Annotated in this window: 50 protein-coding genes and 1 tRNA gene (2 of these 51 only partly in view); 34 read left to right on the top strand and 17 right to left on the bottom strand. The window is 73.4% G+C overall.

Translation table 11 applies throughout. The annotated features are described in order from the left end of the window. From BLU55_RS11415 to BLU55_RS11355, 13 genes are all read left to right on the top strand, one after another. Positions 1–95 carry the 3' end of an NADH-quinone oxidoreductase subunit D gene (locus BLU55_RS11415; RefSeq protein ID WP_091729714.1) on the top strand. It extends 1,243 nt beyond the left edge of the window, so 95 of the gene's 1,338 nt are visible here — the last part of the coding sequence; the start codon falls outside the window, past its left edge; it ends in the stop codon at positions 93–95. Next, entirely contained in the window at positions 92–1,000 is a 909-nt protein-coding gene (gene nuoE, locus BLU55_RS11410; protein ID WP_091729711.1) for an NADH-quinone oxidoreductase subunit NuoE, read from the top strand. The genes BLU55_RS11415 and nuoE overlap by 4 nt, the downstream gene beginning before the upstream one ends. Beyond that, complete coding sequence (gene nuoF, locus BLU55_RS11405) at positions 997–2,316, top strand: NADH-quinone oxidoreductase subunit NuoF (protein WP_197680966.1); 1,320 nt, start codon at positions 997–999, stop codon at positions 2,314–2,316. Before nuoE ends, nuoF begins: the two co-directional genes overlap by 4 nt. Beyond that, a complete protein-coding gene (locus BLU55_RS11400) occupies positions 2,313–4,808 on the top strand; it encodes an NADH-quinone oxidoreductase subunit G (RefSeq protein WP_091729708.1) in 2,496 nt (831 codons plus the stop codon). The genes nuoF and BLU55_RS11400 overlap by 4 nt, the downstream gene beginning before the upstream one ends. 20 nt (positions 4,809–4,828) lie before the next feature. Further along, on the top strand, positions 4,829–6,145 hold the full coding sequence (gene nuoH, locus BLU55_RS11395) for an NADH-quinone oxidoreductase subunit NuoH (protein ID WP_157682964.1): 1,317 nt from the start codon (positions 4,829–4,831) through the stop codon (positions 6,143–6,145). Beyond that, positions 6,145–6,699 carry an NADH-quinone oxidoreductase subunit NuoI gene (gene nuoI, locus BLU55_RS11390; RefSeq protein ID WP_091729705.1) on the top strand — a complete coding sequence of 185 codons (555 nt, stop codon included), beginning with the start codon at positions 6,145–6,147 and terminating at the stop codon, positions 6,697–6,699. Before nuoH ends, nuoI begins: the two co-directional genes overlap by 1 nt. Next, a complete protein-coding gene (locus BLU55_RS11385; protein WP_091729702.1) occupies positions 6,696–7,490 on the top strand; it encodes an NADH-quinone oxidoreductase subunit J in 795 nt (264 codons plus the stop codon). The genes nuoI and BLU55_RS11385 overlap by 4 nt, the downstream gene beginning before the upstream one ends. Continuing rightward, a complete protein-coding gene (nuoK, locus tag BLU55_RS11380) occupies positions 7,487–7,786 on the top strand; it encodes an NADH-quinone oxidoreductase subunit NuoK (RefSeq protein ID WP_091729699.1) in 300 nt (99 codons plus the stop codon). Before BLU55_RS11385 ends, nuoK begins: the two co-directional genes overlap by 4 nt. Before the next feature lie 67 nt (positions 7,787–7,853). Continuing rightward, complete coding sequence (nuoL, locus tag BLU55_RS11375; protein WP_407938431.1) at positions 7,854–9,752, top strand: NADH-quinone oxidoreductase subunit L; 1,899 nt, start codon at positions 7,854–7,856, stop codon at positions 9,750–9,752. Next, positions 9,749–11,275 (top strand): NADH-quinone oxidoreductase subunit M, encoded by a 1,527-nt coding sequence (locus BLU55_RS11370; RefSeq protein ID WP_091729697.1) that lies wholly within the window; start codon positions 9,749–9,751, stop codon positions 11,273–11,275. The genes nuoL and BLU55_RS11370 overlap by 4 nt, the downstream gene beginning before the upstream one ends. Further along, a complete protein-coding gene (gene nuoN, locus BLU55_RS11365) occupies positions 11,272–12,864 on the top strand; it encodes an NADH-quinone oxidoreductase subunit NuoN (protein WP_091729695.1) in 1,593 nt (530 codons plus the stop codon). Before BLU55_RS11370 ends, nuoN begins: the two co-directional genes overlap by 4 nt. A 59-nt stretch (positions 12,865–12,923) precedes the next feature. Beyond that, a complete protein-coding gene (locus BLU55_RS11360) occupies positions 12,924–13,856 on the top strand; it encodes a polyprenyl synthetase family protein (protein WP_091733786.1) in 933 nt (310 codons plus the stop codon). Between the two features lie 82 nt (positions 13,857–13,938). Continuing rightward, on the top strand, positions 13,939–14,316 hold the full coding sequence (locus tag BLU55_RS11355; RefSeq protein ID WP_091729692.1) for a DUF4190 domain-containing protein: 378 nt from the start codon (positions 13,939–13,941) through the stop codon (positions 14,314–14,316). Positions 14,317–14,448: 132 nt separating this feature from the next. On the opposite strand, the gene BLU55_RS11350 is transcribed toward BLU55_RS11355, so the two are convergent. The 4 genes from BLU55_RS11350 to rarD all read right to left on the bottom strand — a co-directional run bounded on the left by BLU55_RS11350 (position 14,449) and on the right by rarD (position 19,588). Next, positions 14,449–15,414 (bottom strand): type IV toxin-antitoxin system AbiEi family antitoxin domain-containing protein, encoded by a 966-nt coding sequence (locus BLU55_RS11350; RefSeq protein WP_157682830.1) that lies wholly within the window; start codon positions 15,412–15,414, stop codon positions 14,449–14,451. Positions 15,415–15,744: 330 nt separating this feature from the next. Then, positions 15,745–17,796 (bottom strand): PhoX family protein, encoded by a 2,052-nt coding sequence (locus tag BLU55_RS11345; RefSeq protein ID WP_091729687.1) that lies wholly within the window; start codon positions 17,794–17,796, stop codon positions 15,745–15,747. A gap of 12 nt (positions 17,797–17,808) precedes the next feature. Continuing rightward, positions 17,809–18,600, bottom strand: a complete 792-nt coding sequence (locus BLU55_RS11340; RefSeq protein WP_091729684.1) for a hypothetical protein — start codon at positions 18,598–18,600, stop codon at positions 17,809–17,811. Between the two features lie 67 nt (positions 18,601–18,667). Then, on the bottom strand, positions 18,668–19,588 hold the full coding sequence (rarD, locus tag BLU55_RS11335; protein WP_231916834.1) for an EamA family transporter RarD: 921 nt from the start codon (positions 19,586–19,588) through the stop codon (positions 18,668–18,670). A 68-nt stretch (positions 19,589–19,656) separates the two neighbouring features. On the opposite strand from rarD, the gene BLU55_RS11330 reads away from it, so the two are divergent. Further along, positions 19,657–20,118, top strand: coding sequence for an SRPBCC family protein (locus BLU55_RS11330; RefSeq protein WP_091729681.1), 462 nt, complete (start codon positions 19,657–19,659; stop codon positions 20,116–20,118). 59 nt (positions 20,119–20,177) lie between these two features. After that, positions 20,178–21,557, top strand: coding sequence for an NAD-dependent succinate-semialdehyde dehydrogenase (locus BLU55_RS11325; protein ID WP_091729679.1), 1,380 nt, complete (start codon positions 20,178–20,180; stop codon positions 21,555–21,557). A gap of 99 nt (positions 21,558–21,656) precedes the next feature. Here the strand turns inward: BLU55_RS11325 and BLU55_RS11320 are convergent, their stop codons facing one another. Both BLU55_RS11320 and BLU55_RS11315 read right to left on the bottom strand, forming a co-directional pair. Beyond that, a complete protein-coding gene (locus BLU55_RS11320; RefSeq protein ID WP_091729675.1) occupies positions 21,657–22,724 on the bottom strand; it encodes a 2-oxoacid:ferredoxin oxidoreductase subunit beta in 1,068 nt (355 codons plus the stop codon). Next, a complete protein-coding gene (locus BLU55_RS11315) occupies positions 22,721–24,607 on the bottom strand; it encodes a 2-oxoacid:acceptor oxidoreductase subunit alpha (RefSeq protein ID WP_091729673.1) in 1,887 nt (628 codons plus the stop codon). Before BLU55_RS11315 ends, BLU55_RS11320 begins: the two co-directional genes overlap by 4 nt. A 258-nt stretch (positions 24,608–24,865) precedes the next feature. Here BLU55_RS11315 and BLU55_RS11310 point away from each other — a divergent pair, with 258 nt between their 5' ends. Genes BLU55_RS11310 through BLU55_RS11290 form a run of 5 tightly spaced genes read left to right on the top strand, consistent with a single transcriptional unit; the run spans position 24,866 to position 29,467 of the window. After that, entirely contained in the window at positions 24,866–25,900 is a 1,035-nt protein-coding gene (locus BLU55_RS11310) for a sulfate ABC transporter substrate-binding protein (RefSeq protein WP_091733782.1), read from the top strand. Beyond that, positions 25,897–26,748, top strand: coding sequence for a sulfate ABC transporter permease subunit CysT (gene cysT / locus BLU55_RS11305; RefSeq protein WP_091729670.1), 852 nt, complete (start codon positions 25,897–25,899; stop codon positions 26,746–26,748). The genes BLU55_RS11310 and cysT overlap by 4 nt, the downstream gene beginning before the upstream one ends. Further along, positions 26,738–27,616, top strand: a complete 879-nt coding sequence (locus tag BLU55_RS11300; protein ID WP_091729667.1) for a sulfate ABC transporter permease subunit — start codon at positions 26,738–26,740, stop codon at positions 27,614–27,616. Before cysT ends, BLU55_RS11300 begins: the two co-directional genes overlap by 11 nt. Further along, complete coding sequence (locus tag BLU55_RS11295) at positions 27,613–28,614, top strand: sulfate/molybdate ABC transporter ATP-binding protein (RefSeq protein ID WP_091729665.1); 1,002 nt, start codon at positions 27,613–27,615, stop codon at positions 28,612–28,614. The genes BLU55_RS11300 and BLU55_RS11295 overlap by 4 nt, the downstream gene beginning before the upstream one ends. Before the next feature lie 10 nt (positions 28,615–28,624). Then, positions 28,625–29,467, top strand: a complete 843-nt coding sequence (locus tag BLU55_RS11290) for an isocitrate lyase/PEP mutase family protein (RefSeq protein ID WP_091729662.1) — start codon at positions 28,625–28,627, stop codon at positions 29,465–29,467. A gap of 107 nt (positions 29,468–29,574) precedes the next feature. On the opposite strand, the gene BLU55_RS11285 is transcribed toward BLU55_RS11290, so the two are convergent. Continuing rightward, the gene (locus BLU55_RS11285; protein WP_091729659.1) at positions 29,575–32,433 is read right to left on the bottom strand and encodes a DEAD/DEAH box helicase family protein; all 2,859 of its coding nucleotides are present in this window, start codon (positions 32,431–32,433) and stop codon (positions 29,575–29,577) included. A gap of 18 nt (positions 32,434–32,451) precedes the next feature. Further along, complete coding sequence (locus BLU55_RS11280) at positions 32,452–32,943, bottom strand: YajQ family cyclic di-GMP-binding protein (protein WP_091729657.1); 492 nt, start codon at positions 32,941–32,943, stop codon at positions 32,452–32,454. A gap of 93 nt (positions 32,944–33,036) precedes the next feature. On the opposite strand from BLU55_RS11280, the gene BLU55_RS11275 reads away from it, so the two are divergent. Both BLU55_RS11275 and BLU55_RS11270 read left to right on the top strand, forming a co-directional pair. Beyond that, positions 33,037–33,122 (top strand) — tRNA-Tyr (locus tag BLU55_RS11275). A gap of 164 nt (positions 33,123–33,286) precedes the next feature. Then, positions 33,287–34,663 carry an MFS transporter gene (locus BLU55_RS11270; RefSeq protein ID WP_197680965.1) on the top strand — a complete coding sequence of 459 codons (1,377 nt, stop codon included), beginning with the start codon at positions 33,287–33,289 and terminating at the stop codon, positions 34,661–34,663. A gap of 98 nt (positions 34,664–34,761) precedes the next feature. Here the strand turns inward: BLU55_RS11270 and BLU55_RS11265 are convergent, their stop codons facing one another. Both BLU55_RS11265 and BLU55_RS11260 read right to left on the bottom strand, forming a co-directional pair. Beyond that, positions 34,762–35,469 (bottom strand): dienelactone hydrolase family protein, encoded by a 708-nt coding sequence (locus BLU55_RS11265; RefSeq protein ID WP_091729651.1) that lies wholly within the window; start codon positions 35,467–35,469, stop codon positions 34,762–34,764. 10 nt (positions 35,470–35,479) lie between these two features. Further along, positions 35,480–35,845, bottom strand: coding sequence for a hypothetical protein (locus tag BLU55_RS11260; RefSeq protein ID WP_091729648.1), 366 nt, complete (start codon positions 35,843–35,845; stop codon positions 35,480–35,482). Positions 35,846–36,000: 155 nt separating this feature from the next. On the opposite strand from BLU55_RS11260, the gene BLU55_RS11255 reads away from it, so the two are divergent. Then, on the top strand, positions 36,001–37,311 hold the full coding sequence (locus BLU55_RS11255) for a Tim44 domain-containing protein (RefSeq protein WP_231916833.1): 1,311 nt from the start codon (positions 36,001–36,003) through the stop codon (positions 37,309–37,311). Between the two features lie 9 nt (positions 37,312–37,320). On the opposite strand, the gene BLU55_RS11250 is transcribed toward BLU55_RS11255, so the two are convergent. Next, entirely contained in the window at positions 37,321–37,821 is a 501-nt protein-coding gene (locus tag BLU55_RS11250) for a DUF4188 domain-containing protein (RefSeq protein ID WP_091729646.1), read from the bottom strand. Between the two features lie 80 nt (positions 37,822–37,901). Here BLU55_RS11250 and BLU55_RS11245 point away from each other — a divergent pair, with 80 nt between their 5' ends. After that, positions 37,902–38,510: a MerR family transcriptional regulator gene (locus tag BLU55_RS11245; protein ID WP_091733778.1), complete on the top strand. Its 609-nt coding sequence runs from the start codon at positions 37,902–37,904 to the stop codon at positions 38,508–38,510. A gap of 18 nt (positions 38,511–38,528) precedes the next feature. Here BLU55_RS11245 and BLU55_RS11240 read toward each other — a convergent pair whose 3' ends face one another. Beyond that, positions 38,529–39,335: a GTPase domain-containing protein gene (locus tag BLU55_RS11240; RefSeq protein ID WP_197680964.1), complete on the bottom strand. Its 807-nt coding sequence runs from the start codon at positions 39,333–39,335 to the stop codon at positions 38,529–38,531. 203 nt (positions 39,336–39,538) lie between these two features. Between BLU55_RS11240 and BLU55_RS19920 the strand changes: the two genes are divergently transcribed. Together BLU55_RS19920 and mptB are read left to right on the top strand one after the other, a co-directional pair. Next, positions 39,539–40,582: a TfoX/Sxy family protein gene (locus BLU55_RS19920; protein ID WP_231916832.1), complete on the top strand. Its 1,044-nt coding sequence runs from the start codon at positions 39,539–39,541 to the stop codon at positions 40,580–40,582. A 145-nt stretch (positions 40,583–40,727) separates the two neighbouring features. Next, complete coding sequence (gene mptB / locus BLU55_RS11230) at positions 40,728–42,089, top strand: polyprenol phosphomannose-dependent alpha 1,6 mannosyltransferase MptB (RefSeq protein WP_157682829.1); 1,362 nt, start codon at positions 40,728–40,730, stop codon at positions 42,087–42,089. Here mptB and BLU55_RS11225 read toward each other — a convergent pair. Beyond that, entirely contained in the window at positions 42,050–43,192 is a 1,143-nt protein-coding gene (locus tag BLU55_RS11225; RefSeq protein ID WP_091733772.1) for a glycosyltransferase, read from the bottom strand. The two genes, mptB and BLU55_RS11225, sit on opposite strands and share 40 nt — an antisense overlap. 184 nt (positions 43,193–43,376) lie before the next feature. Here BLU55_RS11225 and BLU55_RS11220 point away from each other — a divergent pair, with 184 nt between their 5' ends. Next, positions 43,377–44,351 (top strand): GNAT family N-acetyltransferase, encoded by a 975-nt coding sequence (locus BLU55_RS11220; protein ID WP_157682828.1) that lies wholly within the window; start codon positions 43,377–43,379, stop codon positions 44,349–44,351. Here BLU55_RS11220 and BLU55_RS11215 read toward each other — a convergent pair. After that, positions 44,348–45,109, bottom strand: coding sequence for a sulfite exporter TauE/SafE family protein (locus BLU55_RS11215; protein ID WP_091729635.1), 762 nt, complete (start codon positions 45,107–45,109; stop codon positions 44,348–44,350). The genes BLU55_RS11220 and BLU55_RS11215 overlap by 4 nt on opposite strands. Next, positions 45,106–45,819, bottom strand: coding sequence for a FadR/GntR family transcriptional regulator (locus BLU55_RS11210; RefSeq protein WP_091729633.1), 714 nt, complete (start codon positions 45,817–45,819; stop codon positions 45,106–45,108). Before BLU55_RS11210 ends, BLU55_RS11215 begins: the two co-directional genes overlap by 4 nt. A gap of 112 nt (positions 45,820–45,931) precedes the next feature. Here BLU55_RS11210 and BLU55_RS11205 point away from each other — a divergent pair, with 112 nt between their 5' ends. The 4 genes from BLU55_RS11205 to BLU55_RS11190 all read left to right on the top strand — a co-directional run bounded on the left by BLU55_RS11205 (position 45,932) and on the right by BLU55_RS11190 (position 51,594). Continuing rightward, positions 45,932–47,257: an SLC13 family permease gene (locus BLU55_RS11205; protein ID WP_091729630.1), complete on the top strand. Its 1,326-nt coding sequence runs from the start codon at positions 45,932–45,934 to the stop codon at positions 47,255–47,257. Positions 47,258–47,262: 5 nt separating this feature from the next. After that, positions 47,263–48,456, top strand: coding sequence for a CaiB/BaiF CoA transferase family protein (locus BLU55_RS11200; protein ID WP_231916831.1), 1,194 nt, complete (start codon positions 47,263–47,265; stop codon positions 48,454–48,456). Beyond that, positions 48,453–49,883, top strand: coding sequence for a carboxyl transferase domain-containing protein (locus BLU55_RS11195; RefSeq protein ID WP_091729625.1), 1,431 nt, complete (start codon positions 48,453–48,455; stop codon positions 49,881–49,883). Before BLU55_RS11200 ends, BLU55_RS11195 begins: the two co-directional genes overlap by 4 nt. Before the next feature lie 214 nt (positions 49,884–50,097). Continuing rightward, positions 50,098–51,594: a DEAD/DEAH box helicase gene (locus BLU55_RS11190; protein WP_091729621.1), complete on the top strand. Its 1,497-nt coding sequence runs from the start codon at positions 50,098–50,100 to the stop codon at positions 51,592–51,594. 60 nt (positions 51,595–51,654) lie between these two features. On the opposite strand, the gene BLU55_RS11185 is transcribed toward BLU55_RS11190, so the two are convergent. Beyond that, positions 51,655–53,673 carry an alpha/beta hydrolase family protein gene (locus tag BLU55_RS11185; protein ID WP_091729618.1) on the bottom strand — a complete coding sequence of 673 codons (2,019 nt, stop codon included), beginning with the start codon at positions 53,671–53,673 and terminating at the stop codon, positions 51,655–51,657. Positions 53,674–53,709: 36 nt separating this feature from the next. On the opposite strand from BLU55_RS11185, the gene BLU55_RS11180 reads away from it, so the two are divergent. Genes BLU55_RS11180 through BLU55_RS11170 form a run of 3 tightly spaced genes read left to right on the top strand, consistent with a single transcriptional unit; the run spans position 53,710 to position 56,191 of the window. Then, positions 53,710–54,618 (top strand): pirin family protein, encoded by a 909-nt coding sequence (locus BLU55_RS11180; RefSeq protein ID WP_091729615.1) that lies wholly within the window; start codon positions 53,710–53,712, stop codon positions 54,616–54,618. 56 nt (positions 54,619–54,674) lie between these two features. Beyond that, the gene (locus BLU55_RS11175) at positions 54,675–55,598 is read left to right on the top strand and encodes a homocysteine S-methyltransferase family protein (RefSeq protein WP_197680963.1); all 924 of its coding nucleotides are present in this window, start codon (positions 54,675–54,677) and stop codon (positions 55,596–55,598) included. Then, positions 55,595–56,191 carry a DNA-3-methyladenine glycosylase I gene (locus BLU55_RS11170; RefSeq protein ID WP_091729612.1) on the top strand — a complete coding sequence of 199 codons (597 nt, stop codon included), beginning with the start codon at positions 55,595–55,597 and terminating at the stop codon, positions 56,189–56,191. Before BLU55_RS11175 ends, BLU55_RS11170 begins: the two co-directional genes overlap by 4 nt. Here BLU55_RS11170 and BLU55_RS11165 read toward each other — a convergent pair. Next, on the bottom strand, positions 56,188–57,171 hold the 3' portion of the coding sequence (locus tag BLU55_RS11165; RefSeq protein ID WP_091729609.1) for an MDR family MFS transporter. The gene runs 882 nt beyond the window's last position; the window shows 984 of its 1,866 coding nt (coding positions 883–1,866); its start codon lies beyond the right edge, outside the window — the gene reads right to left on this strand; its stop codon occupies positions 56,188–56,190. The genes BLU55_RS11170 and BLU55_RS11165 overlap by 4 nt on opposite strands.

The raw sequence follows: 57,171 nt of genomic DNA, 5'->3' as shown, positions 1-57,171 counted from the left end.
AGGCGACGTCGGTGATGAGCGAGGGCGGCCAGGTCGCCGACGTCATCGTCGCCATCGCCTCGATCGACCCCGTCATGGGAGGTGTCGACAGATGAGCGAGACCAGCGACCGGATCCCCGGCGCCGACGACGCGACCACCGCCTCGGCGATCTCGACCACGCAGACCCGCGCCGAGCCGCTCGACCCGGCGACGTACGCCGAGCTCGAGCAGATCGCGGCGCGCTACCCGCAGGCCCGCTCGGGCCTGCTGCCGATGCTGCACCTCGTGCAGAGCGTCGAGGGACGGGTCAGCTCGCGCGGCATCGAGGCGTGCGCGGCCATCCTCGGCATCAGCGCGGCCGAGGTGAGCGGCGTGGCGACCTTCTACACGATGTACAAGCGCCGCCCCGTGGGCGACTACCACGTCGGCGTCTGCACCAACACGCTGTGCGCGATCATGGGCGGCGACCAGATCTTCGAGCGGCTCAAGGACCACCTCGACGTCGGCAACGACGAGACCACCGAGGACGGCAGGATCACCCTCGAGCACATCGAGTGCAACGCGGCGTGCGACTACGCCCCGGTGATGACGGTCAACTGGGAGTTCATGGACAACATGACCCCGCAGTCGGCCACCGACCTCGTCGACGACCTGCGCAGCGGCACCGAGCGCACCTCGACCCGCGGACCCCGCCTGGTGACCTGGCGCGAGGCCGAGCGCGTGCTCGCCGGCTTCCCCGACGGCCTCGCCGACGAGGGCCCCTCGGCCGGACCGGCCTCGCTGCTCGGCCGCGAGATCGCCCGCGAGCGCGGCTGGACCGCCCCGAGCGTCGAGGAGGCCGCCGAGGCCCGCGACGACAAGGACCAGGGCGCCGACGTCGCCGAGGGCTCCACCACGAAGGACAAGGCCGCGGGCGCCCCCGAGGCCGAGCACACCGAGTCGGAGGCCGCGGTCGAGGACTCCGGCGCCGAGGCCAAGCACGAGGACAACCCGGCCAACCGCGGAGGGGACGAGAAGTGAGCAACCCCATCGACACCCTGACCCCGGTGCTCAGCGACAACTGGGGCACCGACGGCTCGTGGACCCTCGCGGGCTACGAGGCCCAGGGCGGCTACCGCGCCCTGCACAAGGCGCTGGCCATGGAGCCGGGCGAGGTCGTGGAGACCGTCAAGGCCTCCAACCTGCGCGGCCGCGGCGGCGCGGGCTTCCCCACCGGCATGAAGTGGGGCTTCATCCCGCAGGACAACCCCAACCCGAAGTACCTCGTGGTCAACGCCGACGAGTCGGAGCCGGGCACCTGCAAGGACACCCCGCTCATGATGGCCAGCCCCCACACGCTGGTCGAGGGCGTCATCATCAGCGCCTACGCGATCCGCGCCAGCCACGCCTTCATCTACGTGCGCGGCGAGATCCTCCACGTGATCCGCCGCCTGCAGCGCGCGGCGCAGGAGGCCTACCTCGCCGGCCACCTCGGCGAGGACATCCACGGCTCGGGCTACAGCCTCGAGCTGGTCGTCCACGCCGGCGCCGGCGCCTACATCTGCGGCGAGGAGACGGCGCTGCTCGACTCGCTCGAGGGTCGCCGGGGCCAACCGCGGCTGCGGCCGCCGTTCCCGGCCGTCGCCGGCCTCTACGCCAGCCCGACCGTGATCAACAACGTCGAGTCGATCGCCTCGGTCCCCAGCATCATCGACCGCGGCGCCGAGTGGTTCGCCTCGATGGGCACCGAGAAGTCCAAGGGCTTCGGGATCTTCTCGCTCTCGGGCCACGTCGCCAACCCCGGTCAGTTCGAGGCGCCGCTCGGCATCACGCTGCGCGAGCTGATCGACCTCGCCGGCGGCATGCGGGCCGGTCACGAGCTGAAGTTCTGGACCCCGGGCGGCTCCTCGACCCCGCTGCTCACGGCCGAGCACCTCGACGTCCCCCTCGACTTCGAGGGCGTCGCGGGGGTCGGCTCGATGCTCGGCACCCGCGCCCTGCAGCTGTTCGACGAGACCACCTGCGTGGTCCGCGCCGTGCTCCGCTGGACCGAGTTCTACAAGCACGAGTCCTGCGGCAAGTGCACCCCGTGCCGCGAGGGCACGTGGTGGCTGGTGCAGACCCTGGCCAACCTCGAGCAGGGCAAGGGCCAGCCGTCCGACCTCGACATGCTCGACGACGTGTGCGACAACATCCTGGGTCGCTCGTTCTGCGCCCTCGGCGACGGGGCGACCAGCCCGATCACGTCCTCGATCCAGCACTTCCGCGACGAGTACCTCGCGCACCTGACCCACGGCGGGTGCCCGTTCGACCGCGAGGCCTCGACCGTCTTCGCCCGCGAGGGGGCCCACGCATGACCACCACCCCGGAGAAGTCGAAGGAGACCGCCCCCGAGCGCTCCGACGAGGTCACCGTGACCATCGACGGCGTCGAGGTGTCGGTGCCGAAGAACACCCTGGTGATCCGGGCCGCCGAGCGCATCGGCGTCCAGATCCCGCGGTTCTGCGACCACCCGCTGCTCGCCCCGGTCGGCGCCTGCCGCCAGTGCCTGGTCGACGTGCCCGACGCCGGCAACGGCCGCCCGATCCCCAAGCCGCAGGCCTCCTGCACGCTCACGGTCGCCGAGGGCATGGTCGTCAACACCCAGGCCACCAGCCCGGTCGCCGACAAGGCGCAGCAGGGCGTGATGGAGCTGCTGCTGATCAACCACCCGCTCGACTGCCCCGTGTGCGACAAGGGCGGCGAGTGCCCGCTGCAGAACCAGGCGATGAGCAACGGCCGCGGCGAGACCCGCTTCGTGGAGCACAAGCGGCTCTACCCCAAGCCCATCAACATCTCGGCCCAGGTGCTGCTCGACCGCGAGCGCTGCGTGCTGTGCGCCCGCTGCACCCGCTTCTCCGAGCAGATCGCCGGCGACCCGTTCATCGCGCTGGTCGAGCGCGGGGCGCTCCAGCAGGTCGGCATCTACGAGAAGGAGCCCTTCGAGAGCTACTTCTCCGGCAACACCATCCAGATCTGCCCGGTCGGGGCGCTGACCTCCTCGGCGTACCGCTTCCGCTCGCGGCCCTTCGACCTGGTCTCCACGCCCTCGGTCTCCGAGCACGACGCCTGCGGCTCCGCGATCCGCGTCGACCACCGGCGCGGCAAGGTGATGCGCCGCCTGGCCAGTGACGACCCGCTGGTCAACGAGGAGTGGATCACCGACAAGGACCGCTTCGGGTTCCTGTGGGCCCGCCAGGACGACCGGCTGACCCACCCCCGGGTGCGCGACGCCGAGACCGGCGAGCTCCGCGCCGCCAGCTGGCCCGAGGCCTTCGCGGTCGCCGCCCGCGGTCTCGACGCCGCCCGCGCGGCCGGCGGGGTCGGCGTGCTGACCGGTGGCCGGCTCACGGCCGAGGACGCCTACGCGTACGCCAAGCTGGCCCGCGTGGCGCTCGGCACCAACGACGTCGACTTCCGCGCCCGTACGCACTCGGCCGAGGAGGCGGAGTTCCTGGCCGCCCACGTGGTCTCCACGGGTCCGCACGGCGACGCCGTCACCTACGCCGACCTCGAGACCGCCCGCGCGGTGCTGCTGGTCGGCCTCGAGCCCGAGGACGAGGCCGGCACGATCTTCCTGCGGCTGCGCAAGGCGGCCCGCTCGGCCGTCGGCGCCCGGATCTGGTCGGTGGCGCCGTTCACCTCGCGCGGCCTGCACAAGATGTCCGGCACCCTGATCCCCACCCGCCCCGGCGACGAGGCACGGGTGATCGAGGGCCTGGCCCACGACGGCACCGTCGCGCTCGACAGCGGCGCCGTCATCCTCGTCGGCGAGCGCCTGGCCGCGGTGCCGGGTGCCCTCGGCGCGGTCTCCACGCTGGCGCGCACGACCGGCGCCCGGATCGCCTGGGTCCCGCGACGAGCCGGCGACCGCGGTGCGCTCGAGGTCGGCGCGCTGCCGACGCTGCTGCCCGGTGGCCGCCCCGTGGCCGACGCCGCGGCGCGGGTCGACCTGGCCGCCGCCTGGGGCGTGGACCACCTGCCCGAGACCCCGGGTCGTGACACCGACGCCATCCTGACCGCGCTGGCCGCGGGCGAGCTGCGCGGCGCCGTCGTCGGCGGCGTCGACCCGGCCGACCTGCCCGACCCGGAGCTGGCCCTGGCCGCGCTCGACGCGGCCGAGTTCGTGGTCTCGCTCGAGGTCCGCGAGTCCGAGGTGACCCGACGCGCCGACGTCGTGCTGCCGGTCGCGCCGCCGACCGACAAGTCCGGCACCTTCGTCAACTGGGAGGGGCGCGTGCGCCGCTTCGACAAGGTGCTGCACGTGCCGTCCTCGCTCCCCGACGTGCGGGTCCTGGCCGGCATCGCCGAGGAGCTCGGGACGCCCCTGGGCTTCCGGGCCCCGGAGCAGGCCTGGGCCGAGATGGGCCAGCTCGGCGCCTGGGACGGCGAGCGTGCGACCACCGTGGGTGCGGTCGAGGACGAGGTGACCTCCGAGGAGGCCGTCACGGCCCACGCCGACTTCGACGGCTCGCTCGTGCTCGCGTCCTGGAAGCAGCTGCTCGACGACGGCCGCCTGCAGGACGGCGACGAGCCGATGCGCGCCACCGCCCGCAAGCCGGTCGTCCTGGTCGCGCCCGCCACCCTCGAGGCGCTCGGCGCCACGGCCGGCGACACGGTCGTGCTCGCCGGGCCGCTGGGGTCGGTCGAGCTCCCCGTCGGGGTCGCCGACCTCGCCGAGGGCACCGTCTGGGCGCCCGCCAGCGCACCGGGCGTCTCCGTGCGGCACCTCGTCGGCCCCGCCGGCAGCCCGGTGTCGCTGACCGTGGGCGCCGCCAGCTCCCTCACCACCACCGGAGGCCTCTCGTGAGCCTGCTGCTGCCCGTGCCGATGGCCGAGGCCGGTCTCGAGGCCTTCGGCCAGGACCCGGTCTGGCTGGTCATCCTCAAGGCCGTGCTGATCTTCGTGGTGCTGGTGCTGCTGACGCTGTTCAACATCTGGTGGGAGCGCCGGGTGGTGGCGCGGATGCAGCACCGCATCGGCCCCAACCGCCACGGACCCTTCGGGCTGCTGCAGAGCCTCGCCGACGGCGTGAAGCTGGCGCTCAAGGAGGACATCGTCCCCAAGGCCGCCGACAAGGTCGTGTTCGTCATCGCCCCGGTGATCGCGGTGATCCCGGCCTTCGTGACGTTCTCGGTGATCCCGTTCGGCCCCGAGGTGAAGGTGCCGTTCTCCGACATCACCACCCCGCTGCAGCTGACCGACATGCCGGTCGCGGTCATCTTCGTGATGGCGATCGCCTCGATCGGCATCTACGGCATCGTGCTCGGCGGCTGGTCCAGCGGGTCGACGTACTCCCTGCTGGGCGGGCTGCGCTCGAGTGCCCAGATGATCTCCTACGAGGTCGCCATGGGCCTGGCCCTGGTCGCGGTCTTCCTGCACGCCGGCTCGATGTCGACCTCGCAGATCGTGGCCGCGCAGAGCGACGTGTGGTTCGTGTTCACGCTGATCCCCTCGTTCGTGATCTACGTGATCGCGATGGTGGGGGAGACCAACCGGGCGCCCTTCGACCTCCCCGAGGCCGAGGGCGAGCTCGTCGGCGGCTTCCACACCGAGTACAGCTCGCTGAAGTTCGCCCTGTTCTTCCTCGCCGAGTACATCAACATGGCCACCGTCTCGGCGCTGGCCACGACGCTGTTCCTCGGCGGCTGGCGCGCGCCGTTCGGCATCGCCCAGGTCTGGGAGGGCGCCAACGAGGGCTACTGGCCCTTCATCTGGTTCATGGGCAAGACCCTGGCCTTCATCTTCATGTTCATCTGGCTGCGCGGCTCGCTGCCGCGGCTGCGCTACGACCAGTTCATGGCCTTCGGCTGGAAGGTGCTCATCCCGGCCTCGATCGTGTGGATCGTGGCCGTGGCCGCCATTCGCGTGGTCGACCTGGAGGGCGGCTTCGACCGCCGCTACATGATCGGCCTGGCCGCCGTGGTCGGCGTCCTGATCCTGGCGCTGCTGTTCGTGCCGGAGAAGAAGGAGCCCGAGCCGGTCGCCGACGACCAGCCCTTCGACGCCTTCGCCGGCGGCTACCCGGTGCCCCCCATGCCCGGCACCACCGCCGCCACGACCAGCGTCACGGCCGGCCGCCACGCCGCCGTCGGCGCGTCCGACGAGTCCCGCAGTCCCCGATCCGACGCAGGAGGCCACCGCTGATGGCGACGCTCAAGGAACAGCTCTGGGACCCGGTCGCCGGGTTCGGGGTCACCTTCCGGACGATGTTCCGCAAGGTGGTGACCGAGCAGTACCCCGAGCAGAAGGAGCCCACGGCCCCGCGCTTCCACGGCCGGCACCAGCTCAACCGCTGGCCCGACGGCCTGGAGAAGTGCGTCGGCTGCGAGCTGTGCGCGTGGGCGTGCCCCGCCGACGCGATCTACGTCGAGGGCGCCTCCAACACCGAGGACGACCGCTTCAGCCCCGGTGAGCGCTACGGCCGCGTCTACCAGATCAACTACCTGCGCTGCATCCTGTGCGGCCTGTGCATCGAGGCGTGCCCGACCCGTGCGCTGACGATGACCAACGAGTACGAGCTGGCCGACAACAACCGCGCCGACCTCATCTACGAGAAGCAGGACCTGCTGGCCCCGCTGCTCCCCGGGATGGAGCAGCCGCCCCACCCGATGCGCCTGGGCGCCGACGAGGGCGACTACTACCGCGGCACGCTGCGCCGCCAGGACCCCCAGGAGCCGCAGGGAGGGACCGAGTCGTGATCGCCTTCTGGATCCTGGCGCCCGTGATGGTGGTGTGCGCCCTGGGGCTGCTGTTCGCCCGCAAGGCGGTGCACTGCGCGCTGCTGCTCGCGGTCGTGATGATCAGCCTCGCGGTGCTCTACGCCGTGCTCGAGGCGCCGTTCCTGTTCGCCATCCAGATCATCGTCTACACCGGCGCGATCCTGATGCTGTTCCTGTTCGTGCTGATGCTCGTCGGCGTCGACGCCTCGGACTCCGTGGTGGAGACGATCCGCGGCCAGCGCGTGCTGGCCACGCTGGTCGGCCTGCTCTTCGGCGTCACCATGGTCGTCGGCGTGGCCCAGGTCAGCGTCGGCACCGTGGTCGGCCTCGACGACGCCAACGCGGAGGGCAACGTCCTGGGCATCGCGCGGGTGCTGTTCACGCAGTACGTCTTCGCCTTCGAGGTCACCTCGGCGCTGCTCATCACCGCGGCGCTGGGCGCGATGGTGCTCGCCCACCGCGAGCGCCTGACCCCCAAGCTCAGCCAGGCCGACGTCGCCGCGCAGCGGATGCGCGACTACGCCGACCACGGCAAGCACCTCGGCCCGCTGCCCGCTCCCGGCGTCTTCGCGCGCCACAACGGCGTGGACACCCCGGCGCTGCTGCCCGACGGCACCACCTCCGACCTGTCGGTCTCGCGCGTGCTGGCGGCCCGCGGGTCGGTCAACCGCGCCCCGGGCAGCGCCATCCAGGTGCAGCGTCTCGGCGGGGGCGACGAGACGGTCTCCGACCGTGACGACTCGAGCGACGGGGGAGGTGCGGGCCGATGAGCGTGACCCCCTTCATCGTGCTCTCCGCGATCCTGTTCACCATCGGCGCCATCGGCGTGCTGACCCGGCGCAACGCGATCGTGGTGTTCATGTGCGTGGAGCTGATGCTCAACGCCAGCAACCTCGCGCTGATCACCTTCGCCAAGGCCAACGGCAACCTCGAGGGCCAGATCGCGGCGTTCTTCGTCATGGTCGTGGCCGCAGCCGAGGTGGTGGTCGGGCTCGCGATCATCATGACCATCTTCCGCACGCGTCGCTCGGCCTCGGTCGACGACGCCAGCCTGCTGAAGTATTGAGGGGCAGACTTCCGTGATCTCATCCGCGATCCACGTCCTCGCCGCGGAGGGTGGTGGCACCCCTCCGGTGGTCGACCCCTCCGCGGCCGGCTCACTGGCGCTGCCACTGGTGCTGGTCATCGCGCTCCCCGCGCTGGGGGCGGCGGTGCTGCTTCTCGGCGGGCGCCGCACCGACGCCTGGGGCCACCTGCTCGGCACCGCCACCGTCGTGGGCTCCTTCGTGTGCTCGCTGTGGCTCTTCCTCGGCATCCTCGGTCGCGGGGCCGAGGACCGGCAGCTCGGCCTCGACCTGTGGACGTGGTTCTCCACCGGTGCGTGGGAGGTGAAGCTCGGGCTGCTCTACGACCCGCTCTCGGCGCTGTTCCTGCTCCTCATCACCGGGGTGGGCGCGCTCATCCACGTCTACTCCATCGGCTACATGGAGCACGACGTCCGCCGTCGCCGCTTCTTCGCCTACCTCAACCTGTTCGTCGCGGCGATGCTCGTGCTGGTGCTCTCCTCGGACTACGTCGGGGTGTTCCTGGGCTGGGAGGGCGTCGGCCTGGCGTCGTACCTGCTGATCGGGTTCTGGCAGCACAAGCCGTCGGCCGCCGCGGCCTCCAAGAAGGCCTTCGTCATCAACCGCGTCGGTGACATCGGGCTCTCGCTCGGTGTCGGCCTGATGCTGGTCACCTTCGGGACGACCTCCTTCGACCGCGTCTCCGAGCTGACCAGCGGCGCCTCGGGCGGCGTGATGACCGCGATCGGCCTGCTCCTGCTGCTGGCCGCCTGCGGCAAGTCGGCGCAGTTCCCGCTGCAGACCTGGCTGCTCGACGCGATGGAGGGCCCGACCCCCGTGTCGGCCCTGATCCACGCGGCCACCATGGTCACCGCGGGCGTCTACCTGATCGTCCGCTCGCAGTTCGTCTTCGAGTACACCGACGCCGCCCGCCTCGCGGTCGCGATCATCGGCACCATCACGCTGCTGATGGGTGCCTGGATCGGCTGCGCCAAGGACGACATCAAGAAGACGCTCGCCGGTTCGACGATGAGCCAGATCGGCTACATGGTGCTGGCCTCGGGCCTGGGCGTCGCGGGCTACGCCTTCGCGATCTTCCACCTGCTCACCCACGGCGCCTTCAAGGCCAACATGTTCCTCGGCGCCGGCTCGGTGATGCACGGCACCGACGACGACGTGGACATGCGCCACTACGGTGCGCTGCGCAAGGCGATGCCGGTCACCTTCATGACCTTCGCGATGGGCTACCTCGCGATCATCGGGTTCCCCGGCTTCTCCGGCTTCTGGTCCAAGGACAAGATCATCGAGACCGCGCTGGCCGAGAACCTCGTGCTCGGCATCTGCGCGCTCCTGGGTGCCGGCGTCACGGGCTTCTACATGACGCGGCTGATGCTCATGACGTTCTTCGGCCGGGACCGCTGGGAGCCCGGCGTGCACCCGCACGAGTCGCCCAAGGTGATGACGTTCCCCCTGGTCGCGCTCGCCGCGCTCTCGGTGCTCGGCGGCTTCCTGCTGCTCAACGACTGGATCGTGGGCTTCCTGGCCCCCGTCACCGGCGAGGCCGTCGAGCACGAGCCGCCGCTGCCGCCGCTGGTGATCAGCGTGCTCGCGGTCCTGGTCGTGGCGATCGGCGTCGCGGTGGCGTTCGCCCTCTTCGGTCGGCGCGAGGTGCCCCGCGAGGCGCCCACGAAGGTCTCGGTCCTCACGACCATCGGCCGCAACGAGCTCTACGGCGACGCCATCAACCAGGGCCTCGTCGTCGAGCCCGGCAAGAACCTGACCTCCGGCCTGGCGGTCTTCGACCGCACCGTGGTCGACGGCGGCGCCATGGGGACGGCAGCCTCGATGGGCGGGCTGTCCCGCGCCGTGCGCCGCGCCCAGAACGGCTTCGTGCGCTCCTACGCGCTCTCCCTGCTGGCCGGGGCTGCCCTCGTCCTGCTCGCACTCGTGGTGGTGAACCTCGCATGACGCTCCCGTGGCTGACCATCCTGCTGCTGCTGCCGATCCTCGGGTCGGTCGTGGTCGCGCTGCTGCCCGCCCGCGCGGCGGCCAACGCCCCCAAGCTCCTGGCCCTGGGCTTCTCGGTCCTGACCCTGGTGCTCGGCATCGGCATCGCCGTGGCCTACCAGCCCGGCACCGGCCTCCAGTTCGAGGAGCAGGTCTCCTGGATCAAGCTGTTCGGCGCCTACTACGCGCTGGGCCTGGACGGCATCGGGCTCACGCTCGTGCTCCTGACCGTGATCCTGACCCCGATCGTGATGCTGGCCTCCTGGGAGGACGGTGAGGGCGGCCGCTGGGGCGCCAAGGGCCTGTTCGCGTGGATGCTGGCGCTCGAGGGGCTCTCGATCGGCGTCTTCGCCGCGACCGACGTGTTCCTCTTCTACGTCTTCTTCGAGGCGACGCTGATCCCGGTCTACTTCATGGTCGCCGGCTACGGCGGCCCCGACCGGGTCCGCGCGGCGGTCAAGTTCCTGCTCTACTCGCTGACCGGCGGCCTGGTCATGCTGGCCTCGGTGATCGGCCTGTACGTCGTGTCCTCCGACGCCGGCAGCCCGTCGTACCTGGTCACCGACCTGGCGCAGCTCGACATCGGCACCACGGCCGGGCGCTGGATGTTCGCCGGCTTCTTCATCGCCTTCGCGATCAAGGCGCCGATGTTCCCGGTGCACACCTGGCTGCCCGACACGACCGAGCAGGCGACGCCGGGCACCTCGGTGCTGCTGGTGAGCGTGCTCGACAAGATCGGCACCTTCGGGATGATCCGGTTCTGCCTGGAGATCTTCCCCGAGGCCTCGCGCTGGGCCACGCCGGTCGTGATCGTGCTGGCCGTCATCAGCATCCTGTACGGCGCCCTCATGGCCATCGGCTCGAGCAACATCCCGCGCCTGATCGCCTACACCAGCGTGTCCCACTTCGGCTTCATCGTGCTGGGCATCTTCGTGATGAACAGCCAGGGCCTCTCGGGCGCCAACCTCTACATGTTCAACCACGGCCTCTCCACCGCCGCGCTGTTCCTGGTCACCGGCTACCTGGTCTCGCGGCGCGGGTCGGCCCGGATCGAGGACTTCGGCGGCGTCGAGAAGGTCGCGCCGGTGCTGGCCGGGCTGATGCTCGTCGCCGGACTGTCGTCGCTGGCGCTGCCCGGCATGTCGCCGTTCGTCTCCGAGCTGCTCGTCATGGTCGGCGCGTTCGTCTACTCGCCCTGGGTCGCGGCGTTCGCCGTGCTCGGCATCGTGCTGGCCGCGATCTACGTGCTGTGGCTCTACCAGCGCACGATGACCGGCCCGGTCCGCGAGGGCGTCGCCGGCATGCGCGACCTCAACGCCCGCGAGATCGGCGCGCTGGCGCCCTTGGTGGCGCTGATCGTCGTGCTCGGCTTCTACCCGCAGCCGCTGCTCGACGTCATCAACCCGGCGGTCGAGCACACCTTGTCCCAGGTCGGCCAGGTCGATCCGCAACCCACCGTGACCGAAGGGGAGGCCAGCGAGTGAACGGCTTCGACGCCCCCAAGATCGAGTACTTCACCGTCTCGCCGATCCTCATCGTCCTGGCCGCCGCCGTCATCGGCGTGCTGGTCGAGGCGTTCGCCTCGCGCCGCCTGCGCTACCCGCTGCAGGTCGCGGTCTCCCTGGCCGGGCTGCTCGCCGCCTTCGTCACCGCGGCGGTCGTGATGTCGCGCCTCAACCCCGTCAGCGGGGACGTCAAGCCCGGCAAGGTCGTGGCCGAGGGCGCGCTGGCCGCCGACGGCCCCGCCGTCTTCTGCTGGCTGCTGATCCTGGTGCTCGGCATGATGAGCGTGCTGCTCTTCGCCGAGCGCCGCGTCGAGAGCGGCGTGCTCACCTTCGCCGGCCAGGCCGCGGCGCTGCCCGGCACCGAGGCCGAGCGCGAGGCCTCCACCCAGGGGCTGGAGCACACCGAGGTCTTCCCACTGGCCCTGTTCGCGATCTCCGGCATGCTGCTGTTCCCGGCCGCCAACGACCTGCTCACCATGTTCGTCGCGCTCGAGGTGCTCTCGCTGCCCCTCTACCTGCTGTGCGGGCTGGCGCGTCGCCGCCGCCTGCTCAGCCAGGAGGCCGCGCTCAAGTACTTCCTGCTCGGCGCCTTCAGCTCCGGCTTCTTCATCTACGGCATCGCCCTGGTCTACGGGTACGCCGGGTCGATGGGCTTCGCGCAGATCGCCCAGGCCGTGGAGAGCGGCGGCGGCAGCCGTGGCCTGCTCCTCGGTGGCGTCGCCCTGATGGCGGTCGGCCTGCTCTTCAAGGTCGGCGCCGCGCCGTTCCACTCCTGGACCCCCGACGTCTACCAGGGTGCGCCCACCGCGGTGACGGCCTTCATGGCCGCCTCCACCAAGGTGGCGGCGTTCGGCGCGATGCTGCGGCTGTTCTACGTCGCCTTCGGCGCCAACCGCACCGACTGGACCCCGATGATCTGGGCGGTGGCCATCCTCACCATGGTGGTCGGCTCGGTGCTCGCGATCAGCCAGACCGACATCAAGCGCATGCTGGCGTACTCCTCGATCGCCCACGCGGGCTTCATCCTCACCGGCTTCCTCGGCATCCGGTCGCTGACCGACGTCGCCGTCGGCAGCCTCACCGGCGTCAGCGCGGTGCTGTTCTACCTGACCACCTACGGCTTCACGACGCTGGCGGCCTTCGCCCTGGTGACCGTGGTCCGCGACGGCGGCGGCGAGGCCACCCACCTCTCGCGCTGGCAGGGCCTGGGCAAGGAGTCGCCGCTGGTGGCCGGCACCTTCGCCTTCCTGCTGCTCGGCATGGCGGGCATCCCGCTCACCAGCGGCTTCACCGGCAAGTGGGCGGTCTTCGCGGCCGCGCTGTCGGTGGGGGCCTGGCCGGTGGTGATCGTGGCGGTGCTGATGTCGGCCGTGGCGGCGTACTTCTACGTCCGCGTGATCGTGCTGATGTTCTTCGCCGAGCCCGTCGGCGAGGGCCCGAGCGTGACCCGCCCGAGCCTGATGACCTCGGGCGTGATCGCCGTGGGCACCCTGATGACGCTGCTGCTCGGCATCGTGCCGGGCGCCCTGATCGACCTCCTGGGTCGCGTGGGAGTATTCATCAGGTGAGCGCACCCCTCGCCCTGCCCATCCTCGACCACGCGCTCGAGGCGCGGCTGCGCCGACGGATGGACGAGGTCGAGGTCGCCCTGGCCGAGCACGTGGTGAGCGAGGCCGCCTTCGTCACCACGGCGGCGCGCCACCTCATGGACGCCGGCGGCAAGCGGTTCCGGCCGCTGCTGGTGCTCCTCGCCGCCGAGGCGGGGGAGCGGCCCGACCACCCCGACGTGCTGCTCTCGGCGTGCGTCGTCGAGCTGACCCACCTCGCCTCGCTCTACCACGACGACGTCATGGACGAGGCCGACCTGCGTCGCGGCGCCGCGTCGGCCAACGCGCGGTGGGACAACCACGTCGCGATCCTCACCGGCGACTTCCTGTTCTCCAAGTCCTCCGAGCTGACCGCCGAGCTCGGCGCCGACGCCGTGCGCATCCAGGCCCAGACCTTCACCTCGCTGGTGGAGGGGCAGATCCTCGAGACCCTCGGCCCCGCCGACGGCGCCGACCCGCTGGAGCACCACCTGCGCACCGTCGCCGGCAAGACCGGCTCGCTGATCGCGACCTCCGCCCGCTACGGCGCCCGCTTCGCCGGCACCCCGACCGACGTCGAGGACGCGCTGCACGAGTACGGCGCCAAGGTCGGCGTGGCCTTCCAGCTCTCCGACGACATCCTCGACATCGCCTCCGAGAGCGAGGAGTCCGGCAAGACCCCGGGCACCGACCTCCGCGAGGGCGTGCCGACGCTGCCGGTGCTCATCGCCCAGCGCTCCACCGATCCGGCGGACGCACGTCTGGTCGAGCTGGTGTCCGCGCCGCTGACCGACGACGCCCTGCACGCCGAGGCGCTCGAGCTGCTCCGGGCCCACCCGGCGCTGGCCGAGGCCCGGGCCTACGTCATCAACCTCGCCAACGAGGCCAAGTCGCTGCTCAAGGTGCTGCCGGAGGGGCCGGTGCGCACCGCGCTCGAGGCCTTCGCCGACGTCGTCGCCACCCGGACGGCCTGAACTCCCGCCTGCGGGCCGCCCCGCTCGGTACGCTCCCCTCGCCGCGCATCCGTCCGGGGGGCGCTGACGAGAGGAACTACGGATGTCCCAGAACTTCCCACCGTCCGGTGGAGGGTACGACTCGGCGCCTCCGCCGCCGCCCGGAGGCGGTGGCTACGGTGCCCCGCCGCCCGGCTACGGCCCGCCCGCCGGCGGGAGCAACAAGAAGGCCATCTGGTCGCTCGTCCTGGGCATCCTCGGCCTCGTCTGCTGCGGCTTCTTCACCGGCATCCCGGCCGTCATCCTCGGCAAGCAGGCCCAGAAGGAGATCGACGCCACCGGCGGCGCCCAGTCCGGCCGCGGCCTGGCCACCGCGGGCTTCGTGCTCGGCATCATCGCCATCCTGCTCGGCATCCTCGGCGTGATCCTCAGCCTGACCGGCGTCATCGACTACAACTTCTCCACCTCGACCAGCCCCTGAGCCGGCCGTGACGCGACGGGCCGCCCCCGGTGGGGGGCGGCCCGTCGTGCGGTGTCCGGGGCCTGGCGGTTTCCCAGGGGCCCCTGGGAAACCGCTGCTTCCCCGGGTGCGCAGCGCCGGGGAAGTGGCGGATCACCCGGGGAAGTGGTCGCCGCGCTGCGCGGCGTACGTCGCCAGCATCCGCCTCGTCCGCGCGGCCAGCCGGTCGGGCGCGGACAGGTCGGCCCAGGTGTAGCGGATCATCCCGAACCCCGTCGCCTCCCGCAGGGCGTCCTCCCGCACCTTCTCCGCGTAGACCACCTCGGAGACGTCCTGTCCGGGCCGGAGCAGCCGCCCGTACTTGATCCGGCCGTCGAACTCGCCGAGCAGCCGGTACTGCGGCCAGGCGAAGTCGGTGGTGCCGACGAGCCGGCCGTGGTGGTCGCGGACCTCGTACTGGAGGACGGGCGCCGGGAGGTGCTGTCGGAAGAACGCGTAGCGGGTGCGGCTCTCCCCGGGGGACTGCGCGCCCTCCCGGGCGAGCCGGGCGACGATCTGGAGGGGCCGGGAGTGCGGCGTACGGGCCCGCTCGCGGTACGCCGCGGCCACCTGCTCCGGGTCGCCGAGTCCGAGGTGGAACAGCGAGTCGATGGCGACCACCCCGGCCTCGATGCCGTGCAGTGCGGCGGCGCCAAGGCACGACCGGACGGGTTCGAGACCCAGCCCGGCGCCGAGCGGCTGCGCGTGGTCCGCCAGCCCTGGTCCCTCGTGGTAGACGACGTCCTTGCTCTGACCACCCGACAAGCCGTCGAGCCGGACCACGTGGACGCGCTCGAGGTCCGGCCGCCAGAGGCTGACGCCGTGCTCCGCGGCGGCCGAGGTGTGGCTCAGCATGACGCGCTCGCCGTGCCGCAGCTGCACCGCTCGGCCACGGAGCCGGAAGCGCCACAGGTCGTCGCCGTCCTGCCAGGTGTCGGCACCGACGTAGGCGCCGTGGCGGACGCGGACCAGGACGCGCTCGCGCAGGGCGGTTCGCAGGTCGCTGTCCTCGTAGCCCGCCGCAAGCGCCTCCTGGCGCAGGAACAGGCCGTGACGGTGGAGGGTGAGCAGGTCGTCCATGTCGACACCCTGCGCGAGCTGGGCCTGACCCTCCACCCTCGATGCATCCGCCTGTGGAAAACCCTCGTGGCGGCGGCTGGAGCGGGGCGTGCTCCCCCGGTGAACCTGCCGCTCACCTGTCGTTGCTGGGCCCGGGAAGCGGCGGTTTCCCAAGGGCCCCTGGGAAACCGGTCCATCACCGGGGCGGCCACGACGCCAACAGCCGGGCCCGCTCGCGAGGAGCGGACCCGGCTGCGCGGCGTACTGCCCGGGGTGAACTGCTGCTTCCCCGGGTTCGCAGGGACGGGGAAGCAGCGGTTTCCCAAGGGCCCCTGGGAAACCGCAGCCGCCTCAGCCCAGGTAGTTGACCACCACCGCAGGGCGGGGGAAGTCGTCGGTGCCGGGCCAGGTGGAGGAGGGGTTCTCGAAGGTGGCGCCGTCGGTCTCGCCGGGGTGCTGGACGGCGATGAACACCGAGCGCTGGTCGGCGGAGATGAGCGGGCCGCAGGTCTCGGCGCCGGTCGGGACGGTGAGGAACTGCTCGACGTGGCCGCGCTTGGCGCCCGAGACGGGGACCCGGAAGAGGCCGTCGTGGGAGCCGAGCTGGTTGCCGTCGGTGGAGATCCACAGGTTGCCGACGGCGTCGAAGGCGACGTTGTCGGGGCAGCTGATGGGGCTGACCTGCTGCTTGGGGTAGCCCGCGAAGTAGGTCTCGGGGGCGTCGGGGTCGCCGCAGACCAGCATCAGGTCCCAGGTGAAGGTCGTCGCGGCGTGGTCGCCCTTGCCGGGGCTGATCTCCAGGACGTAGCCGTTGCGGTTGCCCGACCTGGTGGTCAGCGGGCCGCCGAGCTCGGCGCGGGTCTGGCTCTGGGCGAGCGGGTTCGCCTCGTCCGTGGGGTACGACGTGCCGCGGTTGCTGTTGTTGGTCAGCGCGCAGTAGACCTTGCCGTTGACGGGGTTGGGCTCGATGTCCTCGGGCCGGTCCATCTTGGTCGGGCCCACCTTGTCGGCGGCCAGGCGGGTGTCGATGAGGACGTCGGCGACGCTCATGCCGGGCACGAACGACTTCGTGTCCGAGGTCAGCGGGATCCACTGGCCGGTGCCGTCGTAGACGCCGTCGCCGGTGCCGTCGCCGGTGAACTTGGCGACGTAGAGGGTGCCCTCGGTGAGCAGCTGCAGGTTGCGGCGGCGGGCGGCGCGGCCCTTCCGGGGGTCGAAGCGCCGGGCGGAGACGAACTTGTAGATGTAGTCGCCCCGCTCGTCGTCGCCCATGTACGCCACGGCGCGGCCGCCGCGGGAGATCGCGACGTTGGCGCCCTCGTGCTTGAAGCGGCCGAGCATCGTCTGCTTGCGCGGCGAGGACGACGGGTCGGAGGGGTCGACCTCGACGATCCAGCCGAACCGGAAGGGCTCGTGCGGCTCGGTGCTGAGGTCGAAGCGCGGGTCGACCTCGCTCCAGCCGCGGCTGCCCGAGCCGGTCAGGCCGTAGCGGGCGTACGACGCGGTGTAGCGCGCGTCGAGCTCGCCGGACTTGTCGAAGTAGCCGTTGAAGTTCTCCTCGCCCGAGAGCACCGTGCCCCAGGGTGTGGTGCCGCCGGCGCAGTTGCCGAAGGTGCCGCGCACCTTGCGCCCGGTCGGGTCGGCGGCGGTCCGCAGCCGCTTCTCGCCGGCGGCGGGGCCGGCGACGGTGAAGACGGTGGTGCCGGTGATGCGGCGGTTGCCGCGGGCCGAGCGCACGGGGACCTGCTCCCAGGAGCCCAGCCGGCGGCCGCGGCGGATGTCGACCACGGACATGCCGTGGGACTGGATGGCGATCTTCTTGATGGTGGCCGAGTCGTAGCGCCCGGTCGGGAACATCAGGTTCTCGTCGGTGTACTCGTGGTTGGTCACCAGCTGCGCACGGTTGCGGCCGGTGGGCAGCACGCCGACGTAGTCGTTGTTGTAGCCGAACTGCAGCGCGGCCGACTGGGGCGTCTGGCTGTCGACGTCGAACTCGGGGGAGTTCTTGAACAGCCGGTCGCCCCACTTGACGACGACGTCGGAGCGGTAGCCCCGGGGCACCACGACGCGGTCGCTGCGGTTGGGCTTGACGGGGGTGAAGGCGGCGGTGCCGACACCGCCACCGCGGCGGGCGGCGGCGGGGGCCGCGGCCGGCGCGGACGCGGCGGCAGCGGGGGCGGCGTTGACGCCGGCGACGGCCAGGGCGCCGAGGCCGGCGGCGCCGGCCTTGAGGACGGAGCGACGGGCCAGCGCACGAGCGGCGACCTCGTGGAACTCCGGGTTGTCGGTGGTGTTCGGCATCGGCTTGAAGCAGGCGTCGGCACAGCGGTAGTGGCAGGTGGCCGCGCTGCGCGAGCCGTGGGGGCCCTCGGTGAAGAGCGGGAGGAGCGTGCGCTGGGTCATCGGGTCTCCGAGTCAGGCTGAGGTGGACAGGGCCACCCAACCGAGCGCAGCGGGACTCCCGGTGACTCCCAGGTGAACGCTCGAGGACGCCGAGGTCTCGGAGCGGGCACGGGACGGCCTCCGGGGCCGGCGCGGCGCCGCCCGTCGCGGCCGGTCAGGGAGCGCCGGACAGCCCCCGGCCCGTCGCGTCCTCGCGCTCGCGCAGCGTGTCACCGGGGTCGCCGCCCGGCCACGGGGGCGTGCGCCGCAGCACCCGGCCCAGCTCGTCAGGGAGCGGCCCGCCTGGGCGCGGGTCCACGCGCCGTCCGGACCGGGGTCGGCCACCGGGGACGGTCGCTCGTCCTCGACGGACAGGAAGCTGGTCATCGTCAGGGGGAACCACTCCCGGTCGCGCACCAGCGGCACCACGAGGTAGCCCGACAGGGGCCGCTGCCACGGGTCCTGGACCGCCACGCGGGACGGGGGTGCGGGCGAGCCGGGCCGGCGCCACACCACGTCGCGCACGCGCAGCCTCGTCTCCCAGTAGTGCCAGTCGCCACCGTCCTCGTCGGACTGCTCCACCACCTCGGCGCTCTGGTCCTCCACCTCGACGACCACGACCGCGTCGGCGATCGTCACCACCGAGCGCAGGTCGGCGTCGGAGAAGCGGTTGTCCTCGTTGGCCTGCGCCTCGAGGACCCCGGTCCCGACGTACGCCCCGGGCGGGCCGCTCGGCGTCTCGGTCGCCGGCGGCCCGCCGCACGCGAGGAGGCCCAGCAGGCACGCCACGACCCCGGTGGTCACCGTCGTCGTGCGCAGCTGCACCGTCGCCTCCTCGTGGGGTGTGCCGGTGGGACGCAACCCGCGCCCGGTCGGTTCCGCGCCGGCGACCTCAGATCGCGACGGCCTCGGCGGCGTCGCGCAGGTGGCGCCGGTGGTGCTCGAGCGCCTCGACGGTGAAGACGGCCAGGGCCGCCCAGACCATCACGAACCCGATCCACTTGACCGGGCTCATGTCCTCGCCGAAGACCACCAGGCCGAGCACGAACTGCAGCGTGGGCGCGAGGTACTGCAGCAGCCCGATCGCGGTCATGGAGACCCGGGTGGCGGCCGCGCCGAAGCAGATCAGCGGCACGGCGGTGACCAGGCCGGTCGTCACCAGCAGGACGGCGTGCGAGACGCCGTGGCTGGCGAAGCCGCCGTCGCCGGTCGCCTGCAGCCAGACCAGGTAGCCGAGCGCGAGCGGCAGCAGCACCACCGTCTCGAAGGTCAGGCTCTCGACGGCGCCCACGTCGGCCTGCTTCTTCATCAGGCCGTAGGTGCCGAACGACCCGGCCAGCAGGAAGGCCACCCACGGCGGGTGGCCGTAGTCGACGGCCAGCACCACCACGGCCAGCGTCGCCAGTGCGACCGCGCCCCACTGGGCCGGCCGCAGCCGCTCGCCCAGCACCACGACGCCGAGGATGACGGTCACCAGCGGGTTGACGAAGTAGCCCAGCGAGACCTCGACGACGCGGCCGGCGTTGACGCCGTAGATGAAGCCGCCCCAGTTGAAGGCGATCACCACCGCGGCCGCGGTCAGCAGCAGCACGACCCGTCGGTCGCGCACCAGCGTCCGCAGCTGGGGCGTGCGGCGCAGCAGCAGCGTGAGCGCCACCATCGTCAGCAGCGACCAGCAGACCCGGTGGGCCAGGATCTCCACGGCGCCGGCGGGCTGCAGCAGCGGCCAGTACAGCGGGAACAGCCCCCACATGGCGTACGCCGCGGCGCCGAGCAGCAGGCCCCGTCGCTGCTCGGTGGTGGGGTCGCTCACGTCATCACCGTACGCCGCGGACGCTCCTGACAGCGCCACGGGGGCCGCGCGAGGTCTAGCCTGCCGGCATGGGCACCTACACCGTCGAGCGCAGCACCGTCGTCGAGGCACCGGCCGACCGGCTCCACGGCCTGGTCGCGGACCTCCGCCAGTGGACGCTGTGGTCCCCGTGGGAGGGCCTCGACCCCGACCTGGAGCGCACCTACACCGGTCCCGACGCGGGCGTCGGCGCGCGCTACGCCTGGTCGGGCAACCGTAAGGCGGGCAGCGGCTCGATGGAGGTCGTCGAGGACCGCGCCGAGCAGGTCGACCTCGACGTGGAGTTCCTCAAGCCGTTCCGCTCGCAGAGCCGCAGCAGCTTCGTGCTCGCGCCGCGCGGGTCGGCGACCGAGGTCACCTGGCGGATGACCGGCGAGCAGTCCGGGCTGATGGGGGTGCTCGGCAAGGTGGTGCCGATGGACAAGCTCATCGGCAAGGACTTCGAGAAGGGCCTGGCCCGGCTCAAGGCCGTGGCGGAGCACACGGCCTGAACCACCGACCGGCCCGTCCGAGGCTGGTCGAGCCACCCCGGTGCGGGTACACATGGAGCATGTCTGCCTACGCCACCGTCAACCCCGCCACCGGGGAGACCGTCAAGGAGTTCCCCGAGCTCGACGCCGCCGGGGTCGAGGACGCCCTCGCCCGCTCCACCACCGCCTACTCCACCTGGCGCACCACGAGCCCCGCGCAGCGCGCGGAGGTGCTCACCGCCGTCGCGAAGGCCTACGGCGAGCGCGAGCAGGAGCTCGCCGAGCTGATCGCCCTCGAGATGGGCAAGCCCGTGCGCCAGGCCGTCGGCGAGGTCCAGCTCTCCGCCGCCATCTACCAGTGGTACGCCGACCACGGCCCCGGCCTGCTCGAGGACGTCGAGCTCGACGTCCCGGGTGCCGAGAAGTCGCTGGTCCGCACGCTGCCGATCGGGCCGCTGCTGGGGATCATGCCGTGGAACTTCCCCTACTACCAGGTGGCGCGGTTCGCCGCCCCCAACCTGATGCTGGGCAACACCATCGTGCTCAAGCACGCGCCCAGCTGCCCCCAGTCGGCGCTGGTGATGGAGGAGATCTTCGCCGCGTCCGGCCTGACCCGCGACGCCTACGTCAACGTCTTCGCCACCAACGACCAGATCGCCGAGATGATCGCCGACCCGCGCATCCAGGCGGTGTCCCTCACCGGCAGCGAGCGCGCCGGTGCCGCGGTCGCCGAGGTGGCGGGCCGCAACCTGAAGAAGGTCGTGCTCGAGCTCGGCGGCTCCGACGCCTTCATCGTGCTCGACTCCGAGGACCTCGACGCGACCGTGAAGTCCGCGACCCGTGGCCGGATGTCCAACACCGGCCAGGCCTGCAACGCCGCGAAGCGCTTCGTGGTCGCCGAGCCGCTCTACGACCAGTTCGTGGAGAAGCTCACCGCCTCCTTCGCCGCGATGAGCCCCGGCGACCCGCTCGACCCGAAGACCGCCATCGGCCCGCTGTCCTCGCAGCAGGCGGCCGACACCCTGGCGGCCCAGGTCGACAAGGCCGTCGAGCAGGGCGCGACCGTGCTCGTCGGCGGCAGCAAGGTCGAGGGCCCCGGCGCCTTCTTCGAGCCCACGCTGCTGGCCGGCGTGACGCCCGAGATGGACGCGTTCGGCGAGGAGCTGTTCGGCCCCGTCGGCGTCGTCTACAAGGTCGGTTCCGTCGACGAGGCGGTCGAGCTGACCAACTCCTCGTCCTTCGGGCTCAGCGGCTCGGTCTGGAGCAGCGACACCGAGCTGGCCCAGCAGACCGCCGACCGGCTCGAGGTCGGCATGGCCTTCGTCAACGAGCACGGCACCACCATGCCGGGCCTGCCCTTCGGTGGCGTCAAGCGCTCCGGCTTCGGCCGCGAGCTCGGCCCCTGGGGCATGGAGGAGTTCGCCAACAAGAAGCTGGTGCGGGTCTCCTCGCCCAGCTGACCCGGGGTCACCGCGCCGGGCAGACCCCGGCACACCACCGCGCCGGTCCCCACGAGGGGGCCGGCGCGGTGCGTCGTGCGGGGTGCGAGCGCTGGACGCTCAGACGACCGTCCAGGTGTCGCTGCCGCTGATGAGCGAGGCCAGCGCGGCCTTCTGGTCGGTCTGCGCGGACGCCGCGGTGCGGATCTGGGCGCGCGCCTGGTCGTCGTACGTCGCCCGCTCGACCTGCCGGAACACGCCGATCGGCGACTGGTGAAGCACACCGGCGTCGGTGAGCCGCGAGATCGCGAAGGCGGTCGTGGGGTCGTCGAGGTGCGCGTCGTGGACGATCAGGTCGGCCGCGTCGACGTCGGCGGTCTCCACGACCTCGACGCCGCCGGTGGCCGCCCGCACCAGGCCCTTGGACCCGCCGGTGCCGAAGCGGATCGGCTCGCCCTGGACCAGCGGGATGATCGCGTCGGCCTTGGTGTCGGGGTTCTTGATGGCGTCGAAGGCGCCGTCGTTGAAGATCGGGCAGTTCTGGTAGATCTCCACCAGCGCGGTGCCCCGGTGGGCCGCCGCCGCGCTGAGCACCGAGGTGAGGTGCTTGCGGTCGGAGTCGATGGTGCGGGCCACGAAGGTCGCCTCGGCGCCCAGGGCCAGCGAGACCGGGTTGAACGGGTGGTCCACGGAGCCGGCGGGGGTCGACTTGGTGACCTTGCCGGGCTCGGAGGTGGGGGAGTACTGCCCCTTGGTGAGGCCGTAGATCCGGTTGTTGAACAGCAGGATCTTGAGGTTCACGTTGCGGCGCATGGTGTGGATCAGGTGGTTGCCGCCGATCGAGAGCGCGTCGCCGTCACCGGTGACCACCCACACCGAGAGGTCCTCGCGCTGGGTGGCGATGCCGCTGGCGATCGCCGGCGCGCGGCCGTGGATGGAGTGCATCCCGTAGGTGTCGAGGTAGTAGGGGAACCGCGACGAGCAGCCGATGCCCGAGACGAAGACGATGTTCTCCTTGCGCAGCCCGAGGTCGGGCAGGAACGACTGCACGGCCTTGAGCACGGCGTAGTCGCCGCACCCGGGGCACCAGCGCACCTCCTGGTCGGAGGTGTAGTCCTTGCCGGTCAGCTTGTCGTCCGTGGTGGGGACGCCCTGCAGACCGGGGAAGGGGAGCTCTGCGGTGGTCATCGGGTCTCCTTGGTCGTCTCGACGAGGTCGGTGATCGCGTCGGCGAGCTCGGCGGCCTTGAGCGGCAGGCCGCGCACCTGGTTGTAGCCGACCGCGTCGACGAGGTACTTCGCGCGGACCAGCAGGGAGAGCTGCCCGAGGTTCATCTCGGGGATCAGCACCTTGTCGTAGCCCTGGACGATCTCGCCCAGGTCCTTGGGGAAGGGGTTGAGGTGGCGCAGGTGGACCTGCGCGACGTCGTGGCCGGCCTTGCGGACCCGGCGGCACGCCGCGCCGATCGGGCCGTACGTCGAGCCCCAGCCGAGCACCAGCACCTTGGCCCGCCCAGACGGGTCGTCGACCTCCAGCGGCGGGAGCGACTCGGCGATGCGGTCGACCTTGGCCTGGCGGATCCGGACCATGTAGTCGTGGTTGGCCGGGTCGTAGGCGATGTTGCCGTGGCCGTCGCCCTTCTCCAGACCGCCGATGCGGTGCTCGAGACCGGCGGTGCCGGGGACGGCCCACGGCCGGGCCAGGGTCTCCTCGTCGCGCAGGTAGGGCCAGAAGTCGGTGGTGGTCTCGCCGTCCTTGCCGGTGACCTCGTGGTTGTGCGCGGTCGCGAACGCCGGGTCGATCACGGGCAGGTCGTCGACCTCGGGGATGCGCCACGGCTCGGAGCCGTTGGCGAGCATGCCGTCGGAGAGCAGCATCACCGGCGTGCGGTAGGTGACCGCGATCCGCACCGCCTCGACGGCGGCGGTGAAGCAGTCGCCGGGGGACTGGGGCGCCACGATCGGCACGGGCGACTCGCCGTTGCGGCCGAACATCGCCTGCAGCAGGTCGGCCTGCTCGGTCTTGGTGGGCAGGCCGGTCGAGGGGCCGCCGCGCTGCACGTCGACGATCACCAGCGGCAGCTCGGTCATCACCGCGAGGCCGATGGTCTCCGACTTGAGCGCGATGCCGGGGCCCGAGGTGCTGGTGACGCCCAGCGAGCCGGCGAACGACGCCCCGAGGGCCGCGCCGATGCCGGCGATCTCGTCCTCGGCCTGGAAGGTCGTCACGCCGAACCGCTTGTGCTTGCTCAGCTCGTGGAGGATGTCGGAGGCCGGGGTGATCGGGTAGGTGCCGAGGAAGACCGGCAGCCCCGAGGCGACGCCGCCGGCGACCAGGCCGTAGGCGAGCGCCAGGTTGCCGGTGATGTTGCGGTAGGTGCCGGCGCTCATCGGGGCCGGCTTGACCTCGTACTGGACGGCGAACGACTCGGTCGTCTCGCCGAAGAAGTAGCCCGCCTTGAAGGCCGTCACGTTGGCGTCGCGGATCGCGGGCACCTTGGCGAAGCGCCGCTCCAGGAAGGAGACGGTGGTCTCGGTCGGGCGGCCGTACATCCACGAGAGCAGGCCCAGGGCGAACATGTTCTTCGCACGGCTGGCGTCCTTGCGGGACAGGCCGAACTCCTTGACCGCCTCGACGGTCATGCCCGTCAGGTCGAGCACGTTGAGGGTGTAGTCGCTCAGCGAGTCGCCCTCGATGGGGTTCTCGGCGTACCCCGCCTTGGTGAGGTTGCGGCCGGTGAAGTCGTGGCTGTCGACGATGATCGTCGTGCCGGCCTTCATGTCCGGGAGGTTGGCCTTGAGCGCCGCGGGGTTCATCGCCACCAGCACGTCGGGGGAGTCGCCCGGCGTGAGGATGTCGTGGTCGGCGAAGTGCACCTGGAACGACGACACGCCCGGCAGCGTCCCCTGGGGAGCGCGGATCTCGGCCGGGAAGTTGGGCAGCGTCTGGAGGTCGTTGCCGAAGGCCGCCGACTCCTGCGTGAAGCGGTCGCCCGTCAGCTGCATGCCGTCACCGGAGTCACCGGCGAAGCGGATGATCACGCGGTCGAGCTGCTTGACCTGCTTGGCCACAGGACTGTCCTCATCTCTGTCTCGGAGCGGGCGTCGGGGGCGGGACACCAAGGTCCAACGATAGTCGGCGGGTGCACGGAGCAGGGCGCGTCTCCGCCCCCGAGACGCCTCGCGGAGGCTCGGGAGGGGCCCGCTGCGACACGCGTGGCAACTGGACTAGCAACGGCGTCCCAATAGTCGGGCGGACCTCTAAAGTGCAGTAACTTACTGGCTTGCGCCCCGCGGAACGGGGTGTCTCCCCTGGACCGAAAGATGCCCATGAACACCAAGCACACCGCCCGCTGGATCGGCGCCGCCGCTGTCGTCAGCTCCCTGCTGTTCACCTCCGCCTGCTCCGACCCCGCCGCGTCCGGGGCCGGCGGTGGCGACTCCTCCTCGGTCAGCGTCGTCGGGTTCTCGGTCATGAAGACCGCGAACAAGCAGGTCATCGCCGACTTCCAGAAGACCGACGCCGGCAAGGGCGTCACCTTCCAGCAGTCCTACGGCGCCTCGGGCGACCAGGCCCGCGCGGTGATCGCCGGCCTCAAGGCCGACGAGGTCCACCTGTCGCTGGAGCCCGACGTCACCAAGCTGACCGACGAGGACATCGTCGCCTCGGACTGGAAGGACGGCCCCAACAAGGGGATCCTCACGCAGTCGGTCGTGACCATGGTGGTGCGCAAGGGCAACCCCAAGGGCATCGAGAGCTGGGAGGACCTGGTGAAGCCCGGCGTGAGCATCGTCACTCCCAACCCCGGCTCCTCGGGCTCCGCGAAGTGGAACATCCTGGCGGCGTACGGCCACGTCATCGCCGAGGGCGGCAGCGAGGCCGACGCCCAGGCCTACCTGGAGAAGTTCCTCGGCAACGTCGCCGCCCTGCCCGGCAGCGGCAAGGACGCCACCACCGCCTTCGAGGGCGGCACCGGTGACGTGCTGCTCTCCTACGAGAACGAGGCCATCGAGGCCCGCCAGGCCGGCGCCGACTTCGACTACGTCGTGCCGCCGCAGACGCTGCTCATCCAGAACCCCGTCGCGCTCACCAAGGACGCCAGCTCGGCGGCCAAGAAGTTCCTCGAGTACCAGCTCAGCGAGCCCGGCCAGACCGACTACGCCAAGCAGGGCTTCCGCCCGCTCGACGACGCGATCAAGGTCGACGTCGAGGGTGCCAACGACCCGAGCGACCCGTTCCCGACGCCGGAGACGCTGCTGACCATCGACCAGGACTTCGGTGGCTGGTCGGAGGCCAACACCAAGTACTTCGACGAGAACGACGGCATCGTCACCAAGCTCCTGGCCGACTCCGGGAAGTCATGACCACGATCGCTGCCTCCTCCGCCCCCGGCCCGACGCGCCAGCGTCGCGCCCGGGGGCGGCGGGCGTTGGGCGCCGGCTCCGCCCTGGGGCTCGGCATCACGATGACCTGGTTCAGCCTGCTCGTGCTGATCCCGCTGGTCGCGGTGCTCATCTCCGCGGCCGGCCTCGGGCCGAGCGGCTTCTGGGAGGTCGTGACCCAGCCCCAGACCCTGGCCGCGCTGCGGCTGACGGTGCTGGAGTCCGCCGGCGTCACGCTGCTCAACGTCGTCATGGGCACCGCGCTCGCCTGGGTGCTGGTCCGCGACCGCTTCTGGGGCAAGCGCATCGTCGACATCGTCATCGACGTGCCGTTCGCGCTGCCGACGATCGTGGCCGGCCTCGTGCTGCTCTCGCTCTACGGCCCGCAGTCCCCGCTGGGCGTCGACGTCGCCAACACCCGGATCGCGGTGTTCCTGGCGCTGGCCTTCGTGACGCTGCCCTTCGTGGTGCGCACCGTCCAGCCGGTGCTGGAGACCCTCGAGCGCGACGTCGAGGAGGCCGCAGCCTCGCTCGGCGCCAGCCGGCTGACCACCTTCCGGCGCGTGATCCTGCCGTCGCTGGTCCCGGCCATCGCGGCCGGTGCGGCGCTGTCCTTCGCCCGGGGCATCAGCGAGTACGGCTCGCTGGTGCTGCTCTCGGGCAACCTGCCCAGCCGCACCGAGGTCGCCTCGGTGCGGATCCTGACGTTCATCGAGAACGGCAACAAGGAGGCGGCCTCCGCGGTCGCCGCCATCCTGCTGCTGGTCGCCCTCGCGGTGATCGTGCTCCTCGACGTCCTCCAGAGGAGGTTGGCCCGTCGTGGCGACTGACACCGCTCCTGCTCCTGCCGCCACGAAGCGGCAGGCCACCCCGGCCAAGGGCGACTACCGCCGCGACCCCCGCGGGGTCCGGTGGGCACTGCGCCTGCTGACCGTCGGGTACGTCGTGCTGCTGGTCGCCTGGCCGACCTCGCTGGTCTTCAAGGCCGCGCTGGCGCCCGGCATCGGGCCCATGTTCGAGTCGCTCACCGAGCCGGAGATCGCCCACGCCCTGGTGCTGACCGCGATCATCACGGTCATCTCGGTGCTCATCAACCTGGTCTTCGGCCTCACCATCTCGATCCTGCTGGTGCGCTACGACTTCTGGGGCAAGCGCGTGATCTCGGCGCTGCTCGACGTACCGCTCTCGGTCTCACCCGTCGTGGTCGGCCTGGCCCTCGTGCTCGTCTACAACGGCCGCGACGGCTGGTTCGGACCGACGCTGGAGAACGCCGGCTTCCAGGTCATCTTCGCGACCCCGGGCATGGTGATGGCCACGGTCTTCGTCGCGCTGCCGCTGATGATCCGCGAGGTCGTGCCCGTCCTCGAGGAGATCGGCGAGGACCAGGAGCAGGCCGCCCGGAGCCTGGGCGCCGGGGCGTTCGCCACCCTGCGCCGCATCACGCTGCCCGGCATCAAGTGGGCCGTCGTCTACGGCGTCGTGCTCAGCCTGGCCCGCTCGCTCGGCGAGTTCGGCGCCGTCAAGATCGTCTCGGGCAACATCGCGGGGCTCTCGCAGACCGCTACCCTCGCCGTCGAGGACACCTACCAGAACTTCCAGCAGGACACCTCCTACGCCCTGGCCGCCGTGCTCGCGTTCGCCGCCATGGCGTGCCTGGTCGTGGTGTCCCTCCTCCGCCCCAAGGATGATGAACGATGAGCATCAACGTCTCCGGCGTCACCAAGAAGTTCGGTGACTTCGTCGCGCTCGATAACGTCTCGGTCGACCTGCCGACCGGCCACCTCACCGCCCTGCTGGGCCCCAGCGGCGGCGGCAAGTCGACGCTGCTGCGCATCATCGCCGGCCTGGAGTCGGCCGACAGCGGCACCGTCACCATCGAGGGCACCGAGGCGACCCACCTGCCGCCGCAGAAGCGCAACGTGGGCTTCGTGTTCCAGCACTACGCGGCGTTCAAGCACATGAGCGTGGCCAAGAACGTCGCCTTCGGCCTCGAGATCCGCAAGCGGCCCAAGGACGAGGTCACGCGTCGGGTCGCCGAGCTGCTCGAGCTGGTCCACCTCTCGCAGTTCGCCCACCGGCTCCCGGCCCAGCTCTCCGGCGGCCAGCGGCAGCGGATGGCCCTGGCCCGGGCGCTCGCCGTCGAGCCGACGGTGCTGCTGCTCGACGAGCCGTTCGGCGCGCTCGACGCCAAGGTCCGCAAGGAGCTGCGCGAGTGGCTGCGACGCCTCCACGACGAGGTCTCGGTCACCACGGTCTTCGTCACCCACGACCAGGAGGAGGCCCTCGAGGTCGCCGACGAGATCGTGGTCATCAACGAGGGCCGCATCGAGCAGGTCGGCTCGCCCGACCAGCTCTACGACGAGCCGGCCAGCGACTTCGTGATGAGCTTCCTCGGCCCCGTCACCCGGCTCCAGGGCACCTTGGTGCGGCCGCACGACATCGAGGTCTACACGACCGACGAGGACCCGCAGGCCGTCCCCGGCACCATCGCGCGCCAGCTGCGGGTCGGGTTCGAGGTGCGGCTCTCGGTCGCGCTGGACCCCGCCCACGTCACCGAGGGCGACCCCGCCGAGATCGAGGTGACCGTCACCCGGGCGACGCAGCGCCACCTGCGCCTCGAGGAGGGCCAGCGCGTCTGGATCGCCCACACCAACGGTGCCCGCACCGTGGCGGCGGTCCAGTCAGCCGCTGGATAGCGTCGGGGTCATGACCCAGACACCTGCCGCCCCCGACGAGCCGACCCAGCCGACGGACCCCACCGACCCCGCGCACGACAGCCTCGAGAGCAAGGCCGGGGAGCTGCTGCGCCTGCACCGCGACCCGACCCTGCTCACGGTCGTCAACGTGTGGGACTCGATCAGCGCCCGCGTCGTCTCCGACACCCCCGGCACCGCGGCGCTGGCCACCGCCAGCCACTCGATCGCGGCCTCGTGGGGCTACGAGGACGGCGAGAACATCCCCGTCGACCTGATGATCGAGGCCGTCGGCCGGATCGCCGCCGCGACCACGCTGCCCGTCACCGCCGACCTCGAGGGCGGGTACGGCGACGCGGCCGAGACCGTCCGCAAGGCGATCGGCGTCGGCATCGTCGGGGCCAACCTCGAGGACCAGATGAAGCCCCTCGAGGAGGCCGTGGCGGCCGTCTCGGCCGTGATGGACGCCGCCCTGTCCGAGGGCGTGCCGGACTTCGTGCTCAACGCCCGCACCGACGCCTTCGTCAAGGCCGGCGACCGCGACCCCGCCGAGGTGCTCGCCGACGCGGTGGAGCGCGGTCGCGCCTACCTCGACGCCGGCGCCCCCGCGGTCTTCGTCCCCGGCAAGCTCGACGAGGCCCAGGTGACGACCCTCGTCGAGGCCTTCGGCCCCCAGCGGCTCACCCTCATCGGGCTGCCCGGCGTACCCCCGCTGGCGCGGCTGGAGGAGCTCGGCGTCGCCCGGGTGTCGTACGGCCCGATGTCGCAGCGGGTGGCGCTCACGGCGCTCCAGGAGCTCACCGAGGCCGTTCTGGCCGGCGGTGGCGTGCCGTCCAACATGCGCCCGCTCAACTGACCGACCTGGGTCGCGACGCCCACTGGACGTCCTTCTCGGCTACTGGACGTCTGTTGCAACAGACGTCCAGCAGCTGATCACCCGGACGTCCGGGTGATCAGCGGCCCTCAGGTCCACACGCGGCGCACCACGCAGGTCACCGCGAACGGGTCCTGGCCGCGGTGCGTGGCCAGGACCCCGGCGCCGCCGGGGAGGTGGACGTACAGCGCGTCGCCGCCCCCGACCCAGTGACCCCAGGCCTGCGCGAACAGGTCGGCCGTGCGGCGGTGGCCGGCGAGGGCGGAGGGCACGGTGTGCCAGACCTCGCCGTCGGGCTGCTGACCGCCGTGCGCCCGCAGGCCCCGCAGCAGTCCGTCGAGCCCGGTGGGCGGCGAGGTGAGGGTGCGGGCGATGACGTAGCGCGGCGACGTCATGGGGGAGCAGACCTCCTCCAGGGCCTCCGCGAAGCGGGCCGAGGCCGCCTCGTCGACGCCGACGAGGCGGTAGGACTCGGTGGCGTCGGGCGCCACCTCGATGCGCAGCGCCCGGGCGCCGACGGGGGTCTGGCCAGCGGCGTGCAGGGCGTCGGCGACGGCCGCCGCGACCAGCCCCAGGCCGAAGTGGTGCTCGCTGGCGCCGCGCAGCACGGCGCGGCCCCACAGCGCCACCGAGAGCGTGGCCGCCGCACCCAGCAGCAGCACGGCCAGCACCACCAGCAGGGCGACCGGCAGGCCGAGGACGACGAGCAGGCCCACCAGGGCCAGCGCGACGACGGGCGGGACCACCGCGAGCGTCGCACCGGGCCGACGCGTCGCCGCCTCGGTCCACGGCACCAGGCCGGTCGTGCCGTCGGTCGTCGCGGCCGGCGCGCCGGGGCTGCCGGCGGCGCGCCGCAGCCGCAGCACGTGGCCGACGCGGTCGTCGTGGTCGGGACGCGCGAGCCAGGCCTCGCGGACGGCGGCGCGGTCCTGTGCCCGCTGCAGCATCCGGGCGTCGAGGGCGTCGAAGTCCTCGCGCGGGGGCGGGTGGTGCTCGCTGAACGACGAGTCGAGGCCGGCCACCCCGTCGACGACCGCGCCGTGCTCGTCGACGGTGAAGTAGCCGCGGTGCTTGCGGGTGAAGCGCTGCCAGTCGGCAGCGCCGGCGACGTGGCCGTCGTAGACGCACACGACGCTCCACACCAGCGCCACCTTGTCGGGGTCCGACGGGTCGGTGCGCAGGGCCCGGCCCCGCGTCTGCACGACGCTGGTCGGCGTGGTGACGGTGGTGAGGTCGACCAGGGTCGAGACGCAGGGGGCGTCCCAGCCCTCACCCAGCAGCCCGCGGGTGCCGATGAGGCAGCGGGTGCCGCCCTCGTCGAACCAGCGGGTCAGGTGGGCCACCCACTGGCCCGAGCTCCAGCGCCCGACGAGCCGCGGCACCTCGCCCTCGAGGTCGACCGACATGCCGCCGGCCAGCATCGGGTGGCTGCGCCGCAGCCACTCCACGAGGCGGTGCAGGGTCTCCTCGCTGCCGGCGACGGTGCGGCCGGTCACCAGCACGGGGTCGAGCGCGGCGCTGGCCGGGTCGGCGAGCAGCGTGGTCAGCACCCCGGTCGCGGAGCCGGCCGGCTCGGGGGTGCGGCTGCTGGCGAGCTCCTCCGAGGGGCCGTCGGACAGGCGCCGCCGGGTGGTCGCGGTCGCCCGCTCGTGGTCGCACAGCACCAGCACGCGGGCCCGCTCCCCCGAGGAGGCTCCCTCGGCCCCGACGATCGCGGCGGCCGCCTGCTCCTTGGCCCGGGACCGGGCGGTGACCCGGTCGACCGTGCCGCGGCCCGGTCGCACGCCGTGCCGGGTCCACGCGAGGCCGATCGAGGGCAACGTGCGACGCACGGCCTCGAGGACCGCGCGGTCGCCGTCGGCGTGCTCCCCGTCGCCCTCGGCCCGGGGCTGGATGCAGCCGCGCAGCCAGTCGTCCATCAGCAGCCGCCAGTCGTCGGGGCCCGGGCGCTCGCGGTGGCGCTCGCGCAGCACGGCTCCCTCGGGGAGCGGCAGCAGGTCGTGGTGGGCCAGGCGCAGCACGGCATCGGTGAGGGCGGGCTCGCGGGCGGCGTGCTCGGCCCAGCCGACCTGGGCGGCCTCGTCGACGGCGAAGCGCTGCTGCAGCCACACCGGCAGGGTGGTCGACCCGAAGGCGGGGTCGAACAGGTCGGCGGTCAGCTCGGCGAAGCGCGTCGCCTGGGCCGCCAGCCAGTCGGACTCGTCGGGCGTGGGCTCGACCAGCCAGGCGAGCTCGGCGTACGGCGCGAGGGCGCCGGCCTTGACCAGCGCCGGGATCCGGGCCTCGTGGAGGACCGGGCCGAACAGCTCGGCGGTCAGGGTGGCCTGGGCCGCGGTCATCGCCTCGGGAGGAGTGGCCGTCAGACCCAGGACCTGGGCGTCGGGCAGCTCGGCGAGGACCTCGCGCAGCAGCTCCCCCCAGACCTCCAGCAGGTGGTGGCACTCGTCGAGGACCAGCAGCAGCGGACCGGCCTCGCGCATGGTCTCGACCAGCTCGCGGCCGTGGGGGTGGAGCCGGTCGAGGTGGCTCGTCGGGGCGGCGCCCGGGCGCTCGGCGTCACCCGCCTCGGCGTCGGGCCGCTCGGGTCGGTCGAGGTCGCCCTCGCCGTCGCTGCCCTCGAAGACGGCCAGCGACTGGTAGGTCAGCGTGGCGAACCCCGTCCGCAGGTCGCGACGGGTGCCGGGCGGCGGGCCGTCGTACGCCTCCCAGGTGCGGGCCCACTGGCCCTGGACCGCGGTGTTGGGGGAGAGCACGACCGTGCGGCGTCCCCGGAGCCGCGCGACCTCGGTGCCGACGAGGGTCTTGCCGGCGCCGGGGGGCAGCGTCACCCACCAGCGGTCGCTGCCGGCGCGCTGGGCGGCGACCACGGCCTCGACGGCCTCGCGCTGGTGCGGTCGGAGCTCGTGAGGACAGGTCAGGTCGTCGAAGGATGGGGCGGGAGGGAGCACGACGGGGGGAGGCGTCCTTCAGCGGTAGTTGTTGAACTGCACGGCGAAGTCGTAGTCCTGGCCCTTGACCAGGGCGATGATCGCCTGGAGGTCGTCGCGCTTCTTGCTGCTGACGCGGAGCTCGTCGCCCTGGACCTGGACCTTGACGCCCTTGGGGCCCTCGTCGCGGATCAGCTTGCCGATCTTCTTGGCGTTCTCCTGGGAGATGCCCTCCTTGAGGGCGACCGTGATCTTGGACTCGCGGCCCGACGCGCGCGGCTCCTCGGCCTCGAGGATCTTCAGCGACTGGTTGCGCTTGATGAGCTTGTCCTTGAACACGTCGAGCACGGCCGTGGCGCGGTCGTCGGCGTTGGCCGAGATCTCCACGGCGGCGTCACCGGAGCGCTTGATCGTGGCGCCGGTGCCCTTGAAGTCGAAGCGCTGGGAGATCTCTCGCTCCGCCTGGTTGATGGCGTTGTCGATCTCCTGCTGGTCGAGCTTGCTGACGATGTCGAACGACGAGTCGGCCATGTCCGGGTGGTCCTCCTAGGCGATTTAAGTTCTGGGTCGAGGCTGCGCTATCGTCTCTTCCGCTGCGGGCCACCCTACGTGGTCCAGACGCATGGCAGGTTGTCCGAGCGGCCAATGGAAACGGACTGTAAATCCGTCGACTTATGTCTACGCAGGTTCGAATCCTGCACCTGCCACCAGCACCGACACGAGAGCCCGCAGGTCCCTGACCTGCGGGCTCTCGTGCGTCCCGGGTGACGCCGGTGGTGAGGCGTCTCACCCCGACACGTGCCGAGCCGGGCGCGCCGGGGACGACGGGGGGTCCGCGGGACGAGGTCCGGTCCGGGGGCCGTAACGTCCTCGGGTGACCAGTTCGACGTCGAGCGGTGTCGCCCGCGGGCGACGCGGCGGGATCCTCTCCCCGACCTACCTCGCGACGACCGTGGGCATGTTCGGGCTGATCGCGTTCGCGGCCTTCGAGGCGATGGCCGTGACCACGGTGATGCCGACCGTGGCGCGCGACCTGGACGGCTTCGACCTCTACGCGCTGTCCTTCGCCGCACCGCTGGCGAGCGGGGTCGTCGGGATGGTCGGGGCCGGCGCGTGGAGCGACCGCGTGGGTCCGCGAGGCCCGCTGCTGGTGGCGATGGCGCTGTTCTCGCTCGGGCTGCTGGTCTGCGGCACCGCCCCCACCATGGAGGTGCTGATCGCCGGCCGCGTCGTCCAGGGCCTCGGCGGCGGCGCCCTCGTCGTGGGGGTGTACGTCGTCGTCGGCCTGGTCTACCCGAGCGCCCTGCAGCCCGCCATCTTCGCCTCGTTCGCGGCCGCCTGGGTGCTGCCGTCCCTCTTCGGTCCCGGCCTCGCGGCCCTGGTCGCGGGCGCCGTCGGCTGGCGCTGGGTCTTCACCGGCACCATCGTCGTGGTGCTCCTGGCGCTCGTGCTGATCGCGCCGACGCTGCGCCGCATGGTCGCGCACCCCGAGGGCACTGCCACCTCCGTGTCCCGCCTGGGGTGGGCCTGCGTCGCAGCGGTCGCCGTGCTCGCCCTCGAGCTGCTGGGCTCCGGCGGCAGCCTCGCCAAGGTCGCGGCGGGCGGCGCCCTCGTGCTGGTGCTGGTCGCCCTGGCCCGGCTGCTGCCCGTCGGCACCCTGGTCGGTCGGCGCGGGCTGCCGGCCGTGGTGGCCACGCGTGGCCTGCTCGCCGCCTCGTTCTTCAGCGCGGAGGCCTACGTCGTCTACGTCCTGCAGGATCGCTGGGGCCTGTCGGTCGGCCACGCCGGCATCGCCCTGACGGTCGTGGGCGTCGTGTGGGCCCTCGCCAGCCAGGTGCAGTCGCGGCTGGGTGCCCGGATCAGCCACGAGCGGGCGATGCGGTGGGGCACCGCGGTGGTGCTGACCGGACTCGTCGTGCTGGTCGCCGCCGTGGCCCTGAGAGGTCGCGGGAGCGACCTGCCCGCGGTGCTGCCGGTCGCGGCGTACGTCCTGGCGGGGGCGGGCATGGGCTTCGCCTACCCCCGCACCTCGGTCGCGATGCTGGCCGAGTCGACCGACCGCGACCGCGGGCTCAACACCTCCGCGCTCTCGGTCGCCGACTCGCTGGGCGCCGCGCTCGCGCTGTCGGTGAGCGGGGTGGCCTTCGCCGCGGCCCGGAGCAGTGGCGCCGACCCGTTCCTCGTGGTCTACGCCCTCGCTGCGGCCATCGGGGTGCTGGGCGCCCTCGTCGCCGTCAGGACCCGCACCTGAGGCTCGGCGGATCCCTCGCGGCGAGCTCCGGGCTCGTCTCCTCGGGCCGGGAGGCGTCGCCGGGCAGGGGCCCAGCGGACGTCCCCGACCCCAGCGGGTCAGCTGACCTTGGCGCTGAGGAACTCCACCGTGCGCGACCAGGCCTTCGCGGCGTCGTCGGGGGAGTAGGTGCCCATCTTGTCGGCGTCGTTGTTGAAGGCGTGGGCGGCGTCGTAGTAGAAGAACTCGACCTCGGCGCCGGACTCCTCGCGGATCTGGGCCTCCTGCTTCTTGGCGTCCTCGACGGGGTAGAAGTCGTCCTTCTCGCCGTAGTGGCCCTGCACCGCGGCGGTCAGGCCGGTGTAGGTGTCGGGCACGGCGGGGCCGACGCCGTAGAAGGGCACGGCGGCGCTGACCTTGTCGCCCTGCTGCGCGGCGAGCATGAGCACGAAGCCGCCGCCCATGCAGAAGCCGACCGCCCCGACGGTCCGGGACGTCACGGCGTCGTGGCCCAGCAGGTAGTCGACCGCGCCGGCGAGGTCGCGGGCCGCGCGGTCGACGGGCAGGCTCGTCATCATCGCGCCGGCGTCGTCGGTGCCGTGGGCGACCTTGCCGCCGTACAGGTCGGGGGCCAGCGCCACGAAGCCCTCGGCGGCGAGGCGGTCGCAGACGTCGACGATGTGGTCGTCGAGGCCCCACCACTCCTGGATGACGATGACGCCCGCTCCGGAGCCGGACTCCGGGGTGGCGAGGTAGCCGTGGGCCTGGTCGCCGTTGCTGGCGAAGGTGACGTTCTGACGGGGGTTCTCGTCGCTGTGCTGGGTCATGGCGCCGATGCTAGGACCCGCCTGGTCGTACGACGAACACCACCTCGGTGGGGTCGACAGCGGTGTCGGCCAGCACCCGGACGTCGACGAAGCCCGGCTCGACCCCCATCGCGTCGTGGTCGCGGTGGAAGACGTCGCGCACCGAGACCTGGCCCTCCGACTCGATGGTGAACTCGCCCAGGACCACCAGCCGCGCCTCGTCGGCCGACGGCGCGACCGAGACGGACGTCGGCCCGTCGACCGGGCTCACGGTGGCCACCGCGACGCAGTCGGCCGTGGCGACGCAGCTCGCCCCGCCGAACGAGTCGGGCGCGGAGTGGTCCTCCCGCCCCACGAGCAGCACGATCGAGTGGGGCGTCCGGATCGAGGGGCTCACCGGGTGATCGTGCCGCACCCCCGGGCGCTCGAGGACACGGCCGGTGCAGGGGGCGGGCGTAGGTTCGAGGCAGACACGTCCTCGCCGCACGGAAAGGCACCGCCATCGACCCGACCACCGCCCGTCGTACCCGCAGCCGCGCACGTCGGTGGGGGGTGGCCGCGAGCTCGGTCCTGGCGCTCGCCGCGGCGACCGTGCTGATGACGACGACGACCGCCTCGGCCCGCGGGGGTGGGGGCGGCAGCGGCTTCGGCGGTGGTGGCACCCGGTTCGGCGGCGGTGGCGGCACCCGCTTCGGCGGGGGTGGCGGCTTCTTCTTCCTCGGTGGCAACGGGGTCGGCCTGCTGGTCCTGCTCGCGCTGGTGGTGGCCTACGTCCTGATCAGGAACTGGTCGCAGTCGCGTCACGACAAGCGGACGAGCAACACCACCACCGACCGCCGGGCGCACCGCGCCGACGGGCAGGCCGAGGAGCGTGCCGCGGCCGTCGAGGCCCAGGTCGACGTGCTGGCCGACACCGACGTCAGCTTCGACCCGGGGGCGCTGCGCAGCCGCGCGACCCAGCTCTACGTCACGGCGCAGCGCGCCTGGACCGCCGGCGACCTCGCGACGCTCGAGCGCATCCTGGCCCCGGTGGTCTACGGCAAGTGGGCCGAGCAGCTGAGCGGGTACGCCGCCCGCGGCCAGTCGACCGTGGTGGAGGTCCTCGAGGGCCCGGACGTGCAGATCGTCAACGTGGCCAACCGCCCCGGCGAGACCGAGGACACGGTCACCTTCCGGATCGTGGCGACGCTGCGCGACCACGTCGTCGACCGCCGCACGGGCGAGGTCCTGACCCGCAAGGACCGCTCGACCCGCCCGATCGAGTACTGGACGCTGCGCAAGGACGGCTCCGGTGGCTGGATCGTCGCCGGCATCGAGCAGGCCGAGGACGGCCACCACCACCTCACCGACGCCCTCGAGACCGACGCCTGGAACCAGAAGTCGGTCGGCCGCGACGCGGTCCTCGAGGTCGCCGAGCGCACCTCGCCGGTCCGGACCGCCGACGTGCTGGGACTGACCAACGTGTCCTGGGCCGACGACGCGGACCACGCGGCCGCCGACCTGAGCCTGGTCGACGCCCGCTTCGACAGGTCGGTGCTCGAGGTCGGCATCGCGCGCTTCCTCGAGGAGTGGGCGATGAACGACGGCAGCCTCGACTTCACCGCGGTCCGCACCGCCCACCGCACCGTGATGCGCACCGCGACGGTGCGCAGCATCGCGGTGCGCGACCTGGTCTCGCAGGACCCGGTGGAGTTCCGGGTGGCGGTCGAGGCCGACGGGATCTACTACGAGGTCGACCGCTGGACCGAGGCGGTCGTCGCGGGCGACCCGCGCACGCAGCGCTCGCTGGAGCTCCTCTTCACGATGCGCCTCGACGACGCCTCGCGCGGCTGGACGGTCACGGCCGTCGAGGGCGTCGGCTGAGCCTCCCCGTCAGGAGGCCATCCGCTGGCGGGCGCGCTCGCCGCGCTGGGCGACCGGCACGCTCCCGGCCAGGGAGGCCAGACCGAAGCTGGCGGGGCCGGCGTAGATCGACTCGTGGCCGCCGGCCGGGACGGCGTACGTCTCGTGCCAGATGGTGACCGCCGACGGCGCCGAGGCGGCGTACCCGTAGAACGCCTTCCAGGCGGGGCGGTGCTCGAGGTCGGGGTCGGCGGCGTAGCGGTAGAGGTCCTCGGTGCTGCGCCAGTACTGCAGCACCGTGGGGTGGCCGCCGTCGAGCAGGTAGCGGGCGCCGAGGAAGCCCTGGCCGGGCGTCCCGTCGCGCTCGGCGGCCGCGCGGTCGGCCTCCAGCTCGGCAATCATCCTCGGCATCGCGGCGAGGACGCGGCGGACCACCCCGAGCCGCCACGGCTGGTGCAGGCGGACGCCGATGAGGAACAGGACGAGGTCGCCGTCGTACGCGTGGGTGACGCGGGGTGGCCGGGTGGTCATGGTGCCTCCAGTTGGATAGTGTCGCTATCGACGACTGCACCACCATGGACAGTCGCACTATCCGATGTCAAGGGGTGGGCGTGCGGATCTCCGAGCTGGCCGCGACCACGGGGGTGGCGCTGGCGACGCTGAAGTACTACCTGCGCGAGGGGCTGCTGATGCCGGGCACGGCCACGGCGCGCACGCGGGCGGAGTACGACGAGACGCACGTCGAGCGGGTGCGCCTGGTCCGGGCGCTGGTCGAGTCGGGGGGACTGGGGATCGCGGGGGTGCGGGCCGTGCTCGAGGCGCTCGAGGCCCCGCCCGCCTCGCCGCACGACTTCCTGGGCGCCGCCCACCACGCCCTGCCGCCGCCGGTCGAGCCCGCAGTGCCGAGCGAGGAGGTGCTCGGCTGGCTCGAGGACCTGGGGTGGGGGTCGTGCGCGGACGACCCGCTGGTGGGGTCGCTCACCCGTGCCGTCGCCGACGCCCGGGCCGCGGGCGTGCCGCTGTCGGACGCGTCGGTGAAGGCGTACGCCGAGGCGGCCCGCCGGCTCGCGGCCGTCGACGTGGAGATCGCGGTGGCGGCCCCGACCCCGGAAGCGGCGGTGCACGTCGTCGTGGTCGGCACGGTGATGCTGGACCCCGTCGTGGCCACGCTGCGACGCCTGGCCCAGGAGGTCGAGAGCGCCCGGGTGCTGGGGTCCTGACGCTGCGGTCGGGCCGGCTCAGACGTGGCCGCTGAGCTGCTCCATCCGGACCGCGAGGGCGTCGACGAGGGCCGTGGCGCCCTTGGTGGACACGGCGGCCTTGCGGTCGCCACCCCGGCTCGAGACCGGGAGCACGTCGATCGAGAGCTTCGCCCCGCCGGCGAGGGCGCGCAGCTCGTCGAGCTTGTCGCCGAAGGGGGAGCCGCTGCCGGGGGAGTAGTAGCGCACGACGTCGTCGAGGTCGTCGGCGTACAGGTCGACCTTGGTGACCGCGACGACCAGCCAGATCGGCCGGTCCCGGCGCACGGCCATGGAGGCGATGCGGTGCGAGGTGATGACCCAGTCCTCGAGCTCCGCGGCCAGCTGCTGCTCGCGGGTGGCGGTGCCCGAGCCGGTGGTGCCGGCCGTGCGCCGCGGGGTGGCGTGGCCGTTGGCGACCACGTGGATGACGCCGTCGACCGGCTCGTCGTGGAAGACCTCGTCCAGCGCGCCGAGACGGGTGGCGGCGTTGTCGCCGGGCACGACGAGGAACCGGAAGCCGTGGAGCCGGCGCGAGCGGCGGGTGCGTCGCTCCATGGTGGCCGAGCCGACCTCGGCGACGCCCTCGCCCGAGGTGCGCCGGGACAGGCGGTCGGCGAGCTGGGTCTTGCCGACGCCGGTCATGCCCGTGACCGCCACCGTCGGGTAGCGCCGCCGCAGCACCCGCCCGATCCGGTCGGGCGCCGTGGCCAGGCGGGTCAGCACGGTGCCGGCGACGGTCGCGCCCAGCGCGGTGCGGCCCGACGTCGGCATGATCGTGCGGATGCGGTCGGTGCTGCGGGACACGGGGCCTCCTGGGCCTGGGGGCTCGGCGGGACGGAGCGCGGGGCGGGCTGGAGCGGTCGAGCCTACGGTCGAGGGGCCACGCGGACGTACACCTCGGGGGCTGGTGGGGTTCCGACGGTCTCCTCAGCGCGAGGTGTACGTCGCCGTGGCCGTGCCTTCTCGGGAAGTCGATGCTCCCGCCTCTGGGCGGGCAGACTCGCGACGTGCGCATCGGGACGTGGAACCTGGAGGGCCGGTGGGACGAACGTGACCGCGACCTGCTCCGGGAGATGGATTGTGACCTCTTGTTGCTGACCGAGGTCCGGCGAGGCACTCGGCTCGACGACCACGAGGTCCACCTGACGGCCGGCGACATGGCCGGGGGCCGCGCGTGGGCTGCCGTGGCCTCGCGAGCCGCGGACCTGGAGCCGCGACCGGACCCCCACGGCGCCTCGGCCATGGCCGTGGTCGACGGGGTGGGGACCTGCTGCTCGTCGATCCTCCCGTGGCGCAGCTGCGGGACGCGCGCGCCGTGGGTCGGGGCGACGACGGCCGAGCGCACCGCCGAAGCCGTCGCGTCCGTCGAGGCAGCGGGTCCGGTCGTCTGGGGCGGGGACTGGAACAACGCGCTGCGCGGGCCCGACTGGAGCGGCTCGAGGTCGGGTCGCGACCGCATCAGGGAAGCGGTGCGGCGGCTCGGGCTGGTGGTGCCGACCTCGGCGCTGCCGCACCACCTGCCCGACCTGTGCAGCATCGACCACATCGGCGTCCCGGAGGCCTGGGAGCGTGGCGGCGCGGCCCGCATCGCGGCCGAGCGGGAGGGTCGGCGGATCTCGGACCACGACGCCTACGTCGTCGAGGTCGCCGTCCCCCAGCCTGACCTCTGGTCGGGGACGGCGGAGCGGGGGCACCCTGGACCCATGGCGTACGACGTGGAGCTCGCGGACCGGGTCCGCGACGTGCTGGAGACCACCGACGAGCTCGACGTGCCGAGCGAGGTCCGCGAGAAGAAGATGTTCGGCGGGCTGGCGTTCCTCGTCGAGGACCACATGGCCGTGGCGGTGAGCGGGCAGGGCGGCCTGATGCTGCGGGTCGAGCCCGAGCAGGGGGCGGCGCTGCTGGCCGAGCCCGGGGTCGAGCCGATGGTGATGCGCGGGCGCGCCATGGGCGGCTGGCTGCGGGTGACCCCCGAGGCGTGCGAGGGGGAGGCCCTGCGCCGCTGGGTGGAGGTCGGGCTGGCCGGGGTGCGGGCGCTGCCGGGGGAGTGAGCCGCGGCGGCCCGCCCCTGGCGCGCAGCTGCAGGGTCGCCGGGCGGGCGCCCTCGTCCGCGAGCAGCAGCGCGTCCGTGCAGGCGCCGCGTCCCCGTCGCGTCGGCGTCACGCTGCGGACGCCTGGGTGGGGTGGGCTGGGCCGGTGCTGCGTCGAGGTGTCGTGGGGTCCCTGCTGGTGCTGGTCGCGTCGCTGCTGACGCCGTGGGCCGCCACGACGTCGCTGCGGATGGCCGCGCTGCTGGTGGTGCTGACCGGGCTGGGACTGCTGGGGTCGGCGTGGCTGGCGCTGTGCGCGGCGGCGGCGCGGGGCGAGGCCGACCTGGCCGTGGTGCGGCGGGCGGTGGTCTGGTGGTCGGCGCCGCTGGTGCTCGCGCCGCCGCTGTTCAGCCGGGACGGCTGGAGCTACGTCGCGCAGGGGCTGCTCACCCACCTCGACCTGTCGCCGTACGTGTGGACGCCGAGCGTGCTCGACGGGCCGGCGGGCGAGCTGGTGGACCCGATGTGGCGGTGGACGCCGACGCCGTACGGGCCGGTGCCGCTGCTGTGGGGCGACCTGGTCGCCGACCTGACGAGCGAGCCTCACCTGCTGCTGCTCGGCTACCGCCTGCTGGCCCTGCTGGGCCTGGCGCTGCTGGTGTGGGCGCTCCCGCGGCTGGCCCGGTGGGACGGCGTCGACCCGGCGCGCGCCGCGGCTCTGGCGCTGCCCAGCCCGCTGCTCGTGGCGCACGGCGTCGGCGGCCTGCACCACGACCTGCTGGTGGTGGGGCTCGTGGCCGCGGCGCTGGTGCTGGCCCGCCGCCACGGCTGGCTGCTGGGCTCGGTGGTGGCCGGGCTCGCGCTCGCGGTCAAGCTGCCCGGCGTGCTGGCCTGCGTCGGCGTCGCGCTGGTGACGCTGCCGGTCGCCGCACCGCTGGCGGCGCGGCTGGCGCGGCTCGCGGCCTCGGGGCTGGTCGCGGGCCTGGTGGTGGTGCTGGCCGGCGTCCCCCGGGGCCTGGGCCTGGGGTGGGTGGAGGCGCTCGGCGTGCCGGGCGTGGTGCTGACCCCGCTCTCGGCGCCGGCCATGCTCGGGCTGCTGGTGGGCGAGGTCGACGCGGTGCGCCTGGTGGCGCAGCTGCTGGCCGTCGGGCTGGTGCTCGCCGTCGCGCTGCGGACGCCGACGGGCTCGCCGGCCGCGGCCCTGCGCGCCACCGTGCTGGCGCTGCTGGCCGTGCTGGTGCTGAGCCCGGCGGTCCACCTCTGGTACCTGCTGTGGGTGCTGCCACTGGCCGCCGCCCTGCGGATGCCGGCCCGGCTGCGGTTGCTGACCGTGGTGCTGGGCCTCGTCGGAGGCCTGGCCGCGCCGCTCGACTCGTCGCTGCACGGCCTCTACCTCGTGGTCCTCGGCGGCACCGCGGCCTTCGCCCTGCTCACCGCCGCCCTGCTCGGTGCCCCCGCGCACCGGCTGCGGGTGGCGGCCGCCGCGGGTCAGGCGGTGACGGTGCCCGAGAGCCGGCGACCGGGCTGAGCGTGCACCGCGAGCATGGAGCGGACCGTCGCGCTCCAGGGGTACGCCGTGGCGCGTCGTCGCGCCCCCGCCTCCCGCTCGGCGCGGGGTCGCGCGAGCAGGGTGGTCGCCGCGTCGGCCAGCGCGGCCGGGGTCGGCTCGCCCCAGGCGCCGCTGCCGGCGTCGACCAGCTCGCGGGCGCCGCCACGGTCGCAGGTGAGGACCGGGGTGCCGGAGGCGAGCGCCTCCAGGACGGCCAGCCCGAAGGTCTCCCCGGGACACACCGACAGCGCCAGGTCGGCCCCGGCCAGGGCCCGGGCCACGAGGCGCCGGTCGCCGACGTGGCCGTGCAGGTGGACCGGGGCGTCCCCGGCGATCGCGACGAGCTCGTGGCGGTGCGGTCCGGCGCCGTACACGTCCAGGCGGAGGGGCAGGCCGCGCCGCCACAGCTCGACGGCGGTCGCCACCGCGAGGTGCGGGCTCTTCTCCCGGGACAGCCGGCCGACGTGGACGAGGCGCACGACGTCGTCCCGCCCGCGACCGGGCGGCGCCGAGGCGGGGGCGAACGTCTCCAGGTCGACCCCGAGCGGCACCGTCACCAGCGGCGTCCCCGCGCGCAGCGCCGCGGGCTCGAACTCCGCCCGCGCGAAGCCGGAGGTCACCACGATCGTGTCGACGGCCCGCGCCAGGCGCCGGTCGAGCACCCGCACGGACGACTCGATGCCCGTGCCGAGCCCGGCGCCCGCGCCGGTGCGCAGCGTCAGCATCGCGTCGAGACGCTCGTGCGACAGCAGCACGCTGGGGGTGCCGCGACGCCGCGCCCAGCGCGCCACCGGGAACAGGCTCCACTTGTCCGACAGCTCGACCGACGTCGGGCCGAACTCCTCGAGCGCCGCCGTGATCCGCCACGGGTCGACGACCAGCCGGTAGCCGCCGCCCACCTGCGGCGCCCGGAGACGCACGACGGTCCCGGCGGCCGACTCCTCCACCGCGTCGAACGGTCCCGGGACGACGAGCAGCCGCTCGTGCCCCGCCGCGACGTAGCCCCGGCCCAGGGCGTCGAGCACCGTCTTGACCCCGCCCGAGGTGGGACCGACGAAGTTGGCGACCTGGGCGATGCGCATCCGGCCAGCGTGCGCGGCCCGGCTGAACGGCGCGCGACGCGCAGGTGGTCGGCCCGCCACCGCGCGACGCACGCTGGGTGCGGGCGGCCGTCCCGTGGACGTCGGGGTGTGGAGGACGCCGGGGCGGGGCATGCTGACCTGGTTGCCGTCGGCAATCGGGTGATCGACAGGGAGCGTGGTCGGGGTGCTGCTCGTCGGGACGGGCGACGCCCGGGTGCGCTGGTCGCGCCGCACGCCGGCCGACTGGGACCGCGAGCTCGGGCGCTGGGCCGGGGCCACGGCCTTTCACGAGGCGGCCTTCCTGACGGCGTTCGCGGACCTGCGGGGCTGGCGGCTGGAGCTGCTGGCGGCCGAGGTCGCGGGCGAGGCCGTCGGCCTGGTGCCGCTGCTGCTGGCGCGGCGCGGGCCCGTCCGGGTGCCGGCCCCGACGCCCTTCCCGTTCCTGGGTCCGGTCGTCGACGACCACCACCTGCGGGCGGTCGTGGCCGCGGCGGGAGGCTGGGCCGGGCGCCGCGGGGCGGTGGCGCTGCGGGTGGACCGGCGCTCGCCGACGCCGGCGCAGGTGCTGCTGCTGGAGGACGCCGGCGTGGAGGTCGGGTCGCCGCGCACCTGGGTGGTCGACCTCGGCCCGGGCGACCCCGCCGCGGCGTACAACCGCAACACGCGACGCGCGCTGCGCACCGCCGAGCAGGCGGGCGTCACCGTCGGCCCGGTCGACGCGGCGACGGCCGCGCGGGTGCTGCCGCAGCTGCTGGGCGAGGCGTACGCCGCCCACGGCGCCTCCGACCCGTACGCCGCGCTCGGCCCCGCCGGGTGGGAGCGGCTGGTCGCCTCGCACCCCGGGGCCCTCGTCCACGCGGCGCACCTCGACGGGCGCTGCGTCGGCGTGCTGGTCACGCTGGTGCGCGACCGGACGGCGTACGTCTGGGTGGGCGGGTGCCTGCGCGAGGTCCGCGACGCCCGGGCCAACTTCGCGCTGCACGCCCACGTCCTCGACGAGGTGGCCCGCCGGGGCTGCACCAGCGCGGACCTGGTGGGCGAGGTCGACGAGCGGGTGGCGCGGTTCAAGGCCGGGCTCGGCGCGCGGCCGGAGCCGTTCGTGCTCGGGATGCGGCCCACGGCGCCGGTCCGCCTGGCCCGTCGGGTGGCGGGCCGCTAGCGCACGAGCAGCAGCACGCCCGCCGTGACGCCGGCCAGGACGACCAGCGTGCGGAAGACCGCGTCGGGCAGCCGGCGGCCGACGTGGGCGCCGACGTAGCCCCCGACGACCGAGCCCGCGGCGAGCAGCACGATGACCGGCCAGTCGAGCGGCGCGAAGACGAGGAACACCAGGGTCGCGACGACGTTGGCCGACATGATGGCCAGCGTCTTGAGGGCGTTGACGACCGTGAACGGCAGGTCGAGCCCGAAGCCGAGGACGGCCACCATCATCACGCCCGAGCCGGCCCCGAAGTAGCCGCCGTACACGCCGGTGAGCGCCGAGAAGCCCAGCGTGGTCCGCGACATCTCGACGCGGTCGGCCGCCCCGACGTGGCGGGCACGGACGCGGCGCGAGATCCGGGGCTGGACGCCGACCAGGACGCTGGTGCCGAGGATCAGCCACGGCACCACCGCCTCGAAGACACCCGGTGGCAGCGCGAGCAGCAACGTGGCGCCCAGGACCGAGCCGGCCGCGCACGACGCCAGCACGACCAGGGTCAGGCGGGGGTGCAGGCGCAGCTCGTGGCGGTAGCCGAACGAGCCGCCCACCCCCGCCCCGACCATGCCGACGGTGTTGGAGGCGTTCGCGGTGACCGGGGGCAGACCGACCGCGAGCAGCACCGGGAAGCTGAGCAGCGAGGCCACGCCGACCGTCGAGGTCAGCACGCCGGCGCCGAGGCCGGCGGCGAGGACGGCGACCTGCTCCCAGCCGCTCACCCGGCCTCGGGCTCGCGCAGCAGTGCGACGTCGCTGACCATCGTCACGTGGTCGTGCATCGCGGCGGCCGCGGCCGCGGGGTCTCCGGCGCGGATCGCGTCGGCGACGGCCCGGTGGCCCGCGAGCGAGGCGCGGGGGCGGTCGGGCTGCGACAGCGACTCCAGCCGGGTCTCGCGGATCAGCTCGGAGATCTCCTCCATCAGCCGGGCGAGCAGCAGCGAGTGGGCGGCGGCCGTGACGGCGCCGTGGAACTGCTCGTCGCCCTGCACGCCGCGCCCGCCGGCCTCGACGTCGGCGGCCATGCCGGCCAGCGCGGCTTCGATGCGCTCCAGGTCCTCGGGGGTGCGTCGCGTGGCGGCGAGGGCCGCGAGCTTGGTCTCGAGCGCGTCGCGGGTGTCGATGATCTCCGGCAGCCGGTCGGCGTGGGCCCGGATGGCCTCGACGGTGCGGGCCGAGCCCGCCTCGGTCACCACCGTGCCGTCGCCGTGCCGCACGGCCACCACGCCGATGACCTCGAGCGCGACCAGCGCCTGGCTCAGGGTCGCCCGGCTGACGCCGAGCCGGGTCGCCAGCTCGCGCTCGGGCGGGATCCGGTCGCCGGCCCGCAGGCCGTTGTCGGCGATCCAGGTGGTGATCTGCTCGGCCACCTGCTCGTAGAGCCGGCTGCGGTTCAGCCGGCCGGGGAAGGCAGCGGGGGAGCGCTCGGTCATGACCCGAGTCTATTGACAACTGGCCTGTTGGGCTATTGGCTAGGCCACTGATCCAGTACGTGACCCGGCTCACACGGGTCGCCTGGCAACGGAGAAGATAGGTGGTCGGTCGATGGGACCGGAATGGGTGGCGATCCTCGCCCTGGTAGCACTGTTCGTGATCGGCACGCTGCTGCCGATCAACATGGGAGCGCTGGCGTACGTCGCCGCGTGGCTGGTCGGGATGTACGCCCTCGACCTCGACGAGAAGACGATCCTGGGGGGCGTCAGCGGTGACCTGATCCTCACCCTGATCGGGGTGACGTACCTGTTCGCGATCGCGCGCAACAACGGCACGGTCGACCTGATCGTGCGCAGCGCGGTCCGCGCCGTCGGCGGGCGCGTGGCGCTGATCCCGTGGGTGATGTTCTTCGTGACCGCGCTGCTGACCGCCATCGGCGCCGCCAGCCCGGCCGCCTGCGCGATCATCGGCCCGATCGCCCTCGGCTTCGCCGGTCGCTACCGGATCAGCCCGCTGATGATGGGCATGATGGTCGTCCACGGCGCCCAGGCCGGTGGGTTCTCGCCGATCAGCATCTACGGCACCATCACCAACTCGGTGATGGAGGGCGCCGGGCTGCCCTCCAGCGAGATCGCGGTCTTCCTCGCCAGCCTGGTCGTCAACTTCATCCTCGCGCTGGTCCTCTTCGTCGCCCTCGGCGGCCGCTCCCTGATGAGCCAGCGGCTCGACCCCGAGGACCCCGACACCCTGTCCGACGACCTGCACCGCGGGGGCGCCACGATCCCGCAGCGCGGCTACGGCACCTCGACCGCCACCGGCACGAAGACCGCCAACCCCGGCGTCCGCCACGACCAGGTGCTCACGCTCGTCGCCTTCGTCGCGGTGGCCGTGATCGCGCTGGCCTTCGACAAGAACATCGGCTTCGTGGCCATCACGGCCGCGGTCATCCTCAACATGCTCGCCCCGAACCAGCACAAGGAGGCGGTCAAGCAGATCGCCTGGCCCACCGTGCTCCTGGTCGCCGGCGTCAGCACCTACGCCACGGTGCTCACCACCGCGAAGGCGCCGGAGTTCGTCGGCACCTGGGCCGCGGGCCTCGGAGCAGCCGCGATCGGCGCGCTGATCCTGTGCTACGTCGGCGGTGTGGTCTCGGCCTTCGCCTCGTCGACCGCGCTGCTGCCCGTGATCATCCCGATCGCGGTGCCGCTGATCGCGGACGGCGGCATCAACGCGGCCCTGTTCGTCGCGGCGCTGGCGGTGTCGTCCACCATCGTGGACGTGAGCCCCTTCTCGACCAACGGTGCGCTGATGCTGGCCAACCGGCCCGACACCGTGGAGGAGCCCGTCTACTACAAGCAGATCCTGACCTACGGCGTGCTCGTCACCCTGGTCGGACCCCTCCTCGTGTGGGCAGCCCTGGTGCTGCCGGGATGGTGAACCCCGTGACCGACCCCTCCGCAGGACCCCTCTCCGACGTCCTGGTCGTCGACCTCTCCCGCGCCCTGGCCGGGCCCCACGCCACGATGATGCTGGGCGACCTCGGTGCCCGGGTCGTCAAGGTCGAGGCCCCGGGCCACGGCGACGACACCCGTGGCTGGGGGCCCCCGTTCGTGGGCCCCGACGACGACCGCCAGTCGACGTACTTCCTCTCGGCCAACCGCAACAAGGAGTCGATCACCCTCGACCTCAAGGCGAAGGCGGACCGCGAGGTGCTGCTGCAGCTCGTCGACCGTGCCGACGTCCTGGTCGAGAACTTCCGCACCGGGGTCCTCGAGCGGCTCGGGCTGGGCTTCGAGCTGCTCCAGCAGCGCAACCCGCGGCTGGTCGTGCTGTCGATCACCGGCTTTGGCCACGACGGGCCCGAGGGCGGGCGCGCGGGCTACGACCAGATCGCGCAGGGCGAGGCGGGCCTGATGTCGCTGACCGGCTCCGGTCCCGAGGACCCGCAGCGCGTCGGCGTGCCGATCGCCGACCTGCTCTCGGGCATGTACGGCGCCTACGGCGTGCTCGCCGCGCTGCACGAGCGCGACCGCACCGGCGTCGGCACGGTCGTGCGGACCTCGCTGCTGGCCGCCACCGTCGGGGTGCACGCCTTCCAGGGCACCCGCTGGACCGTGGCCGGGGAGGTCGGCCGGGCCCAGGGCAACCACCACCCGTCGATCACGCCGTACGGCCTGTTCCACTGCCGCGACGGTGCCGTGCAGATCTCGGTCGGCAGCGAGGGCCTGTGGAAGCGGCTGTGCGCCGGCTTCGGGCTCGACCCCGCCACCGAGGGCGTGGCCACCAACCCCGAGCGGGTCGGCCACCGCGACCGCGTGATCGCGCTGGTGGAGGAGGTCTTCGCCGACTGGGACGCCGAGCCGCTGCTGGCCAGGCTCGCCGAGATCGGCGTGCCCGCGGGCAAGGTCCGCACCATGGACGAGGTCTACGCCTGGGACCAGGTCGCCAGCCAGGGCCTGCTCGTCGACGTCGAGCACGCGGTCCTGGGGAAGGTCCAGCTGCCCGGCCCGCCGCTCCGGTTCTTCGACGCCGAGGGCGCCGAGGTCACCCGCACCGGCCACGCGGCGCCCCCCACCCTCGACCAGCACGGGCAGTCGGTCCGGGACTGGCTGGCCGAGGGGACGCAGCCGTCGTGACCCGTCGCTGGGGGGCCCAGGAGCTGGTCGACCTCGTCCTGGACGCCGGGTCCTTCGACTCGTGGGACGAGCCGGTGGACGTGTCCGGCCACGCGCCGGCGTACCGCGCCGAGCTCGAGGCGGCGGCGGTCAAGTCGGGGTGCGACGAGTCGGTCACGACCGGCCGCGGGCTGGTCCGCGGCCGTCCCGTGGCCGTCGTGGTCAACGAGTTCCGCTTCCTCGGCGGGTCGATCGGGATGGCCGCGGCCCACCGGATCGTGGCCGCCGTGCGCCGCGCGACCGCGGAGGGGCTGCCGCTGCTGGCCACCACCGCCTCGGGCGGGACCCGGATGCAGGAGGGCACGCCCGCCTTCTGGCAGATGGCCGAGATCTCCCGGGCCGTGATGGCCCACCGGGCCGCCGGGCTGCCGTACCTGGTGCACCTGCGTCACCCCACGACCGGCGGCGTCTTCGCCTCCTGGGGGTCGCTGGGCCACGTGACCGTCGCCGAGCCCGGTGCCCTGGTCGGCTTCCTGGGGCCCAAGGTCTTCGAGGCGCTCAACGGCACCGCCTTCCCCGAGGGCGTGCAGCGCGCGGAGAACCTCGTGGCCCACGGCATCATCGACGCGGTCGTGGCCACCGAGGACCTGCCCGAGCTGGTCGACCGGACCCTGGCCGTGCTCGTGGACCCCGCGGTGCCGCCGTCGCTGGAGGTCCGCGGGGGCGTGGCGGAGCCGCGCCCGGTCTGGGAGTCGGTCGGGCTCACCCGCTCCGAGGACCGGCTGGGGGTGCGCGAGCTGCTGCGGCACGCCGCCACCGACACGCTGCCGCTCGGCGGGACCGAGGAGGGCGAGCGCGACGCCTCGGTCATCGTGGCGCTGACCCGCCTCGACGGCCGGCCGTGCGTCCTGGTCGGCCAGGACCGGCTGCGCCAGACCGCCACCACCCCCCTCGGCCCGGCCGCGCTGCGCCAGGCCCGGCGCGGGATGCGGCTCGCCGAGGAGCTGCGGCTGCCGCTGGTCACGGTCGTGGACACCCCCGGCGCCGAGCTCTCGCAGGCCGCGGAGGAGGGAGCCGTCGCGGGCGAGATCGCCCGCTGCATCGCGGCGATCTCCACGCTGCAGGTGCCCACCGTCTCGGTCGTCCTGGGGCAGGGCTGCGGCGGCGGCGCGCTCGCGCTGCTGCCCGCCCAGCGGGTGCTCGCCACCAGCAACGCCTGGCTCTCGCCGCTGCCGCCGGAGGGGGCCAGCGTGATCCGCCACGGCGACCTCGACCACGCGGCCGAGATGGCCGAGGCGCAGGGCGTCGACGCCGCCTCCCTGCTGCGGGCGGGCATCGTGCACGCCGTCGTGCCCGAGCGGGTCGACGACGGGCACGCCTCGCTGGCCCGGGCCGTGGGGGCTGCGGTCTCGCACGCGCTGGTCGAGCTGGCCGACACCGGGGCGTGACCGCCGTCACGCGTTTCCGCTCGATTGGGGCGAACCGGTCCCGTTGCCCTACGCTGGCAGCACTAGGACCGTTCGTCCCACCTCGGTCCTGACGCGTGTCGCAGCTCCTCACCCGCCGTTCGCGGGGGTCGTGCTCCACGCCGCCGGACTCCTCGACCACCCAGGTCGGCACGGCTGAGGTGGGGCCCACACGAACTCAGAGAGCGGTTCCTCCTTGTCTACCTCCTTCACCGGCCTCGGCCTGCCCACGAACCTCGCCGAGGCGCTCGCCGCGGGCGGGATCACCGAGCCCACCCCCATCCAGGCGGCCACGCTGCCCGACTCCCTCAAGGGTCGCGACGTCCTCGGCCGCGGTCGCACCGGCTCCGGCAAGACGCTGGCCTTCCTGCTGCCGCTGGTGACCCGCCTGGCCGCGACCGCCGGGCGTCGTACGCCGCGCAAGCCGCGGGCCCTGATCCTCGCCCCGACCCGCGAGCTGGTGAACCAGATCGACGAGGCGCTGACCCCCCTCGCCGACCTGCACCGCCTCACCACCCGCACCGTGTTCGGCGGCGTGGGCCAGAACCCCCAGGTCCGCGCCCTGCGCGACGGCGTCGACGTCGTCATCGCCTGCCCCGGCCGCCTCGAGGACCTCATCCAGCAGGGCTTCGCCGACCTCAGCCAGGTCGAGATCACCATCCTCGACGAGGCCGACCACATGGCCGACCTCGGCTTCCTGCCCGCCGTGCGCCGCCTGCTCGACGCCACCCCGCGCGGTGGCCAGCGGATGCTGTTCTCGGCCACGCTCGACAACGCCGTCGGCGTCCTGGTCAAGCGCTTCCTGGTCGACCCGGCCGTCCACGAGGCCGACTCGGCGCAGTCGCCCGTCTCCAAGATGGACCACCACGTCCTGCACCTGCCCCGCGAGCAGCGCCTGCCCGTGCTGGTCGACCTCACCAGCGCGCCCAACAGCCGCACCGTGGTCTTCACCCGCACCAAGCACGGCGCCAAGGCGCTCGCCCGCCAGCTCAACTCCAACGGCGTGCCCGCGGTCGAGCTGCACGGCAACCTCGCCCAGAACGCCCGCACCCGCAACATGGACCACTTCCACGCGGGCCGGGCCACGACGCTGGTCGCCACCGACATCGCCGCCCGCGGCATCCACGTCGACGACGTCACCCTCGTCGTCCACGCCGACCCGCCGGCCGAGCACAAGGCCTACCTGCACCGCTCGGGCCGCACCGCCCGCGCCGGTGCCGCCGGCACGGTCGTCACGCTGATGACCGACCAGCAGGTCCGCGACGTGCGCGACCTGACCCGCGCGGCCGGCATCAAGCCGACCACCACCAAGATCGGCGGCCCCTCGCACGCCCTGCTCCAGGAGCTCGCCCCCGGCGAGCGCGTCCTGGTCGAGGGCGGCCTCAAGGACGAGCGCCCCGCGGTCCAGCAGGGCGGTGGCGGCGGCGGCCGACGCAGCGGTGGCGGCGGGACCGGTGGCGGTCGTCGTCGCGGCGGTCGCTCCGGCGCGGCCACGTCCAGCACCGGCGGCCAGGGCGGCGGCAACGGCGGCGGGGGCCGCTCCGGCGGCCGCGGCCAGTCGGCGCCGAAGTCCGGCTCGCGTCCCCAGGGCGGCGGCTCCGGCGGCTCGCGCGGTCGTCGCGCGGGCGCCCCCGCGGCCAGCGGCGGCTCGCACAGCGCGGCGTCGTTCAGCCGCGGCCAGCGTCCCCGCTGACCCCAGCACCTCCCACCCGGCCCGGACCGCACTCGTGCGGCCCGGGCCGGGTGCGTCTGCTCAGAGGTTCTCGACCACCAGCGGCTCGAGGTCGTCGGCGGGGTCGAACCCCCACAGCTGGCCGAGGAAGCTGAGCTCCATCTCGGCGGCCCGGACGATGTGGGCCGGGTCGCGGAACCCGTGGCCCTCGCCGGGGAAGACCACCAGCGCGACCGGCAGCCGCTGCTCGCGCAGCGACGCGGCCATCACCTCCGCCTGGGAGGGCGGCACCACCCGGTCCTCGGCGCCCTGGAGCAGCAGCAGCGGCGCGCGGATGCCGTCGACGTGGTGCAGCGGCGAGCGCTCCTCGTAGGTCGCCCGCGCGGCCGGCCACGGCCCGATGAGGCCGTCGAGGTAGCGCGACTCCATCTTGTGGGTCTCCTGGGCCAGCAGCGACGGGTCGGAGACGCCGAAGTAGCTGATGCCGGCCGAGAAGGTGTCGTGGAAGGCGAGCGCGGCGAGCACGACGTACCCGCCCGCGGAGCCGCCCCGCACCCCCATCCGGGTGCCGTCGACGACCCCGGTGTCCGCGAGGTGCCGAGCACCCGCGACGACGTCCTCGATGTCGGCGACGCCCCACCGGCCGCGCAGCCGCTCGCGGTAGGCGCGGCCGTAGCCCGTCGACCCCGCGTAGTTGACGTCGAGCACCGCGATGCCGCGCGAGGTGAAGAAGGCGTACGCCGCCCGCGGCACCGTCGTGGTCGCCGACGTCGGCCCGCCGTGGGCCACCACGACCAGCGGCGGCAGCTCGTCGGCGGGGCCGGTGACCTCGGGGTGGGTGGGCCGGTGCAGGAAGCCGTGGGCCGTGTCGCCCGCGTGGCCGGTCCAGCTGACCGGCTCCGCGACGGCGACGTGCGCGGGGTCAGGGACGGTGCCGCGCGTGGCCACGATCTCGAGCCGAGCGGCGTCGCCGTCGACCGCGACGACGACCGCGGCGAACCCGGTCTCGACGAGGCCCGCGTCGGCCACCAGGCCCGCGGGGTGGGTCGCCAGGCCCGAGACGGCCACCAGCGGCAGGTCGAGGTCGGTGACCGACCCGGGCGCGGCCGGGTCCAGGACGGACAGCCGCAGCACGCCCTCGACGGTGCGGGCGGTGGCCACGCGCCCGTCGGGCAGCGGCGCGAGGGTGCGCATCCGGAACTGCCAGCCCGGCAGGCCGTGCTCGCTGTCGGCGGGGGCCAGGGCCACGGGGGCGTCGTCGCCGGCGAGGTCGAGCAGGTGCGGCACCGCACGGTCGTCGGGGTCGGTGAGGAGCACCAGCCGGTCGGCGTCGAGCCACACCGGCGTGCCGGCGGTGCGGCCCAGGTCGGTGCCCGCGCCCGCGACCGCCCGGGCCGAGGTGGGCCGGCCCCCGGCGTCGAGGTCGGCCACGACGACCGTGGCGGCGTCCCAGGGCATGGCCGGGTGCGACCACTGCGCCCAGGCGAGCCGGCGGCCGTCGGGCGAGAGCGCCGGGTCGGCGACGAAGTCGGGCAGGGCGGGGTCACCCGCGTCGTCGGCGTCGGGCCGCGGCAGCGACCGCCGGCGGCCGGGCACGACGACCTCGCCGAACCCGGGCTCGCCGGTGGGCTCCAGCGGCAGCCGCACCAGCTCGTTGACCGGCTCCGCGGCCGGGTCGCGGTGGTCCTCGCGGACCACGACGACCACGCCGCGCTCCAGGTCGATCTCCGGGGCGGCCCAGCGCACTGCTGCGTCCGCCGTGCCGCCGCTGAGCGGACGGGGGTGGCCGTCCAGGCGCCACAGCTGCTGGGTGGAGAGGTCGACGGCCACGACGACGCCGCCGCGCGCGGCGTACGCCCCGCCGCCGTACTCGTGGACGCGGGAGCGCACCGACATCCAGTCGGGGGAGAGGTCGGTGACGGTGCCGTCCGCGTCGCGTCGCCGCAGGATCACCCGGGCCCCGCTCTCGGGCGTGGTGGTGAGCCAGTGGACGGCGCCGCCGTCGACGACGGGCTCGGCCGGGACCCCACCGCCGGCGACCAGGTCGGCCGGGGAGACGGGGGAGGGCCAGGAGCCGAAGGGGAGCACGTGGGGAGCCATGAGCCCATCCTGGTCCCTGGGTGGCACCCTGGGGTCATGGAGGTCCTGACGCCGCGTGACGTGCCCCTGGGGGGCCTGCGGGCCATGACCGTGCGCCGCACCCTCCCGCAGCGCCAGCGCACCCTCATCGGGGCGTGGTGCTTCGTCGACCACTACGGGCCCGACGACGTCGACGCCTCCGGCGGCATGGTCGTGCCGCCGCACCCGCACACCGGGCTGCAGACGGTGAGCTGGCTGTTCACCGGGGAGATCGAGCACCGCGACTCGGCGGGGCACCACGCGCTGGTGCGTCCCGGCGAGGTCAACCTGATGACCGCGGGCCGCGGCATCAGCCACAGCGAGTACTCCACCCCCGGCACGACGCAGCTCCACGGCGCCCAGCTGTGGCTGGCGCTGCCCGACGGCGAGCGCCAGGTCGACCCGACCTTCGAGCACCACGCGCCGGAGCCGGTGTCCGGGCCCGGCTGGGAGGCACGCGTCTTCCTCGGGTCGCTGCTCGGCTCGACCTCGCCGGTGCGCACCTTCAGCCCCCTGCTCGGCGCCGAGCTGGTGCTCGCCGCCGGCACGACGCTCAGCGTCCCGGTCGACCCCGCCTTCGAGCTCGGGCTGCTGGTCGACACCGGCACGGTGCGGGTCGACGGCGAGCCGCTGGCCCGCGCGGAGCTGGGGTTCCAGGCGCCCGGAGCCTCCACGCTGGAGCTCGCCGCGCAGGAGGAGGACGCGCGGCTGCTGCTGCTCGGCGGCCCGCCGTTCGGCGAGAAGATCGTGATGTGGTGGAACTTCATCGGCCGCGACCACGACGAGATCGTCGCCTACCGGCGCCAGTGGGAGGGCCGCCTCGACGCCGGTGACGACTCCCGCTTCGAGCTGCCGGCCGACGACCCCCTGGAGGCCCTCCACGCCCCGGTGCTGCCCGGCGTGCGGCTGGTGCAGCGGGGCCCCTGACCCGGCGCGGGCCGCGAGCGGGTGCCCGTGGCGGTGCGGGGTCCTAGGCTCGGCGGGTGAGCACCTCCGAGCGACCCGCGCCGTCCACCCTGTCCGACCTCGCCGCCCGCGGTGTCGTGCTGGTCGACGGGGGGATGGGCACCCTGCTGCAGGACATGGGCCTCGACGACGGCGGCTCCGGGGAGCTGTGGAACCTCGACCGCCCCGACGCCGTGCGCGACGCCCACCGCGCCTACGCCGAGTCCGGCGCCCGGGTGCTGACCACCAACACCTTCGGCGGCACCCGCCCGCGCCTGGAGATGCACGGGCTCGGCGACATGGTCCACCAGCTCAACGAGGCCGGCGCGCGCCTGGCCCGCAAGGAGGCCGACCGGGTCGGGGCGCTGGTGGCGGGCGACGTCGGCCCGACCGGAGAGCTGCTCTTCCCGCTCGGCACCCTCGACGCCGAGGCGGCGACCGCGCTGTTCGTCGAGCAGATCCAGGGCCTGGTCGCCGGCGGCATCGACCTGGTGCTGGTGGAGACCATGAGCGACGCGGCCGAGGCCGAGGCGGCCGTCGAGGCGGCCCACCGGGTCGCGCCCGGGCTCCCGGTCGTGGTGACGTTCAGCTTCGACACCAACCTGCACACCATGATGGGCGTCGACCCGGCCACCGCCGTGACCCGGATGGCCGCCGCGGGCGTCGACGCGGTCGGGGCCAACTGCGGCCGCGGCCCGGGCGAGATGGAGGCGATCGCCGCGGCCATGGTGGCGGCGCGCGACGCCCTGCCCGAGCCCGGCCTGCTGCTGGTGGCCCAGTCCAACGCCGGGCTGCCGCAGGTGGTCGGCGACCACTTCGAGTACGACGCGACGCCCGACGACATGGCCACCCACGCCGTCGCGCTGCGCGACCTCGGCGTCGATCTCGTCGGTGCCTGCTGCGGGTCGACCCCGGGCCACGTCGCCGCGATGTCGCAGGCCTTCGGGGCCAGCCCGGCATGAGCGACCCCGGGGTCGACGGCACCGAGCTGGGGGAGGACGGCGTCCGCCGCTGCCCCTGGGCGGCCGCCCCGGGCACGATGCGCGACTACCACGACACCGAGTGGGGTCGCCCGGTCACCGACGAGCGCGGCCTGTTCGAGCGGCTGTGCCTCGAGGGCTTCCAGGCCGGCCTGTCCTGGTCGACGATCCTCCACAAGCGCGAGCGGTTCCGCGAGGTGTTCCACGGCTTCGAGGTCGACGCCGTGGCCGCCATGGACGAGGGGGACGTCGAGCGGCTGATGGGCGACACCGGCATCGTGCGCAACCGGGCCAAGATCGAGGCCACGCTGCGCAACGCCCGCGCCACCGTCGCGCTGCGGTCGCAGGAGGGCCTGGTCGCGCTCGTCGCGGCGTACGCCCCCGAGACCGATCCCGAGCCACGGGTGCCGGCCGAGGTGCCGACCACCTCGCCGGGCTCGGCCGCGCTGTCGAAGGAGCTGCGCCGCCGTGGCTTCTCCTTCGTCGGCCCGACCACGATGCACGCGCTGATGGAGGCCACCGGCCTCGTGGACACCCACCTGGTCGGCTGCCACGTGCGCGGGGTCGCCCGCTAGGACGCCGCGTGCCGCCCGCCGCCGGGCGCGGGGGCGCCGGCGTCGACGGCGGTGTCGGCGCGGTGGGCCCCGACCGTGCCCGGGGACCCCGCGGACGCGGCGGCCCCGGCGCTCGACCCGCCGGCTGCGGCACCGGCGCCGGGCGCGGCTCCCGCCCCGGCCTCGCCCTCGGCCCGTGCGGCCGCGCTGGCCGAGGTGCTGCGCAGCTCGACCGCGGGCATCAGGTTGAGGACCAGGAAGGCGAGCAGCATCACGATGCCGCCGCCGAGCAGCACCATGCTCATGGAGTCGGAGAACCCGACCTGGAAGGGGTGCGCCACCAGGTCGCTCATCCGGCCGATGATCGAGGAGTCGTTCTGCACCTGGCCGAAGACGCCGCTGCCCTGGCCGGGGTTCTGCAGCGCGGAGAGCACCTGCTCGTCGACCTGGCCCTGCGGGATGCGGCCCTCGGAGGCCGCCTGCTGCAGCTCGGGGCCGGCGGCGCGGAACGCCTTCTGGATGTTCTCGCCCAGGGTGCTGAACAGCAGCGAGAGGAAGATCGCGACGCCGAGCGTGCCGCCGAGCTGGCGGAAGAACGTCGCCGAGCTGGTGGCGACGCCGATCTCGCGGGGCGGGACGGCGTTCTGCACGATGATCGTCAGCGGCTGCATGCACTGGCCGAGGCCGAGGCCGAGGAACAGCATCCCGGCCATCACCCACAGCAGGCTGGTGTCGGCCGAGACGAACGACAGCGCGATCATCGCCACGCCCGCCATGCCGGAGCCGATGATGGGGAAGATCCGGATGGTGCCGGTGCGGGAGGTGATCTGGCCGGTGACGATGCCGGCGCTCATCATGCCGAGCACCATCGGCAGCATCATCAGGCCGGCCTCGGTGGGCGAGGCGCCGTGCACGATCTGCATGTACTGCGGCAGCACCGTGATCGCGCCGAACATCGCCGCGCCCACGATCACGCTGGCGCCGATGACGACGGCCGCGGC

Source organism: Nocardioides scoriae (assembly GCF_900104965.1).
In the GTDB taxonomy this organism is placed as follows: Bacteria; Actinomycetota; Actinomycetes; order Propionibacteriales; family Nocardioidaceae; genus Marmoricola; species Marmoricola scoriae.
The sequence above is the reverse complement of the archived record's forward strand: the minus strand, read 5'-3'. Positions and strand labels throughout refer to the sequence as shown.

Coding starts and splice junctions, on each gene's coding strand:
- nuoE (WP_091729711.1), top strand. CDS start 92: ATGAGCGAGACCAGCGACCGGATCCCCGGCGCCGACGACGCGACCACC.
- BLU55_RS11400 (WP_091729708.1), top strand. CDS start 2,313: ATGACCACCACCCCGGAGAAGTCGAAGGAGACCGCCCCCGAGCGCTCC.
- nuoH (WP_157682964.1), top strand. CDS start 4,829: ATGGCCGAGGCCGGTCTCGAGGCCTTCGGCCAGGACCCGGTCTGGCTG.
- nuoI (WP_091729705.1), top strand. CDS start 6,145: ATGGCGACGCTCAAGGAACAGCTCTGGGACCCGGTCGCCGGGTTCGGG.
- nuoK (WP_091729699.1), top strand. CDS start 7,487: ATGAGCGTGACCCCCTTCATCGTGCTCTCCGCGATCCTGTTCACCATC.
- BLU55_RS11370 (WP_091729697.1), top strand. CDS start 9,749: ATGACGCTCCCGTGGCTGACCATCCTGCTGCTGCTGCCGATCCTCGGG.
- BLU55_RS11360 (WP_091733786.1), top strand. CDS start 12,924: ATGGACGAGGTCGAGGTCGCCCTGGCCGAGCACGTGGTGAGCGAGGCC.
- BLU55_RS11355 (WP_091729692.1), top strand. CDS start 13,939: ATGTCCCAGAACTTCCCACCGTCCGGTGGAGGGTACGACTCGGCGCCT.
- BLU55_RS11350 (WP_157682830.1), bottom strand. CDS start 15,414: ATGGACGACCTGCTCACCCTCCACCGTCACGGCCTGTTCCTGCGCCAG.
- BLU55_RS11345 (WP_091729687.1), bottom strand. CDS start 17,796: ATGACCCAGCGCACGCTCCTCCCGCTCTTCACCGAGGGCCCCCACGGC.
- BLU55_RS11330 (WP_091729681.1), top strand. CDS start 19,657: ATGGGCACCTACACCGTCGAGCGCAGCACCGTCGTCGAGGCACCGGCC.
- BLU55_RS11325 (WP_091729679.1), top strand. CDS start 20,178: ATGTCTGCCTACGCCACCGTCAACCCCGCCACCGGGGAGACCGTCAAG.
- BLU55_RS11320 (WP_091729675.1), bottom strand. CDS start 22,724: ATGACCACCGCAGAGCTCCCCTTCCCCGGTCTGCAGGGCGTCCCCACC.
- BLU55_RS11310 (WP_091733782.1), top strand. CDS start 24,866: ATGAACACCAAGCACACCGCCCGCTGGATCGGCGCCGCCGCTGTCGTC.
- cysT (WP_091729670.1), top strand. CDS start 25,897: ATGACCACGATCGCTGCCTCCTCCGCCCCCGGCCCGACGCGCCAGCGT.
- BLU55_RS11295 (WP_091729665.1), top strand. CDS start 27,613: ATGAGCATCAACGTCTCCGGCGTCACCAAGAAGTTCGGTGACTTCGTC.
- BLU55_RS11290 (WP_091729662.1), top strand. CDS start 28,625: ATGACCCAGACACCTGCCGCCCCCGACGAGCCGACCCAGCCGACGGAC.
- BLU55_RS11280 (WP_091729657.1), bottom strand. CDS start 32,943: ATGGCCGACTCGTCGTTCGACATCGTCAGCAAGCTCGACCAGCAGGAG.
- BLU55_RS11265 (WP_091729651.1), bottom strand. CDS start 35,469: ATGACCCAGCACAGCGACGAGAACCCCCGTCAGAACGTCACCTTCGCC.
- BLU55_RS11250 (WP_091729646.1), bottom strand. CDS start 37,821: ATGACCACCCGGCCACCCCGCGTCACCCACGCGTACGACGGCGACCTC.
- BLU55_RS11225 (WP_091733772.1), bottom strand. CDS start 43,192: ATGCGCATCGCCCAGGTCGCCAACTTCGTCGGTCCCACCTCGGGCGGG.
- BLU55_RS11210 (WP_091729633.1), bottom strand. CDS start 45,819: ATGACCGAGCGCTCCCCCGCTGCCTTCCCCGGCCGGCTGAACCGCAGC.
- BLU55_RS11205 (WP_091729630.1), top strand. CDS start 45,932: ATGGGACCGGAATGGGTGGCGATCCTCGCCCTGGTAGCACTGTTCGTG.
- BLU55_RS11185 (WP_091729618.1), bottom strand. CDS start 53,673: ATGGCTCCCCACGTGCTCCCCTTCGGCTCCTGGCCCTCCCCCGTCTCC.
- BLU55_RS11180 (WP_091729615.1), top strand. CDS start 53,710: ATGGAGGTCCTGACGCCGCGTGACGTGCCCCTGGGGGGCCTGCGGGCC.
- BLU55_RS11170 (WP_091729612.1), top strand. CDS start 55,595: ATGAGCGACCCCGGGGTCGACGGCACCGAGCTGGGGGAGGACGGCGTC.